General features: G+C 63.4%; 52 protein-coding genes (2 of these 52 cut by a window edge). 27 read left to right on the top strand and 25 right to left on the bottom strand.

The window, feature by feature from the left end:
- A protein-coding gene (locus FNL56_RS23710; protein ID WP_143575291.1) for a sigma-70 family RNA polymerase sigma factor crosses the window boundary here: on the bottom strand, nt 1-214 show its 5' end (the start). The gene continues 275 nt to the left of window position 1, outside the view; only the first 214 of its 489 coding nucleotides appear in the window; the start codon lies at nt 212-214; the stop codon falls past the left edge of the window.
- Between the two features lie 201 nt (nt 215-415).
- On the opposite strand from FNL56_RS23710, the gene fabI reads away from it, so the two are divergent.
- From fabI to FNL56_RS23690, 4 genes are all read left to right on the top strand, one after another.
- Complete coding sequence (gene fabI / locus FNL56_RS23705) at nt 416-1,234, top strand: enoyl-ACP reductase FabI (RefSeq protein WP_143575290.1); 819 nt, start codon at nt 416-418, stop codon at nt 1,232-1,234.
- A gap of 11 nt (nt 1,235-1,245) precedes the next feature.
- Complete coding sequence (locus FNL56_RS23700) at nt 1,246-1,845, top strand: histidine phosphatase family protein (RefSeq protein WP_143578327.1); 600 nt, start codon at nt 1,246-1,248, stop codon at nt 1,843-1,845.
- Between the two features lie 229 nt (nt 1,846-2,074).
- Nucleotides 2,075-3,160, top strand: coding sequence for a chorismate synthase (gene aroC, locus FNL56_RS23695; protein ID WP_143575288.1), 1,086 nt, complete (start codon nt 2,075-2,077; stop codon nt 3,158-3,160).
- 33 nt (nt 3,161-3,193) lie between these two features.
- Nucleotides 3,194-4,366: an adenylate/guanylate cyclase domain-containing protein gene (locus FNL56_RS23690; RefSeq protein WP_246660770.1), complete on the top strand. Its 1,173-nt coding sequence runs from the start codon at nt 3,194-3,196 to the stop codon at nt 4,364-4,366.
- 2 nt (nt 4,367-4,368) lie between these two features.
- Here FNL56_RS23690 and FNL56_RS23685 read toward each other — a convergent pair whose 3' ends face one another.
- Entirely contained in the window at nt 4,369-6,336 is a 1,968-nt protein-coding gene (locus tag FNL56_RS23685; RefSeq protein ID WP_143575287.1) for a methyl-accepting chemotaxis protein, read from the bottom strand.
- 232 nt (nt 6,337-6,568) lie between these two features.
- The gene (clpS, locus tag FNL56_RS23680) at nt 6,569-6,874 is read right to left on the bottom strand and encodes an ATP-dependent Clp protease adapter ClpS (RefSeq protein ID WP_143575286.1); all 306 of its coding nucleotides are present in this window, start codon (nt 6,872-6,874) and stop codon (nt 6,569-6,571) included.
- Between the two features lie 178 nt (nt 6,875-7,052).
- On the opposite strand from clpS, the gene FNL56_RS23675 reads away from it, so the two are divergent.
- Nucleotides 7,053-7,883: a DUF1194 domain-containing protein gene (locus FNL56_RS23675; protein WP_143575285.1), complete on the top strand. Its 831-nt coding sequence runs from the start codon at nt 7,053-7,055 to the stop codon at nt 7,881-7,883.
- Nucleotides 7,884-8,001: 118 nt separating this feature from the next.
- Here FNL56_RS23675 and FNL56_RS23670 read toward each other — a convergent pair whose 3' ends face one another.
- Nucleotides 8,002-9,546, bottom strand: coding sequence for an acyl-CoA synthetase (locus FNL56_RS23670; protein WP_143575284.1), 1,545 nt, complete (start codon nt 9,544-9,546; stop codon nt 8,002-8,004).
- A gap of 168 nt (nt 9,547-9,714) precedes the next feature.
- Here FNL56_RS23670 and FNL56_RS23665 point away from each other — a divergent pair, with 168 nt between their 5' ends.
- The 7 genes from FNL56_RS23665 (at nt 9,715) to FNL56_RS23635 (ending at nt 18,269) form a co-directional block, all read left to right on the top strand.
- Nucleotides 9,715-10,386, top strand: a complete 672-nt coding sequence (locus tag FNL56_RS23665; protein WP_143582408.1) for a TetR family transcriptional regulator — start codon at nt 9,715-9,717, stop codon at nt 10,384-10,386.
- A gap of 232 nt (nt 10,387-10,618) precedes the next feature.
- Nucleotides 10,619-11,377: an SDR family NAD(P)-dependent oxidoreductase gene (locus FNL56_RS23660; RefSeq protein ID WP_143575282.1), complete on the top strand. Its 759-nt coding sequence runs from the start codon at nt 10,619-10,621 to the stop codon at nt 11,375-11,377.
- 242 nt (nt 11,378-11,619) lie between these two features.
- Nucleotides 11,620-13,494 carry an AMP-binding protein gene (locus FNL56_RS23655; RefSeq protein WP_143575281.1) on the top strand — a complete coding sequence of 625 codons (1,875 nt, stop codon included), beginning with the start codon at nt 11,620-11,622 and terminating at the stop codon, nt 13,492-13,494.
- Between the two features lie 21 nt (nt 13,495-13,515).
- Complete coding sequence (locus FNL56_RS23650) at nt 13,516-14,643, top strand: acyl-CoA dehydrogenase family protein (protein ID WP_143575280.1); 1,128 nt, start codon at nt 13,516-13,518, stop codon at nt 14,641-14,643.
- A gap of 111 nt (nt 14,644-14,754) precedes the next feature.
- A complete protein-coding gene (locus FNL56_RS23645; protein ID WP_143575279.1) occupies nt 14,755-15,999 on the top strand; it encodes an acyl-CoA dehydrogenase in 1,245 nt (414 codons plus the stop codon).
- Between the two features lie 171 nt (nt 16,000-16,170).
- The gene (locus FNL56_RS23640) at nt 16,171-17,412 is read left to right on the top strand and encodes an acyl-CoA dehydrogenase (protein ID WP_143575278.1); all 1,242 of its coding nucleotides are present in this window, start codon (nt 16,171-16,173) and stop codon (nt 17,410-17,412) included.
- Nucleotides 17,413-17,588: 176 nt separating this feature from the next.
- Nucleotides 17,589-18,269, top strand: a complete 681-nt coding sequence (locus FNL56_RS23635; protein ID WP_143575277.1) for a nitroreductase — start codon at nt 17,589-17,591, stop codon at nt 18,267-18,269.
- 238 nt (nt 18,270-18,507) lie between these two features.
- Here the strand turns inward: FNL56_RS23635 and FNL56_RS23630 are convergent, their stop codons facing one another.
- A complete protein-coding gene (locus tag FNL56_RS23630; RefSeq protein ID WP_143575276.1) occupies nt 18,508-19,290 on the bottom strand; it encodes an enoyl-CoA hydratase/isomerase family protein in 783 nt (260 codons plus the stop codon).
- A 140-nt stretch (nt 19,291-19,430) separates the two neighbouring features.
- Here FNL56_RS23630 and FNL56_RS23625 point away from each other — a divergent pair, with 140 nt between their 5' ends.
- The 4 genes from FNL56_RS23625 (at nt 19,431) to FNL56_RS23610 (ending at nt 21,970) form a co-directional block, all read left to right on the top strand.
- Nucleotides 19,431-20,090 carry a Crp/Fnr family transcriptional regulator gene (locus FNL56_RS23625; protein WP_143578325.1) on the top strand — a complete coding sequence of 220 codons (660 nt, stop codon included), beginning with the start codon at nt 19,431-19,433 and terminating at the stop codon, nt 20,088-20,090.
- A gap of 12 nt (nt 20,091-20,102) precedes the next feature.
- On the top strand, nt 20,103-20,960 hold the full coding sequence (locus FNL56_RS23620) for a DUF6537 domain-containing protein (protein ID WP_143575274.1): 858 nt from the start codon (nt 20,103-20,105) through the stop codon (nt 20,958-20,960).
- 46 nt (nt 20,961-21,006) lie between these two features.
- Nucleotides 21,007-21,411 (top strand): DUF3307 domain-containing protein, encoded by a 405-nt coding sequence (locus tag FNL56_RS23615; RefSeq protein WP_143575273.1) that lies wholly within the window; start codon nt 21,007-21,009, stop codon nt 21,409-21,411.
- 139 nt (nt 21,412-21,550) lie between these two features.
- Complete coding sequence (locus FNL56_RS23610) at nt 21,551-21,970, top strand: hypothetical protein (protein WP_143575272.1); 420 nt, start codon at nt 21,551-21,553, stop codon at nt 21,968-21,970.
- Between the two features lie 16 nt (nt 21,971-21,986).
- On the opposite strand, the gene FNL56_RS23605 is transcribed toward FNL56_RS23610, so the two are convergent.
- The 4 genes from FNL56_RS23605 to FNL56_RS23590 all read right to left on the bottom strand — a co-directional run bounded on the left by FNL56_RS23605 (nt 21,987) and on the right by FNL56_RS23590 (nt 26,108).
- Entirely contained in the window at nt 21,987-24,203 is a 2,217-nt protein-coding gene (locus FNL56_RS23605) for a sensor domain-containing diguanylate cyclase (protein ID WP_143582407.1), read from the bottom strand.
- 163 nt (nt 24,204-24,366) lie between these two features.
- Nucleotides 24,367-24,687, bottom strand: coding sequence for a YkgJ family cysteine cluster protein (locus tag FNL56_RS23600; protein WP_143575271.1), 321 nt, complete (start codon nt 24,685-24,687; stop codon nt 24,367-24,369).
- A gap of 176 nt (nt 24,688-24,863) precedes the next feature.
- Nucleotides 24,864-25,475, bottom strand: coding sequence for a pyridoxamine 5'-phosphate oxidase family protein (locus FNL56_RS23595; RefSeq protein ID WP_143575270.1), 612 nt, complete (start codon nt 25,473-25,475; stop codon nt 24,864-24,866).
- 81 nt (nt 25,476-25,556) lie between these two features.
- The gene (locus FNL56_RS23590; protein ID WP_143575269.1) at nt 25,557-26,108 is read right to left on the bottom strand and encodes a carboxymuconolactone decarboxylase family protein; all 552 of its coding nucleotides are present in this window, start codon (nt 26,106-26,108) and stop codon (nt 25,557-25,559) included.
- Between the two features lie 118 nt (nt 26,109-26,226).
- Here FNL56_RS23590 and FNL56_RS23585 point away from each other — a divergent pair, with 118 nt between their 5' ends.
- Nucleotides 26,227-27,132, top strand: a complete 906-nt coding sequence (locus FNL56_RS23585) for a LysR family transcriptional regulator (RefSeq protein ID WP_143575268.1) — start codon at nt 26,227-26,229, stop codon at nt 27,130-27,132.
- Here the strand turns inward: FNL56_RS23585 and FNL56_RS23580 are convergent.
- Together FNL56_RS23580 and pobA are read right to left on the bottom strand one after the other, a co-directional pair.
- Complete coding sequence (locus tag FNL56_RS23580) at nt 27,129-27,548, bottom strand: PaaI family thioesterase (RefSeq protein WP_143575267.1); 420 nt, start codon at nt 27,546-27,548, stop codon at nt 27,129-27,131. The genes FNL56_RS23585 and FNL56_RS23580 overlap by 4 nt on opposite strands.
- Nucleotides 27,549-27,754: 206 nt before the next feature.
- A complete protein-coding gene (gene pobA / locus FNL56_RS23575; protein ID WP_143575266.1) occupies nt 27,755-28,927 on the bottom strand; it encodes a 4-hydroxybenzoate 3-monooxygenase in 1,173 nt (390 codons plus the stop codon).
- 181 nt (nt 28,928-29,108) lie between these two features.
- Between pobA and FNL56_RS23570 the strand changes: the two genes are divergently transcribed.
- The 8 genes from FNL56_RS23570 (at nt 29,109) to FNL56_RS23535 (ending at nt 38,275) form a co-directional block, all read left to right on the top strand.
- Nucleotides 29,109-30,143, top strand: coding sequence for a TRAP transporter substrate-binding protein (locus FNL56_RS23570; RefSeq protein ID WP_143575265.1), 1,035 nt, complete (start codon nt 29,109-29,111; stop codon nt 30,141-30,143).
- A gap of 235 nt (nt 30,144-30,378) precedes the next feature.
- Nucleotides 30,379-30,873, top strand: coding sequence for a TRAP transporter small permease (locus FNL56_RS23565; RefSeq protein ID WP_441351311.1), 495 nt, complete (start codon nt 30,379-30,381; stop codon nt 30,871-30,873).
- A 10-nt stretch (nt 30,874-30,883) separates the two neighbouring features.
- The gene (locus FNL56_RS23560; RefSeq protein ID WP_143576340.1) at nt 30,884-32,188 is read left to right on the top strand and encodes a TRAP transporter large permease; all 1,305 of its coding nucleotides are present in this window, start codon (nt 30,884-30,886) and stop codon (nt 32,186-32,188) included.
- Nucleotides 32,185-32,646 carry a DUF3237 domain-containing protein gene (locus FNL56_RS23555; protein WP_143575263.1) on the top strand — a complete coding sequence of 154 codons (462 nt, stop codon included), beginning with the start codon at nt 32,185-32,187 and terminating at the stop codon, nt 32,644-32,646. The genes FNL56_RS23560 and FNL56_RS23555 overlap by 4 nt, the downstream gene beginning before the upstream one ends.
- Nucleotides 32,647-32,877: 231 nt before the next feature.
- Nucleotides 32,878-33,669, top strand: a complete 792-nt coding sequence (locus tag FNL56_RS23550; protein WP_143575262.1) for a crotonase/enoyl-CoA hydratase family protein — start codon at nt 32,878-32,880, stop codon at nt 33,667-33,669.
- Nucleotides 33,670-33,707: 38 nt separating this feature from the next.
- Entirely contained in the window at nt 33,708-35,591 is a 1,884-nt protein-coding gene (locus FNL56_RS23545; RefSeq protein ID WP_168203013.1) for a feruloyl-CoA synthase, read from the top strand.
- Between the two features lie 109 nt (nt 35,592-35,700).
- Nucleotides 35,701-36,849: an ABC transporter substrate-binding protein gene (locus tag FNL56_RS23540; protein ID WP_143575261.1), complete on the top strand. Its 1,149-nt coding sequence runs from the start codon at nt 35,701-35,703 to the stop codon at nt 36,847-36,849.
- Nucleotides 36,850-37,129: 280 nt separating this feature from the next.
- Nucleotides 37,130-38,275, top strand: coding sequence for an ABC transporter substrate-binding protein (locus FNL56_RS23535; protein WP_143582406.1), 1,146 nt, complete (start codon nt 37,130-37,132; stop codon nt 38,273-38,275).
- Nucleotides 38,276-38,434: 159 nt separating this feature from the next.
- Here FNL56_RS23535 and FNL56_RS23530 read toward each other — a convergent pair whose 3' ends face one another.
- From FNL56_RS23530 to FNL56_RS23520, 3 genes are read right to left on the bottom strand one after another with little or no spacing between them, the layout of a single operon-like run.
- Nucleotides 38,435-39,166, bottom strand: a complete 732-nt coding sequence (locus FNL56_RS23530; protein WP_143575259.1) for an ABC transporter ATP-binding protein — start codon at nt 39,164-39,166, stop codon at nt 38,435-38,437.
- Nucleotides 39,163-40,935, bottom strand: coding sequence for a branched-chain amino acid ABC transporter ATP-binding protein/permease (locus tag FNL56_RS23525; RefSeq protein ID WP_143575258.1), 1,773 nt, complete (start codon nt 40,933-40,935; stop codon nt 39,163-39,165). Before FNL56_RS23525 ends, FNL56_RS23530 begins: the two co-directional genes overlap by 4 nt.
- A gap of 5 nt (nt 40,936-40,940) precedes the next feature.
- The gene (locus FNL56_RS23520) at nt 40,941-41,981 is read right to left on the bottom strand and encodes a branched-chain amino acid ABC transporter permease (RefSeq protein ID WP_168204696.1); all 1,041 of its coding nucleotides are present in this window, start codon (nt 41,979-41,981) and stop codon (nt 40,941-40,943) included.
- Nucleotides 41,982-42,159: 178 nt separating this feature from the next.
- On the opposite strand from FNL56_RS23520, the gene FNL56_RS23515 reads away from it, so the two are divergent.
- Nucleotides 42,160-42,663 (top strand): MarR family winged helix-turn-helix transcriptional regulator, encoded by a 504-nt coding sequence (locus tag FNL56_RS23515; protein WP_143575257.1) that lies wholly within the window; start codon nt 42,160-42,162, stop codon nt 42,661-42,663.
- Between the two features lie 222 nt (nt 42,664-42,885).
- Here the strand turns inward: FNL56_RS23515 and FNL56_RS23510 are convergent, their stop codons facing one another.
- From FNL56_RS23510 to FNL56_RS23460, 11 genes are all read right to left on the bottom strand, one after another.
- Nucleotides 42,886-44,124, bottom strand: coding sequence for an ABC transporter substrate-binding protein (locus FNL56_RS23510; RefSeq protein ID WP_143575256.1), 1,239 nt, complete (start codon nt 44,122-44,124; stop codon nt 42,886-42,888).
- Nucleotides 44,125-44,305: 181 nt separating this feature from the next.
- Nucleotides 44,306-45,535, bottom strand: coding sequence for an ABC transporter substrate-binding protein (locus FNL56_RS23505; RefSeq protein WP_143575255.1), 1,230 nt, complete (start codon nt 45,533-45,535; stop codon nt 44,306-44,308).
- Nucleotides 45,536-45,694: 159 nt separating this feature from the next.
- On the bottom strand, nt 45,695-46,912 hold the full coding sequence (locus tag FNL56_RS23500; protein ID WP_246661602.1) for an ABC transporter substrate-binding protein: 1,218 nt from the start codon (nt 46,910-46,912) through the stop codon (nt 45,695-45,697).
- A 155-nt stretch (nt 46,913-47,067) separates the two neighbouring features.
- Nucleotides 47,068-48,291 (bottom strand): ABC transporter substrate-binding protein, encoded by a 1,224-nt coding sequence (locus tag FNL56_RS23495; RefSeq protein WP_143575253.1) that lies wholly within the window; start codon nt 48,289-48,291, stop codon nt 47,068-47,070.
- Nucleotides 48,292-48,554: 263 nt separating this feature from the next.
- Entirely contained in the window at nt 48,555-49,781 is a 1,227-nt protein-coding gene (locus FNL56_RS23490; RefSeq protein WP_143575252.1) for an ABC transporter substrate-binding protein, read from the bottom strand.
- Nucleotides 49,782-50,095: 314 nt separating this feature from the next.
- The gene (locus tag FNL56_RS23485; RefSeq protein WP_143575251.1) at nt 50,096-51,322 is read right to left on the bottom strand and encodes an ABC transporter substrate-binding protein; all 1,227 of its coding nucleotides are present in this window, start codon (nt 51,320-51,322) and stop codon (nt 50,096-50,098) included.
- Nucleotides 51,323-51,332: 10 nt separating this feature from the next.
- Entirely contained in the window at nt 51,333-52,361 is a 1,029-nt protein-coding gene (locus FNL56_RS23480) for a branched-chain amino acid ABC transporter permease (protein WP_143575250.1), read from the bottom strand.
- Between the two features lie 2 nt (nt 52,362-52,363).
- Nucleotides 52,364-53,242, bottom strand: a complete 879-nt coding sequence (locus FNL56_RS23475) for a branched-chain amino acid ABC transporter permease (RefSeq protein WP_143575249.1) — start codon at nt 53,240-53,242, stop codon at nt 52,364-52,366.
- A gap of 27 nt (nt 53,243-53,269) precedes the next feature.
- Entirely contained in the window at nt 53,270-53,983 is a 714-nt protein-coding gene (locus tag FNL56_RS23470; RefSeq protein WP_143575248.1) for an ABC transporter ATP-binding protein, read from the bottom strand.
- Nucleotides 53,983-54,789, bottom strand: coding sequence for an ABC transporter ATP-binding protein (locus FNL56_RS23465; RefSeq protein WP_143575247.1), 807 nt, complete (start codon nt 54,787-54,789; stop codon nt 53,983-53,985). The genes FNL56_RS23470 and FNL56_RS23465 overlap by 1 nt, the downstream gene beginning before the upstream one ends.
- A 75-nt stretch (nt 54,790-54,864) precedes the next feature.
- Nucleotides 54,865-55,734 carry an IclR family transcriptional regulator gene (locus FNL56_RS23460; protein WP_143576337.1) on the bottom strand — a complete coding sequence of 290 codons (870 nt, stop codon included), beginning with the start codon at nt 55,732-55,734 and terminating at the stop codon, nt 54,865-54,867.
- A 137-nt stretch (nt 55,735-55,871) separates the two neighbouring features.
- Here FNL56_RS23460 and FNL56_RS23455 point away from each other — a divergent pair, with 137 nt between their 5' ends.
- A protein-coding gene (locus tag FNL56_RS23455; protein WP_143575246.1) for a 3-hydroxyacyl-CoA dehydrogenase NAD-binding domain-containing protein crosses the window boundary here: on the top strand, nt 55,872-56,853 show its 5' end (the start). The gene runs 1,103 nt beyond the window's last position; the window shows 982 of its 2,085 coding nt (coding positions 1-982); it begins with the start codon at nt 55,872-55,874; its stop codon lies beyond the right edge, outside the window.

Here is a 56,853-nt window from a genome sequence, read left to right as displayed (position 1 = left end):
CCAGAGAGCGGCGGCGGTTGCGATTGAGGTTGGTCAGGATGGTGTAGAGCCAACTGCGCAGGTCGCCGCCGATGAACAGTTTTTCCGAGCGCAGCGCGCGCACCAGCGTGTCCTGCACCAGGTCGTCGGCGATGTCGGCGTCGCGCGTCAGCGCCCGCGCATAACGCCGCAGGGCCGGGATCAGGGTCTCGACGTCGTCGCGAAACGCGCTCATGGGCTCTGGGTCACGGTTCAATTCCTGCCGGGTTCCACGGTGCGGGGGGAAGCGCCGTTGTCATCATAACACCTTGGCCGCTCGTCTATTCCGGGACCGTTGCCCACGGTAAACGCAGGTTTGCGGGGTGGATTGGGGCTGTACCGAGAGGGAGCGCTGGTGTACCTCGAAAGGCTGATTTTCAAGCGGACAGGACACGACATGGTTGAACCTACAGGCCTGATGCAGGGCAAGCGCGGCGTTATTCTCGGCCTCGCCAACAACCGTTCGATCGCCTGGGGCATCGCCAAATCCTGCCACGCGCAGGGTGCCGAACTCGCTTTTACCTATCAGGGCGACGCGCTGAAGAAGCGGGTTGAGCCGCTGGCGGCCGAACTCGGCGGCCTCGTGCTCGGCCATTGCGACGTCACCGACCCCGCCAGCATCGATGCGGCGTTCGCGGTGCTGCAGGAGAAGTGGGGCAAGATCGACTTCGTGGTCCACGCCATCGCCTTCTCCGAGAAGGAGGGGCTCGAGGGCCGCTATGTCGATACCACCGCGGAGAATTTCTCCAAGACCATGCTGATCTCGTGCTTCTCGCTGACGGCGATCGCACAGCGCGCCGAAAAGCTGATGACGCAGGGCGGTTCGATCATAACGCTGACCTATTACGGCGCCGAGAAGTGGATGCCGCATTACAACGTGATGGGCGTGGCGAAAGCGGCGCTGGAGGCCAGCGTGCGCTATCTCGCCGCCGACCTCGGCGTGCAGAACATCCGCGTCAACGCGATCTCGGCGGGTCCGATCAAGACGCTGGCGGCGTCGGGCATCGGCGATTTCCGCTACATCCTGAAATGGAACGAGCACAACGCGCCGCTGCGCCGGACCACGACCATCGATGAAGTCGGCGACAGCGCGCTGTATCTATTGTCCGACCTGTCGCGCGGCGTCACCGGCGAAGTGCACCACGTCGATTCCGGCTACCACGTCCTCGGCATGAAGCGCCCGGACGCGCCGGACATCTCGCTGAACAAGGACTGATCGCGCCCGTTATGCCGCAACCCACGATCTATTACATCCGCCACGGCCAGACGGAATGGAACGCACTCGGCCGTTTCCAGGGCTCCAAGGATATTCCGCTCAACGACCTCGGTCGCGAGCAGGCGGCGCATGCCGGGGGAATCCTGAAAGAGTTGCTGGCGCAGCACGCGCGCGACGCGGACAGCCTCGGCTTCGTGTCGAGCCCGCTTGGCCGGGCGCGCTCGACGATGGAGTTCGTCCGCAGCCAGCTCGAATTGCCGCCGCAGCACTACGCGCTGGACGACCGGTTGCGCGAGATCGGCTACGGTCACTGGGAGGGCTCGACGCTCGCCGAGCAGGAGGCCTCGCATCCCGAGATCTTCGCCGCCCGCGAGCTCGACAAATGGAGCAGCCCGCCGCCCGAAGGCGAAAGCTACGCCTCGGTGCAGTTGCGCATGCGCGACTGGTATGAAGGCCTGACCGGCGATACCGTCGCCGTGGCGCATGGTGGCACCGCCCGGGCCCTGATGGTGGCGCTGGACGTACAGACCATCGCTGCCGCGGCCGAACTGCCGATCGAGCAGGGCGCCGTCTACGTGTTCAGCAACGGCGGGCTCGCGAAGTATACTTAAAGTCAGGCGCGCTTTCTTCCTTCTCCCCTTGTGGGAGAAGGTGGCTGCGCGCAGCGCGGCCGGATCAGGGGTAGCCACAAACTCCGAGCCCAGAACCCCCTCATCCGTCGCGGACTTCGTCCGCGCCACCTTCTCCCACAAGGGGAGGAGGAAGAACGCCAGCTGTGCCGCCATTTGACCCCCCGAACCGCCCGCGTTACGACAGCAGCCAGTTTCGAGAGACCGCCCCATGTCCTTCAATACTTTCGGCCATCTGTTCCGGGTCACCACCTTTGGCGAGAGCCATGGGCCGGCGATCGGCTGCGTGGTCGATGGTTGCCCGCCGTTGCTGCCGCTCGACGTGGCCGACATCCAGGCCGACCTCGACCGCCGCAAGCCCGGGCAGTCGCGCTTCACCACGCAGCGCCAGGAGGCCGATCTCGTCAAAATCCTGTCCGGGGTGATGGCGCATCCGGAAACCGGGGTGCAGGTGACGACGGGGACGCCGATCGCGCTGATGATCGAAAACACCGATCAGCGCTCCAAGGACTATTCCGACATCAAGGACAAGTTTCGCCCGGGCCACGCCGATTTCACCTATGAGGCGAAATACGGCATTCGCGATTACCGCGGCGGCGGGCGTTCCTCGGCGCGCGAGACCGCGACCCGCGTCGCCGCCGGCGCCATTGCACGCAAGATCGTGCCGGGCATGATAGTGCGCGCCGCGCTGGTGCAGATGGGACCGCACAAGATCGACCGCGCCAACTGGGACTGGGACGAGGTTCACAACAACCCGTTCTTCTGCCCCGACAAGGACAAGGCCGCGTTTTTTGAGGGCTATCTCGACGGCATTCGCAAATCCGGTTCGTCGATCGGTGCGGTGATCGAGGTCGTCGCCGAGGGCATTCCGGCCGGTCTGGGGGCGCCGATCTATGCCAAGCTCGACGCAGACATCGCCGCGGCGCTGATGAGCATCAACGCGGTCAAGGGCGTCGAGATCGGCGACGGCTTTGCCGCGGCGGAATTGTCCGGCGAGAACAATGCCGACGAAATGCGGATGACCAACCACGGCGCCTCGTTCCTGTCCAACCATGCCGGCGGCGTGCTCGGCGGCATTTCGACCGGACAGCCGGTGGTGGCGCGCTTCGCGGTGAAGCCGACGTCGTCGATCCTGTCGCCGCGGCAGACCATCGACCGCTCCGGCGCCGACACCGATATTCTGACCAAGGGGCGCCACGACCCCTGCGTCGGCATTCGCGCCGTGCCGGTCGGCGAGGCAATGGTCGCCTGTGTGATGGCCGACCAGTTTTTGCGGCATCGCGGCCAGGTGGGCTAGGCTCTCCGCGATCAAGCCAATCGCAGGTGTCCATTGACCGATCCTATCAGCGACATCACCGCCTGGCTCACCGACGGCGCACGCTCGACGCCGGAGCCGAGCGACATGATGGCGGAATGCTGCGAGCGGCTGATCGCCGCCGGGCTGCCATTGTGGCGCGTCGGCGTGTTCGTCCGCACGCTGCATCCGGAAATTTTCGGCCGCAATTTCATCTGGCGTCCGACCACCGGCGTGGAGCTTGGCTCGGTGGATTTCGACATCCAGCACACCCCGGAATTTCTCCGTAGCCCGCTGGCGATCGTGTTCCAGGAAGGCGCCGAAGTGCGCTGCCGGCTGGATGCTCCCGGCAACAACCGGTTTCCGTTCTTCGATGACATGCGCGCCGAGGGCGTCACCGACTACGTCGCCGTCCCGCTGTCGTTTGTCGATGGCATGATCCACGCTTCAAGCTGGACGACCCGGCAGCAAGGTGGCTTCACCGACGCGCAGTTGACCGACCTCAAGCGGGTGGTGCCACCCCTGACCCGGTTGATCGAGGTGATTGGCCTGCGCCGGACTGCGGAGACGCTGCTCGACACCTATGTCGGCCCGCGCGCCGGCGAGCGCATTCTGGCCGGGCAGATCCGCCGCGGGCACACCGAGACCATGCATGCCGCGATCTGGCTTTCCGACCTGCGCGGCTTCACCGCTTTGTCCGACCGGCTGCCGCCGGAGCAGGTGGTCGAGATTCTCAACCTGTACTTCGATTGCCAGGTCGCGGCGATCCACAAGCACGGCGGCGAAGTGCTGAAATTCATGGGCGACGGGCTGCTCGCGGTGTTTCCCATCGAGGCCGACGAGCAGGCTCTTTGCAGCCGTGTCCTGGAAGCCGCGCGAGAGGCGCGCGCCGCGGTGGCGGCCATGCAGTTTGTCAGCGGCGAAACGCCGGAGCGTTTCCGGTTCGGCGTCGCCTTGCATGTCGGCAGACTTCTCTATGGCAATATCGGCGGCGGCAACCGGCTCGATTTCACCTGCATCGGCCCGGCGGTGAATCTGGCCGCACGGCTGGAGAAGATTGCAGGCCGTCTCGGGCGCACGATCGTGGCGTCCGGCGCCTTCGTCGGCACCTGCGCCGCCGACTGGGACAATCTCGGCGAATTCCCCATCGCCGGATTTTCGAGGGCCGAGCAGGTCTACGGCCTGTCGGACGAAACGCCGCGCGAGTGACGTCAGGCGGCGCGCACCGTTTCGAGGAAGCGGTGGACTTCGGACTTCAGCCGGTTGCTGTCGCCGGACAATGACTTCGCCGCCGACAGAACCTGGCCGGAGGCCGCGCCCGTTTCGTTGGCGCCGTGCTGCACGTCGGCGATGTTGGCGGAGACCTGCTGGCTCCCCAGAGCCGCCTGCTGCACATTGCGCGAGATTTCCTGTGTCGCCGCGCCTTGCTCCTCGACCGCCGAGGCGATGGTCGATGCGATCTCCGACATCTGGCCGATGGTCAGGCCGATCGCCTGGATGGCGTTGACGGAATGCCGGGTCGCGGCCTGGATGCCCTCGATCTGCTGGCCGATCTCGCCGGTGGCCTTGGCGGTCTGCTCGGCAAGCGCCTTTACTTCGGAGGCCACCACGGCAAAACCGCGGCCGGCATCGCCGGCGCGGGCCGCCTCGATGGTCGCGTTGAGCGCGAGCAGGTTGGTCTGGGCTGCAATGGTATTGATGAGTTCGACCACAGCTCCGATCCGGCCGGCCGCTTTGGCGAGTTCGGCCACCCGGTCATTGGTCTCGCGGGCCTGATCGACGGCATCACCCGCAATCCGCGCCGAGGCCTGGACCTGGCGGCTGATCTCATTGACCGAGCTGGACAGCTCCTCGGTGGCTGACGCCACGGCCTGGACGTTGGTGGAAGCCTCTTCCGAGGCGGCGGCCACCAGGGTGGCAAGCTGCTGCGAGCGGTCGGCGGTGGCCGTCAGCGTGTCGGCGGAGGCTTCGAGCTCGGTCGAGGCCGCGGACACCGTCTCGACGATCTCGCCCACTGCGCCCTCGAAGCTGTCGGCCAGGCGGTGCATCTCCTGCCGGCGCAGGTCGGCCGCGCGCAGTTCCTGCTGGCGTTGCGCGTCGGCTTCCTGCTGGGCTTTCTCCTGCGCCTTGATCTTGAACTGTCCGACGGCGGCAGCCATCTCGCCGATTTCATCGCGCCGCCCGAGACCGGGCAGCACCACGGCAAAATTGCCCTCCGCCAGCTGCAGCACGGCCCGGACCAGGCCGGACAGGGCGTTCGACACCGACAGGCCGATGATCGCCGAGGTCAGGCCGACGATCGAAGTGGCGGCGGCAAACGCCACCAGCAGCCAGGTCCGGGCGGATTCCCGACTGGAGATCTCGGCGCTCACCGCCTCGCTGTGGACCAGCGCGATGCCCTTCTGCATTTCCACGATCAGCGGCTCGATGGTCTGGAAGGTCTTCGACATCGCGGCGCCGCGCCGTTTCACCTCGTCTGCGCCCGCGGCCCAGGCCATGAACGCATTCTGGTAAGCGGTAACCTGACCGGCCATCTCGGCCTTGATGCCAGGCAAGATGTCGGAGGCGGCGACCGAGTTTGAAAATTCGGTCACCGTCTTCGTCAGTTCGGCGACATATTTGGGGTCGCGCCGCAGCATGAAATCCTTTTCATGGCGACGCATCATCAGCATGCTGCTGGTGAGTTGCGGATCCCCGATCGTTTTCAGCTTCGACTCGACGTCGTGGACGGCGGCTCGCAACGTGCCTGACAGGCCGGCATTCTCATTGAGTCCGAGGCTGGTCTCGGCGCCAGCCAGGGCGGCGAAGTCGCCGGCATAGGCTTTGTAGCCCGAGGCCGCCGTGGTGACGCGCTCCAGCAACGCCGGGTTGGCCTGCAGCAGCAGTTTGAGTTCGTCGAAGTGCTGCCCGATTGCGGCGGACAGCGCCGCATGATTTTTGGCATAGGCCTCGTCGCGGCGAAGCTGGAAATCCTTCTCGGCGCGTCGCGCCTCCAGCATCTCGATCGATAGACGTTGATTGAGCTCGGTCGTGAGCCGGGCGTCCTCCGCTATCGTGCGCGAGGCATCCTGGCGGGCACTGCTGAACTGGTAGATCGCGCCGAATGACACAAGGCTGACGATGCTGATCGCGGCGATGGACATGATCTTGTGGGACAGACGGAGGTGGAAATGGGCCATGTCGTTGCCGTGATTTAGAGCAAAGGGAGATGATGTCGAGGGCATCCTGCGATACCGGCAGTCTGGTCACGTAGCCCGTACAACTACGGATTCTGTCCGCAATCGAATATAGCTGCAACTCGTGAAGTTGTGATTAACTTCGAGGGGCGGCGGGAGACTGGCGCGTAAAATCTGCGGCGATGACATGTCGCTGAAGTGTAGTTCAGCGTCGTCGTCGCGGAGGGGTGTTCAGCTACTCTTCCGGCTCGGTGGTGAACAGCAGCGGATAGCCCTTGGCGCGGCCGGCGTCGGTGGCGCGGGTCGCCTTGGTCTCGGCGACGTCGCGAGTGAACACCGCGACCACGCAGGCGCCGAGCTTGTGCGCGGTGATCATCACCTTGTGCGCCTGGTCCTCGGTCATCCTGAACTCGCCCTGCAGCACCCTCGTCACGAATTCACGCGGCGTGAAATCGTCGTTGACGAGGATCACCTTGTACAGCTTCGGGCGCTCGACCTTCGGCTTGGTCTTGGTGCGGGGCGTGGTGGTGGTCGCGGGCATTCTGCGGCAGCTCCGGGCGCCATCGGGGTGAGTAACATCATAGTGTCACCGCAGAAAACTGTCGATCCGCTGTCGTGCCGGGAAGACCAGTTGAACGGAATGTGACCTCGACCGCGGGTTCCTGCTTTGCGCGCCGTCATTTGCATGTCACGATCCCGACTTCGACGGGAGGGCCGCTATGCGCTGGTATGTCTCGATTGGAGTGGTGCTGGTCGCCGGAGCGATCGCCGGTGGCGATGTCGCCAGCGTGGCTGCGCCGAATGCGCGGCTGGTCGAAGCCCGCGACCCCGTCGTCGATGTCGAACTGGTGCTGGCGGTCGACGTCTCCTATTCGATGGACATGGACGAGTTGGCGATCCAGCGCGAGGGCTACGCCCAGGCCATCGTCTCCCGGGAATTCCTCTCCGCGCTGAAGACCGGCCCGACCGGCAAGATCGCGGTGACCTATTTCGAATGGGCTGCCTCGACCGACCAGAAGCTGATCATCCCCTGGCGCATCATCGATGGCCCGGAATCGGCCGACGCGGTGGCCGCCGAGATCATGCGGACACCGATCAGGCGGGCATCGCGCACCTCGATTTCCGGCGCGATCTATTTCGCGATGCCTTTGTTCGAGGCCAACAGCTACGCCGGGCTGCGCCGCGTCATCGACATCTCCGGCGACGGGCCGAACAACAACGGGTCGCCGGTCACCGTCGCGCGCGACGAGGCCCTGGCGAAAGGCATCGTCATCAACGGCCTGCCGATCATGGCCAAGGAACTGTCCTATTCGACGATGGATATCGAGAATCTCGATTTGTACTACGAGGATTGCGTGATCGGCGGGCCCGGCTCCTTCGTGGTGCCGATCAAGGAGCGCGACAAGTTCAAGGAAGCCATCCGCACCAAGCTGGTGATGGAAGTCGCCGGCCTGCAGCCGCAGCCGCGCGTGGTGCCGATCGCCGGGCGCGAGCCGCGGGTGAACTGCCTGGTGGGGGAAAAGATCTGGCAGGATCGCTGGGGGAGGTAGGCTGTAGCCCGGATGAGCGAAGCGACATCCGGGGAAAGCCTCACGGCGGGCTCTGAATCCCGGATGTCGCTGGCGGGCGCGCAATACGCGACCAACGGCTCATCCGGGCTACAGCTGACTACACCGCCGCCGTTTCCTTCTTCGGCCAGTACCTGTCCCGCAGATGCCGTTTCACCAGCTTGCCGGTCGGCGTGCGCGGCAGTTCGGCTTCGAAGTCGATGCTCTTCGGGCATTTGATGGGCGACAGGTTCTTGCGGCAGAACGCGATCAGTTCGGCCTCGAAGGCCGGACCTGCGCGGGACATGTCGTGTGGCTGGACGACCGCCTTGACCTCCTCGCCCATCTCCTCGTTCGGCACCCCGAACACCGCGACATCGGCGATCTCCGGATGGGTGATCAGCACGTCCTCGGTCTCCTGCGGGTAGATGTTCACGCCGCCGGAAATGATCATGTAGGACTTGCGGTCGGTGAGATAGAGAAAGCCCTCGTCGTCGAGATAGCCGACGTCGCCCAGCGTCGACCAGCCCTTGTCATTATAGGCGCGCTTCGTCTTCTCGGGATCGTTGTGATAGGCGAAGGTCGGCGCGTCCGCGAAATACACCGTGCCGATCTGCCCGACCGGGGCCTCCTGCTCGTTCTCGTCGACGATCTTGACGATGCCGGTGACCGCCTTGCCGACCGTGCCGCGGTGCGACAGCCATTGCTGGGAATTCGACACGGTGACGCCGTTGCCCTCCGAGCCGGCGTAGTATTCGATCAGGATCGGGCCCCACCAGTCGATCATTCGCGCCTTGACGTCGACCGGGCAGGGCGCTGCGGCGTGGATCGCGCCGTGCAGTGAGGAGACGTCGTAGCGCAGCCGCACCTCTTCCGGCAGTTTCAGCATCCGCACGAACATCGTCGGCACCAGTTGCGACTGGGTGATCCGGTGCTGCTCCACCAGCTTCAGGAACTGTTCGGCGTCGAAGCTCTCCATGATGACGGAGGTGCCGCCCAGCGTGATCGCCATCATGTTGAAGCGCAGCGGGGCCGCATGATACAGCGGCGCCGGCGACAGGTAGATGCTATCGCCGGTCATGCCGCACATGTCGGCGCAGAGTTTTTTCAGGAACGGGTTCGGCACCGTGATCGGGTTGCTCTCCGAGGCGCGCTTGATGCCCTTCGGCCGCCCGGTGGTGCCCGACGAATACAGCATGTCGTAGCCGGCCACTTCGTCCGCGATCGGCGTCGCCGGCTGGGCATCCAGCGCGGCCTTCCAGTCGTGGAAATGGTCGCGGGGCCCATCGAGAATGAAGAACTGCGTGTCGGGCGCGCCCGGGATCAGCGGGGCGATCACCTCGGCCCCCTTCGGCGAGGTGATGACGATTCGGGCGCCGCAGTCCTTCACGATGTAGGCGATCTCGTCGGCGGTGAGATAGCGGCTGATCGCGGTGTAATACAGCCCGCTGCGCTGCGCCGCCCAGCAGATCTCCATGAACTCGAGCCGGTTCTCCATCAGCAGCGCGATGTGATCGCCGGCCTTCAACCCGAGCGAGCGAAACAATTGCGCGCCCTGGTTGGATCGGGCGTCGAGCTCGTGGTAGCTGATCGACTGACCGGAGCCAGCCATCCGATAAGCGATCTTGTCCGGCTGGGTGCGGGCGTGGACGGAGGGATGGCTCATGGGGCGTTTCCTCGACAAATGGCGGATTTTTCCGCTCGTGTTGGTTGGCGCGACCGTCACCGTGGGTTGTCCGCGCGAGGGTGGATTAAAAGAGTGCAAATGAGCTTAGTCAATCGCTCAATTAACTCTTGAGTTGGGTGCGCTGATCGTATTATCTGCGCCTCGCACATGACACCGAATTCGCATCTCAGCAGCCCGGGAAAACCGATCGTCGGTCGCAATCCGACCGCCGACAAGCTGTTGCTTGCGGCCAGCGAACTGATGATCGAGAGCAACTCGATCGACGTGTCGCTGAGCGAGATCGCGCATCGCTCGGGCGTTAATGCGGCGTTGGTGAAATATCATTTCGGCAACAAGGACGGTCTGCTGCTGGCGCTGCTGGCACGCGACGCGGCCACCGAGATGACTAACCTCGATTACCTGATGGCGCAGCCGATTTCGGCCGCCGCCAAGCTGAAGCTGCACATCGCCGGCATCATCAAGGCCTATCAGCAGTTTCCCTACATGAACCGGCTGATCCATCATCTGCTGCACGGTTCCAACACCGAGGCCGCCGACGAAGTCTCGAAGTTCTTCGTTGGGCCCCTGCTCGAATTCCATCGCCGCCTGCTGGCCGAGGGATTCCAGTCCGGCGAATTCCGCAAGATCGATCCGGTGCTGTTCTACACCAGCCTGATCGGTGCCTGCGACCATCTGTTCTTCTACCGTCACGCGATGTCGCGCGCCATTGGCGTCGGCCCGGTGACGGATGAAGTCAGCCGTGACTACATCGCCCACTTAGAAGCGATGATGCTCGGCGGAATGCTAACCAATAACAAGAAAGCGGGATCAACCGCCTGACGACAACGAGCTAAGAAGAAACGACCCCAAGGAAACTGTACGACCCATAAAAAAAGCTATCGGGAAACGCCCAAGGTACCTTTCTACAAAAACAAGAAAATTCGAGGAAACGCCTCCAAGGAACGGTCAACGTATCGTTCGAACAACAAAACAAGAAACGTCCAAGGACCTTCTTTTAAAAAAATATAACAAGACAAAAAAATCAGGAAACGCCCAGGGAAAGGCAAACTCGATGCAGCTGAAAGACGTAGCCGTATTCATTACCGGCGGCGGATCGGGTCTCGGTGCCGCCACCGCGCGTGCGATGGCCGCGAAGGGAGCTAAAGTCTCTGTCTTCGACCGCAGCCGGGAAAACGCCGAGAAGGTAGCCGCCGAGATCAAGGGTCTCGCCGTGGTCGGTGACGTCACCAGCGAAAGCGACGTGCAGGCCGGGCTTGCCAGGGCAGAGGCCGCGCACGGCATCGCCCGCGTTCTGGTGAACTGCGCCGGCATCGGCGGCTCGCAGCGCATCGTCGGCAAGCAGGGCGTCTATCCGCTCGACAAGTTCACCAACGTCATCATGGTCAACCTGGTCGGCACCTTCAACTGCCTGCGCCTGTTCGCCGAGCAACTGGTGAAGCTGGACGCCGTCGGCGAAGAGCGCGGCGTCATCATCAACACCGCCTCGGTTGCCGCCTATGAAGGCCAGATCGGCCAGATCGCCTATGCGGCATCGAAGGGCGGCATCGTCGGCCTGACCTTGCCGGCCGCACGCGATCTCGCCTCGCAAAAGATCCGCGTCAACACCATCGCGCCGGGCCTATTCCTGACGCCGCTCTTGATGGGGCTCAGCGAGGAGGCCCGCGCCAGCCTCGGCGCGCAGGTGCCGCATCCGGCCCGCCTCGGCGACGCTTCGGAATACGGCAATCTGGCGGTGCACATGGTCGAGAACCCGATGCTGAACGGCGAAACCATCCGCCTCGACGGCGCGATCCGCATGGCGCCGCGGTAGTCTGACTCTTTTCTTCCTTCCCTCTCCCCTTGTGGGAGAGGGTGGATCGAACCGCGAAGCGGTTCGAGACGGGTGAGGGGTAGTCGTGCGCCCGCCCCCTCACCCAATGGAGTTTGCCAATTCTGCCGGGGCTGCCCTCTCCCACGAGGGGAGAGGGCGCGACTATGGGCGCCTGCGATAGTACCAAACCACAAGAGGTCCATCGACGAGACCCCGGTTACCAATCCGTTTGGGAGAACGAGATGAACGCGCAGGCTGCCGCGGTGCTGACACAGCCCGCCTTCCGAAAGATTGACTGGCTCGAACGCGACATCGACGTTGAGCGGCGGCCGGATGGCGTCATCATCCTGAAATCGCGCGTGCCGCTGATGGACTATCCGACCCATCTGCCGGCCTCGCTGGCGAAGTGGGCTGAGCTCCGGCCGGACCTGGCCTGGCTGGCGCAGCGCGTCGGCGACGACCGGCAATGGCGCCATGTAACCTACGCCGAGGCGAAGCGCACGGTCGATGCGCTGACCCAGGCGCTGCTCGACATGCGGCTCGAAGCGGATCGCCCGGTCGCGATCCTGTCCGGCAATTCCATCGAACATGCGCTGATGACCCAGGCTTTGATGCAGGCGCGGCATCCGGCGGCGCCGGTGTCGCCGGCCTATTCGCTGATGAGCCAGGACCACGCCAAGCTGAAATACCTGTTCGACCTGATCCGGCCGGTGGCGGTGATGGTGCAGGACGGGCCTCAGTTCCAGAAGGCGCTGGACGCGCTCGACCTCACCGGCATCCGGCTGATCCATGTCGCGCGTCCGCCCGAAGGGCTTGCCAGCATGTCGTTCGCCGACATGGCCGTAACGCAGCCGACCGCGGCGGTCGAGGAGTCCATTGCGAAAATCACGCCGGATACGATCGGCAAGCTGCTGTTCACCTCCGGCTCCACCGGCGTGCCAAAAGCGGTGATTAACACCCAGCGCATGATGTGCGCCAACGCCACCATGATGATGCAGGTGCGGCCGCGCGACCCCAACGGTCCGCCGCCGGTCTATCTCGACTGGATGCCGTGGAATCACACGATGGGCGGCAACGCGCTGTGTCATCCGCTGCTGATCGAGGGCGGCACGCTGTATATCGACGACGGCCGGCCGGTGCCCGGCCTGTTCGACGAGACGCTGCGCAATCTGCGCGAGGTGTCGCCGACCTATTATGCCAACGTGCCCGCCGGCTATGCCGCGCTGGCGGCAGCGATGGAGAAGGACGATGCGTTGTGCCGCGGCTTCTTCAAGAACCTCGGCGTGATGGCCTATGGCGGCGCGCGGCTGCCCGACGATCTCTACGACCGCATGCAGGCGCTGGCGATCCGCACCACCGGCGAGCGCATCGTGTTCTACACCGGCTGGGGCTCGACGGAGACCTCGCCTACCTCGACCGGCACCTATTGGGACACCGAGCGCGTCGGCCTGATCGGCCTGCCGTTCCCGGGCGTCGAGGTGAAGATGGTGCCGACGGACGGCAAGTACGAATTGCGGCTGCGCGGCGTCAACGTGATGCCGGGATACTATCGCCAGCCCGATCTCACCAAAGCTGCGTTCGACGAGGAAGGCTTCTACAAGATCGGCGACGCCGCGGTATTCGTCGATGAGCAAGATCCGGTGCAGGGCCTGATCTTCTCCGGCCGCGTCATGGAGGATTTCAAGCTGACCACCGGCACCTTCGTGCATGTCGGCAGCCTGCGAACCGACGCCATCTCTGCGGCGACGCCGGTGGTGCAGGACGCGCTGGTCGCCGGGCAGGACCGCGCCTGGATCGGCCTGCTGGCCTGGCCCAATCTCGCCGCCTGCCGCGCGCTGATCGGCGAGCCGGACGCGGGCTTCGCCGAAGTAGTGAAGCATCCTAAAGTGCTGGCCTGCCTGAAGCAGGGCCTCGAGGCGCACAACGCCCATGCCGATGGCGGCAGCAGCCGGCGCATCGCGCGTGCGATGTGGATGGTGGAGCCGGCCTCGATCGACGGCAACGAACTCACCGACAAGGGCTACGTCAACCAGCGCGCGGGGCTCGCCCGCCGTGCCGATCTGGTGGAGCGGCTCTACGCCGATTCACCGGGCGAGGACGTCATTATTCTCAACTGATCTTGCAACAGAGTAACCGCCATGAATTTCGATTTCTCCGACGACCAGAAGCAGCTTCGCGACGAGGCCCGGCGTTTCCTTTCGGAAAAATGCCCGCCGAAGGCGGTGCGCGCCGTGATCGACGGCAAGGCGACCTATGACCGCGAGCTCTGGAAGGGTCTCGCCGACATGGGCTTCCTCGGGGTCGCCATTCCCGAAGCCTTCGGCGGCTCCGGCGCGGGCCATCTGGAGCTCTGCGTGATCGCCGAGGAAATGGGCCGCGCGCTGGCGCCGGTGCCGTTCTCGTCCACGGTGTATCTCGCCGCGGAAGCGTTGATGCTGGCTGGCACCGAGGCGCAGAAGCAGAAGTGGTTGCCGGCGATCGCCGCGGGCACTGCGGTCGGCACGCTGGCGCTGTTCGAGGGCACCGGCAATCCGTCGCCGGCGTCGATCAAGCTGACCGCGACGAACGGCGTGCTCAACGGCGTCAAGAAGCCGGTGCCGGATGGCGCGGTCGCCGACTTCGCCATTGTCGCGGCGCGCAATGGCTCGACCGGACGCGAGACCGACATCTCGCTGTTCCTGGTCGATCTCACCTGCGACGGCGTCGAGACCCGTGCGCTGGCCAATATCGATCCGTCGCGCGGCCAGGCGGAAATCACGTTCACCAACGTCAAGGCTGAGTCGCTCGGTCCGGCCAGCGAAGGCTGGAGCATCCTGACGCGCGTGCTGGATCGCGCCGCGGTGCTGATCGGCTTCGAGCAGGTCGGCGGCGCCGACCGTGCGCTGGAGATGGGGCGTGACTACGCGCTTGACCGCATCGCCTTCGGCCGCCAGATCGGCTCGTTCCAGGCGGTCAAGCACATGCTCGCCGACATGTATGTATCGGCAACTTTGGCGCGCTCGAATTGCTACTACGGCGCCTGGGCGCTCTCCACCAACGCCTCCGAATTGCCGGAAGCCGCCGCCTCGGCGCGGATCAGCGCCACGCAGGCGTTCCAGCATTGCGCCAAGAACAATATCCAGGTCCATGGCGGCATGGGCTTCACCTGGGAATTCGACTGCCATTTGTACTACCGCCGCGCCAACGCGCTGGCGGTCGGCCTCGGCAGCCTGTCGTATTGGGAAGACGCGTTGATCGACCGCATGCGGCAGCGGAACGCGGCGTAGTTTGTGTAGCCCGGATGGAGCGAAGCGAAATCCGGGGATGTCGATATCGCCGAAATGCCGGTCCCCGGATTGCGCTTCGCTCCATCCGGGCTACGAAGAAAGGGCAGCCTCATGAATTTCGATGACACCCCGCAGGAAGCCGCTTTTCGCTGCGAGGCCCGCGCCTGGATCGCGGCCAACGCGCCAAAGGAATATGAGGACGAGCTGAAGCGCGCCTCGCTTGGCCGCATCCAGCTCAAGGGCGGCAATATTCTGGAGGTGGCAAAGGCCTGGCAGAAGAAGAAGGCCGAGGCCGGCTGGGCGGTGCCGCACTGGCCGAAGGACTATGGCGGCCGCGGCGCGTCGCCGATCGAGCGGGTGATCTGGCAGCAGGAAGAGGGCGTGTTCGGCAAGCTCGGCGCGCTGTTCATTATCGGCCACGGGATGTGCGGCCCGACCATGATGGCCTATGCTGCCGAGGACCAGAAGCGGCACTACCTGCCGCCGCTGGCCTCCGGCGAGAACATCTGGTGCCAGTTGTTTTCCGAACCCGCCGGCGGCTCGGACGTCGCCGGCCTGCGCACGCGGGCAGAAAAGGACGGCGACGACTGGATCATCAATGGTCAAAAAATATGGACATCGGGCGCGCACTATTCCGATTTTGGAATCTTGATCACCCGCACCGATCCCAATGTGCCCAAGCACAAGGGCCTCACCATGTTCTTCCTCGACATGAAGAGCGCGGGCGTCGAGGTGAAGCCTATCAAGCAGGCCAACGGGCAGTCCGAGTTCAACGAGGTGTATTTCACCGACGTGCGAATTCCGGACGCGCAGCGTCTGGGCGCCGTCGGCGATGGCTGGAACGTGTCGCTGACCACCCTGATGAACGAGCGTATGGCGATCGGTGCCAATATGGCCACCGGCGTGCCGGAACTGTTCGAGTTCGCCAGCAGCCTGATGCTGGAGGATGGTCCGGCGATCGACGATCGCGCGGTGCGCTCGAAGCTCGCCAGCTGGGCGGTGCGCGCCAGCGGGCTGAAGTACACCAGCTTCCGTGCGATCTCGGCGCTGTCGAAGGGTGAGCGGCCGGGGCCGGAAAACTCGATCGGCAAGCTGGTCGCGGGTACCATGCTGCAGGATGTCGCGACCTACGCGCTCGACCTGCAGGGCGCCGCTGGCGTGCTCAGCGGTCCGGACGACGCCGAGGCGGCCGGCAAATTCCAGGCGATGCTGCTGCGCTCGCCCGCCACCCGCGTCGAGGGCGGCACCGACGAGATCCTGCGCAACATCATCGCCGAGCGCGTGCTGGGCCTGCCCGGCGACATCCGCGTCGACAAGGACGTGCCGTTCAACCAGATCCCCACAAGAGGACGCTGATGCTTTCTTCCCTCTCCCCTTGTGGGAGAGGGTGGCCGCGCGATAGCGCGGCCGGGTGAGGGGTAGCCACAAGCTCCGAGCCCGGAAACCCCTCATCCGTCGCGGACTTCGTCCGCGCCACCTTCTCCCACAAGGGGAGAAGGAAGTAAGAAGAGCCGACTGGAGCTACCGATGAATTTCGACGACACAACCGAAGAAGCAGCCTTCCGCGCCACGGCGCGCGCCTGGATCGCGGCGCATGCGCCGAAGGAGCTCGAGGCCGAGCTGACAAAACCCTCGGCCGAGCGTGCCTCCGAGAAGCGCGACGGCATGATCGAGGTGTCGAAGGCCTGGCAGAAGAAGAAAGCCGACGCCGGCTGGGCCTGCCTGCACTGGCCGAAGGAATATGGTGGACGTGGCGCAACCCCGATCGAGCGGGTGATCTGGCAGCAGGAAGAGGGCGTCTACGACAAGCTCTCGAAGCCGTTCGCCATCGGGCAGGGCATGTGCGGGCCGACCGTGATGGCCTATGCCGATGAAGACCAGAAGCGCAAATATCTGCCGCCGCTGGCATCCGGCGAAACCATCTGGTGCCAGCTGTTCTCCGAACCTGCCGGCGGATCTGACGTCGCCGGCCTCCGCACGCGGGCGGAAAAGGACGGCTCCGACTGGATCGTCAACGGCCAGAAAATCTGGACCTCGGGCGCGCATTACTCCGACTACGGCATCCTCATTACCCGTACCGATCCCAACGTGCCCAAGCACAAGGGCCTGACGATGTTCTTCCTGGACATGAAGAGCGCGGGTATCGAGGTCAAGCCGATCAAGCAGGCCAACGGCATGCAGGAATTCAACGAGGTGTTCTTCACCAACGTGCGGATTCCCGACAGCCAGCGGCTCGGCGCGGTGGGCGACGGCTGGAACGTATCGCTGACGACGCTGATGAACGAGCGGATGTCGATCGGCGCGCGGCTTGCCACGGGCTTCCCCGAACTGTTCGAGTTCTGCAGCAATTTGATGCTGGAGGACGGGCTTGCGATCGACGACCGTGCCGTGCGCTCAAAGCTCGCAAACTGGGCGGTGAAAAATTCCGGCCTGAAATATACCAGCTACCGCGCAATCTCCGCGCTGTCGAAAGGCGAGCGGCCGGGGCCGGAGAATTCGATCGGCAAGCTGGTGTCCGGCGCCATGCTGCAGGACATCGCGATGTTCGCCGCCGACCTGCAGGGCGCCTCGGGCGCGCTGACTGAAGGAGACGGCGAGGCGGCCGGGGCGTTCCAGGCGATGATCCTGCAGTCGCCGTCGATCCGCATTGCGGGCGGCACCGATGAGATCCTGCGCAACATCATCGCCGAGCGCGTGCTGGGCCTGCCCGGCGACATCCGCGTCGACAAGGACGTGCCGTTCAACCAGATCCCTACTAAGGGACGCTAACGGTGTCTTCCTTCCCTCTCCCCTTGTGGGAGAGGGTGGCCGCGCGATAGCGCGGACGGGTGAGGGGTAGCCACAAGCGCCGTGCTTCGCCGTTACCCCTCATCCGTCACGGCCTTCGGCCGTGCCACCTTCTCCCACAAGGGGAGAAGGAAGATGCCACGACTACCGAGGACTTCATGACCGACACCGCCATCGACACGCTCGAAACCCTGCTCGCCGCGCGCTATTCCTGCCGCGCCTACAAGCCGGAACAGGTGCCGCGCGCGACCATCGAGCGCATTCTCACCGCCGCGCAGAAAACCGCGTCGTGGTGCAACAGCCAGCCGTGGCAGGTGACGATTACCTCCGGCGCGGCGACCGAAGCGTTCCGCGACGTGCTGTACCCCGTTGCCGCCGCCGGCACGCCGAACTCCGGTGACTTCCCGTTCCCGCGCGAATATCGCGGCGTCTATCTCGACCGCCGCCGCGAGAGCGGCTTCCAGCTCTATAATACGCTGGGCATCCAGCGCGGCGACAAGGCGGCTTACGCCAGGCAGGCGATGGAGAACTTCAACTTCTTCGGCGCGCCGCATGTCGCCATCATCACCACCGACGAGGCGCTCGGCGTCTACGGCGCGGTGGATTGCGGCGGCTATGTCACCAGCTTCATGCTGGCGGCGCAGGCGATGGGGCTTGCCACGGTGCCGCAGGCGGCCTTGGCGTTTCACTCTGCCGTCGTGCGGAAGCACTTCGGCATGGCGGATGATCGCCGCGTGGTGTGTGGGATTTCGTTCGGATTTCCGGATGCAGATGCCAAGGTGAACAGCTATCGGACCACGCGAGCGGCGTTGCCGGACGTAGCGACCTTCGTGGAGTAGTAGTAAAGCGAAGCTCTTCCTTCCCCTCTCCCACGGCCGTCGCGCAGCGGCGGCTGGCGGGAGAGGGTGTCTCGAAGCCGCGAAGCGGATTCGAGACGGGAGAGGGGGCTCTTCTTCCGGCGTTCTTGGCTCCCCCTCTCCCGTCCGCGCTGCGCGCGGTCACCCTCCCCCACGAGGGGGGAGGGGACTACAGCGCTTGGCGCGAAGCTCCGGGCTCTCTTACAAGCTTCGAGACCCCTCAGAACCTCGGCGGCCGTTTTTCCCCGAACGCCTTGATGCCTTCCTTGATCTCGTCGCCACGCATGCTGTTGCGGGCGCGGGCGTCTGCGGCTTCCTCATCCAGTTCGCCGCGGGCGAATTCGTTGATCGCACGCTTCATGCCGGCCATCGCCCTGGGCGCATTGCCGGCCAGAATCCCCGCGAGCCTGTCCACTTCCTCGTCCAGCGCCGCCATTGGCACCGATGCGGTGAGATAGCCGATCGCCAGCATCTCGGCGGCGTCGATCTTCTGCGCGGTGAGGAACAATCGCTTGGCATTGTTGACGCCAAGCCTTGTCACGTAGCGCTTGATGCCGCCCTTGTAGTAATGCAGCCCGAGCCGGGCCGCCGGCATGAACATCTCGCAGCTGTCCACGCCGATGCGGAAATCGCAGGCCAGCGCCAGATCGGTGGAGCCGCCATAGACGCCGCCATTGAGCCGGCAGATCGTAGGCAGGGCGAGGTCCTCGAGCCGGTTGGCGACGATCTCGAACGACGAGCCGGCGCTCGGTTGCGCGGCCGCGCTGCCGGCGCGGTCGGCGATCGAGCCGAGGTCGAAGCCGGCGCTGAAGGCGCGGCCGGTGCCGGTCAGCACCAGCACGCGAATCGCCGGATCGGCCTCGATCCGGTCGAACAGCAACAGAAGATGGTCGAGGTCGCTCTGCTGCAACCGGTTCAGATGCTTCGCGCGATTTAGCCGGATGGTGGCGCGGGGGCCGTCTTGGGTCAGGATCGGCAGGGAGGCGTCGGTGGTGTCCGGCATGTCGTTCTCCGTCAGGGAAGGTCGGACGGTGCCCGCGCGGCCCCCCTGCGTCAACGCCGCGCGGTGCATTGCGGCATTCGTCATCGACATCGGCTATAATCGACCGCAAGGATATTGCTCCCTGAAAACGGTTGGCTCCGATGGACCTCTTCGACCTGCAACACGCCGGCAGTGTGTTTGCCACGATCTTCGTGCTGGCGACCTGCACGATGCGGACGATGATCCCGCTGCGGGTGTTCGGCGTCGTGAGCAACGTGCTGCTGATCCTGCTGTCGATCCCGACCCATAATTATTCCGTGATGGCGTTGCATGGCGTGCTGATGCTGCTGAACGGCTATCGCCTGCACCAGATGCTGCAACTGGTCCGCGACGTAAAAAAATCGGTATCTTCCGACCTTTCGATGGAATGGCTGAAGCCGTTCATGACCAAGCGACGCACGCAGACCGGCGAGGTACTGTTCTACAAGGATGAGAAGGCGGAGGAGATGTTCTACATCGTCAGTGGCCGCTACCGTCTGGTGGAGTCCGAGATCGAGCTGCCGGTCGGCGCCATCGTCGGTGAACTCGGCATGCTGTCGCCGACCAATGCGCGTACCCAGACGCTGGAATGTCTCGAGGGCGGCGCCGTGCTGGGCATCAGCTACAGCCAGGTCGAGGAGCTGTACGTGCAGAACCCGGAATTCGGGTTCTACTTTCTGAAGCTGGCCTCGGCGCGGCTGTTCGAGAACATCGGCAGGCTGGAAACGCAACTGGCGCAGCACGAGGCGCCGTCGATCGCGGGCGCGGCGCAGCCCGCCTGAGCAGGAATTGTCGTGACCGGCTTCATCAACGTCATCCGCAATACGCTTACCGAACTGGTCGGGCCGGATCACAGCACGCCGGCCGTGCTGCCGGCCGGCCTGCCGGATCAGGTGCTGCCCGCGGCGCGTGCTGGGGTGGCGCTGCTCACGGACTATCAAAGCCAGGCCTATGCGCAGCTGTATTGCGACCGGCTGCGCCGCTTTATTGGCCGGCGCGGCGTCGATGACGCGCTGTTTGCCGAGATCGCAAGGCTGCTGGCGGAGCGGATGGCCTATCTCGACGCGATCCGCATCGCGCAGCTCAAATTGCAGGAAGCGCCGGGTCAGGGCCGCCATGCGATCGACGTCCGGCGGTTTCGCTGCGACGAGCTGCTTGGCGCGCTGCCGGTGATTGCCGGCGGGCCGCTGCTGCGAATGGTCGAGATCGTCCGCTGCGCGCATCGGACCGTGCCGATTCGCTTCAGCAATGCGAGCTGGTGGGGGATCCAGCGTCTCAAGCTAGAGTCCTCGTTGCGCCATTCGCGGCGGCTGTCGGCGCGCTATGCGGTCGAGCGCGTCTGGGTCGAGCGCTGGCTGCACATGATCGATCGCGCGCTGACCCGGCAGCCGGCGGCGGTCGGCGCGGTGGTGCAGATGGCGACCATGATCGAAGGCTACGGCACCGGCTACCGGACGGGCATGGCGGCCTGGCACCAGATTATCGACGGGTTGGCCAAGCCGGTGTTCGACGGCCCGCTGGTGCTGCCGGACCTGGCTGCCGCCATCGCCAGGGCCCGCCATGTGCCGCGCGATCCGAAGGGGGAAGAATTGCGCAAAGTCATTGCGGAGATCAGGGCAGGGGCGTGCAATCCCGGTTCCACGATGGCATAAATGGCCGACTGGATATAGCGCCGCTGCCGGTGAGAAGGACGCCTGCTTGTTGTTTCCCGCATTTTCGTCGTCGATCGCCCTGGGACCGCTGCTCGCCTGGATGCTGGCGCTTACGGTCAAGCATGTCATTGCGGACTTCTTCCTGCAGAACGCCTGGATGGCGATGGGCAAGGACGCCCGGACCGGATGGGCTTTGCCACTGCTGGCGCATGTCTCGATCCATGGCGTGCTGACGACGGCGCTGGTCGCCGCCGTGCAGCCGAAACTGTGGTTCATCGGGCTGATCGATTTCGCGATCCATCTTGCGATCGACCGCAGCAAGGGCTTTCTGGTCGCCCGCTACCGCATCGCACCCGGCAATCCCTGGTTCTGGTGGCTGATCGGGATCGACCAGGCCCTGCACCATTTGACCGGTCTGGGCCTCGCCATTCTGCTTGTGGCCAACCGCTGAGCGGTTCCAACGCGGCCAAATTGCGGCGGCGCCTGCCTGATTCGGAACACGAGTTCAAGTTCCAATATCGCCATTAAGGCTCTTGGTTAACTCTGCGTTAGGAAATTGCGCGGCATCCTCCCGATTGAGGAGAACAGCCATGTGGTCCAGCCGACAAGCTTTTGAAAACGATTTCTGTCCAGTCCAGGAAGACCTGCTCGGTGCGATGTACCGGGCCAGCGAGAATGGCCTGCCGCAGCTCGTCGAGAGCGTTTCGTCCGACGTGCGTGCCATGCTGGCGCTGTTCTGCTACCGCCGCAGCCATCTGCATTCGCTGGCGATCGCGATTGCCGCGAGCTGCGACGAACGCGAGTTGATCCAGCTTGGCGGCAGGGTCGGTTCGACGTTGTATGCGCTGTCGCATGAGACGGCAGTGTCGCGTCCCGCGTCGCCATCGTCCTACGGCAACCGCAAGGCGATCACGCTGTCGACTAAACCGCTATCGACCTTCACGCCGGTCGATGACGAACTCGACGACGAAGCCGAAGTGGCCGTGCAGGACAATCGCGTTACCGCCTGAACCTGTGACGATGTCGCTAGGCAACGGATGTCGCCCGGCCGGCGTTCGGCAGCGTCGCTATTTCAACCCGGTTGCGCCCATTGATCTTGGCGAGATACAGCGCCCCATCGGCGCGCGCCATCAGGCTTTCCGCGGTGTCGCCCTCGACATGCTCCGCGACGCCGAAGCTGCAGGTGACCCTGCCGACATCGGCAAACGTCGCCTGTGCGATGCTCTGCGACAGCTTGAGCGCAGCCTGATAAGTCTTCGGCCCGCTTGAGCCGGGCGTCAGAATGACAAATTCTTCGCCGCCCCAGCGCGCCAGCAGATCCGATTTCCGGATGCCGTCCGACACGACCTGTGAAAGCTGGACCAGGACGTCGTCTCCCGCCTGATGCCCATGAATGTCGTTGACCTGCTTGAAGTGATCGACGTCGTACAGCACCAGAGATAGCGGCGTGCCATAGCGCGCCGAGCGCGCCATTTCGCCAACCAGCGAATCGTCGAATTTCCAGCGGTTGAAGAGGCCGGTGAGAGGGTCGGTGACGGCCTGGAAGCGCAGGTCCTGCGCCAGCTTCTGTAAGGCCCGCCGGCTTTCCGTCTGGACGCTTTCCCGTATGCTGTGCTCGCGTCCGATGAAATAGATCAGCGCCATGACCGTTCCCAGCAGCGTGACGATGATCCCGATCAGCCGGCTGGCAACGATCGTTTCCGCCGGCATGGCGACAAGCAGCGACCATTGGCTGTTCTCGGCGAAGCGGCGGCGGACAATTTCCCGCCTGCCGTCAAACGTTATCCATTCCGATCCGATCAGCTCGGTTGCCATCATCGGGCGATCGCCGAGCCATCGGCGTTGCAGCGCCAGTTCGTTTTTCTGGCCATCAGCGAGCGGCCACAACTGCTTGAACAACAAGTCGCGGCGATTGCTGAGGACCACGAGGCCGTCTGGATTGACGAAAAAATAAGGCCGGCCAAAACGGGTCAGGTCGTCTTCGAGCCCGTCGAGCGATTTGCTGAGGATGGCGACACCCGCGACCGTTCCCTTGTCGCTCGGGATCGGCATGCTGGAGACGTAACTGCGGCCTGAGCCATCGCTGTCGAACGCGAAATCACGCCCGGGCTTGCCGGTCATAGCGGCATCAAATGATGGTTGTAGCCGCTTTGGCAGCGCTTCCGTCATGACCCGCGCGTTCTCTGTCGAGGCAGCAATGATGTTCTTCGATGCATCCATTATATAGCCGGACGTGGCGCCGGCGGCTTTGACGTGGAGGTCCAGCGCACCCTGCCCGTATCCATCGCCCTGATGGGGACCGTCGCCGACGGGGGAGAGCAGGCCGGGCGTCCGCGCCAGTGTTAGCACCATGCCATCGACGATGGCCGTTTCGCCGGCCAAGCGGCTGGCCAGCAGATCGATGTCCCCCCGCGCGGTCTGTTCGACATTGCGCCGGTAGATTTCGCCCAGAAATTCGGTGAGCGTCCAGCCGACCAGCAGAATCGTGGTGATCGCGCCGATGGCAGCTATGAATTGTTTGCGGATGTAGGAGGCATAGCGCTCCGAGCCGAGTTCTCTGGCGATCAGAATTCCCCAGATTGCCCAGATGGAGAAAGCTAGCGCGCATGCCAGCAGCGCCCGTACGAGCTGAATAGGAATGCCGGTTGATGCCATGAACCAAGCGTAATGAAGGACCGAGGCCGGCCAAAATGGCACCTCGCGAACGATAATGCCGGCCGCGATGCCATACAGGAAAAAGTAGATGGCCGAGAAGCCAGCGAAAGTTCGCGCACCACCGGTCGATCGTCGTGCCTCTGCGATGAAAATCATTCCGGCCCCGACTGACCCCAGAAAGCCGAAGATGTAGCGTGCCAGCGCTGCTGCCGCGCCCAGGTTAACCGTCGATGCGGCGTAGACCACGATGCCGACCAGAGGCAGATAGATCCATCGGCCGGGCGCCGGAAGATCGAACTGACCGGCATTCATACGCGCGAATTCCATCAGCAGGATAAAAGAAATCGTCATGCCCCCGACACGCAGGGCCGCAAACATCGGCGTATCGCCGATCATCAGCGCAGTCAGGTCGAGCCACTCGCCGATCCCATGCAACAGGGCAAAAGTGCCAAGGATGCTCCATTTGATCCGACCGCTCTGAGCTTTTGAAATGGCAAAGCAGACGGCGCCCAGCAGAATGAACGCCAGACCATAAAAGAAAAAAATGAAATCGAGCTGGGCTTGGAAAAAAAACCGCCATGTTCTCATACGCGTTCAACGGGCATTCCCCGAACGAGGGACCAGTTGAGTCCTACTGTCAGAGCTTTAATCTGACCTTACTCGCGGCGTTCATTTAACTAACGAGCTTAACGGAATTTTTTAGAAGTATCCGGGTGTGCAAAATGGCATCGGGATACGCGAGCGAGCCGCGTCAACCCGGCGGCAATGCGGGCATTCCATGCCGGCGCCTTGCCATGTTGCATTCGGGATCGCCGGGCAGGCAGGTCCGGCACACTTCCGGCCGGATCGCATAGATCCCGCAGGCGGTATGCGTGCCCACTTTTCCGGTCAGCGCCGAGCAGCGGTCGCCCTCGCAGCGCATGCCCGACAGCCGGTCGTTGACGAACTTCGCCGGGATGAGATCGAGCTCTGCGTCGTCCTCGGTGGTAAAGCGCGGCCAGTTGCTGGAATAGGAACAGCAGGCGCCGCAGGGCTGGCACGGATTGGTGTCGTCGGGCGTGGGAGCTTCCATCGCGGCTGTTTAGCGCGGACGCATTCCTGCCGATAGAGCTGTCATTCCGGGGCGCGGGCGGCGCGAGCCGACCGCGAACCGGGAATCCCGAAATGTTCAAAGCATATCGAGGTTCCGGGTTCGCTCGCGCTGATGCGCTCGCGCCCCGGAACGACAATCTCACCTCTTCAGCAATCTCACCTCTTCAACTTGGCCAGTTCCGCTTCCAACTCGGCAATCCGGGCATCCCGCCCCGCCAATGCCGCGGCCACATCACCCGCGTCGAATTTCTGCGGGATGTGCTGCGGGCAGTTGGTGTCCCAGGCACTGATGCTGAACAGGATCACCTGTTCGGGCCGCGCCTTGTAGCCGGCCGGCATCAGCGAAGCGAGCAGCGCCGGATCGTCCTCGACCACCCTTGCGGTGCCCCACAGCTTGACGCGGCGGCGATGCGCGTAGTCCATGATGAAGATGTGGGCCTTCGTATTCTCCGCGAGATTACCTTGCGTGATGTATTGCCGATTGCCGCTGTAGTCCGCAAAACCCAGCGTGTGCTTGTCGAGAATTTTGACGAAGCCCTTCGGCCCGCCGCGATGCTGCATGTACGGCTGGCCGTCGGCGCTGGCGGTGGCCAGGAACAGGCTGTCGGCCTCGGCGAGGAAGACCGTGAGGTGATCGTCGACTTCGCTGCGCCAGCCACCGTTTTGCTCGACGCGGGCATAGGCTGCACGTGAGCCCTTGCGCGACTGGATCGTCTTGACGGTGGGCGTAAAGGCGACGTCGCTGTTGAACGCCTGTGGCTCTGACATGGGAACACTCCTTCGTCGCTGTCACGTCATGTCTGCTGCGACGCATTGCCATCGCTGGCGATGCGTCGCGCGGTCGTCGTTTCAGGCTGCGGCAGCGACGGTCACCACCGGAAAGTCGATCTCGGTCTTCGCAACTTCGTTGACGTAGTTTGTCAGCGTGTTCAGTGCGACGTGCAGAACGATCTCGAGCAGTTGCGCGTCGTCATAGCCGGCCTGTCGGACCGAGGCGAGATCGTCATCCGAGACATGGCCACGCTCGGTCACGATCCGAACCGCGAAGCGCACCGCTGCATTGGCCTTGGGATCTTCCGAACCGCCGGCACGGTTGGCGGAGATTTCGCTGTCCGACAGTTTCGCCAGGTTCTTGCCGAGATACGAATGAGCCGACAGGCAATAGCTGCAACCGTTGATTTCAGCGACGGCCAAAGCGATGCGCTCGCGGGTCCGGGCATCGAGCTTGCCCTTTCCCAGCGCGCCATTGAGGCCGAGATAGCCTTCCAGTGCGGCCGGGCTGGTGCCCACCAGACGGAACAGGTTGGGCACCAGGCCGAGTTGCTTGTTGACCGCCTGCAGCAAAGGCTGCGAAGCGGCCGGCGATGTTTCGATGGAGACGGGAGTGGCGATACGGGACATTTGCTTTCCTTTAGGCTGGGGGAGCGTCGCTCTCCGGTGCGCCTAAGATGCAATCTCCCAATAAGAGAAACAATTATTCAAATTGACACTACATTATTTCATATTATGAAATAGTCACATGGACCGTATCGATGCCATGACCGCCTTTGTCGCGGTTGCCGATCTCCGGGGCTTTGCGCCTGCCGCACGAAAAATGGGGCTGTCGGCCTCCAATGTCACGCGGCTGATTGCCGCTCTCGAAGAGCGGGTCGGCGCCCGGCTGTTGCAGCGGACCACCCGCTCGGTGACGCTCACCGACGTCGGCGCGCGCTACCTCGAGCGTGCGCGCCGGATTCTGGCGGATGTCGAGGAGGCCGAAGGTTCCGCGCAGGCCGAGCGCACGCAGCCAAGCGGACGACTGGTGGTGTCGGCGCCGGTCGGCTTCGGCCGGCTCCATGTGACGCCGCTGATGTCCAGCTTTCTGCAACGCTACCCCGAAGTATCGGGCGAGTTGCGACTGTCGGATCGTGTCATCAACCTAGTGGAGGACGGCGTCGATGCCGCGATCCGCATCGGACATCTCGCCGACTCCAGTCTTGTTGCGCGCAGCATCGGCAGCATGCGGCGTATCGTGGTGGCGTCGCCGGCTTATCTCGCACGTCGCGGTGAACCGAAAACGCCGCACGACATCGCCGCGCACGACACGATTCACTTCGGCGGGATGGGCGGCGTGACGGAGTGGCGATTCATCGATGGTGGAGAGGAAATTCGCATCAGCCATGCGCCGCATTTCATTACCAATATCGCGGACCCCGCGATCTGGCACGCCGAGCACGTTGGCGGCCTGACCTGGGTGCTGGCCTATCAGGCGGCCGACGCCGTCGCGGCGGGACGGCTCAGGATCGTGCTGGCAGACCATGAGTTGCCGGCGATGCCGATCCACATCGTCTATCCCACCTCGCGGCTGCTGTCGGCCAAGGTGCGTGCCTTCATCGACCTGGCGGCGGAGATTGCTGACTGGAATTTTGCAGGTGCGGCCCGTTAGTCGCTTGTCTGCACCACGCTGAAGGTTGCGCTGGCGCGGGCGCAGACTGTGCTATCGGCTGTGACAAGACACTGTGCGAAGCACAGTCTGCGGCCGGTCTTGATCACCTCGGGCGCGATCTGCAGCCATTGCCCGATTTTCGCAGAGCCGACGAAGTCGACGGTAAGGCTGGCGGTGAGCAGCCGCGTGCCGCCGCCCAGCATGTGACCGCAGCTCAAGCCCATGGCGTTGTCGGCAAGTGAGGAAATCAACCCGCCATGGGCCAGCCCCCGGGAGTTGGTGTGCGGCGTGGCGAGCCGCAACCCGATGATCACCGCCCGGTCGGTGCGTTTCGACCAGATCGGCTCCCATGGTTCAGTGAGCGGGCTCGACCGGTCGTGGCGTGCAAAGCCGTCGGGGATGTCGGGGAAAGTCATGTAATGATACTCGCGATGGAGAGGGGTGCCTCCATAAGAGCGTAACGTTGTCAGCGATGACAGAACAACAAAGTTTAAAACGGGATTTCAAACAGGTTGCGCGCGTTTATAATTGCGAGGAGCACTCGCGACGAAGCAATCCAGTCTTTGCTTGCCGAGCTAGCGGCATGGCTGGATTGCTTCGCACCGCTCGCAATGACGGATCCTTAGTAAGGCAGGCCGACGTAATTTTCCGCCAGAGACGCGGTCGCGGCCTGCGAATGCACGACGTAGTCGAGCTCCGCCTGCTGGATCTTGCCACCGAAGCCGTCCGCGTCGGGGAAACGGTGCATCATCGAGGTCATCCACCACGAGAACCGCACCGCCTTCCACACCCGCATCAGGGCCCGGGCCGAGTAGCCGTCGATCCCCGCGGAAGATTTCTCGTCGTAGAACTCGCGCAGCGCCTGCGACAGATAGTGCACGTCGGAGGCGGCAAGGTTCAGGCCCTTGGCGCCGGTCGGCGGCACGATGTGCGCGGCGTCACCGGCGAGGAACAGTTTTCCGAACCGCATCGGCTCGGCCACGAAGCTGCGCAGCGGCGCGATGCTCTTCTCGATCGAAGGCCCGGTGACCAGCGCCTCCGCGGCCTCCGGATCGAGCCGGGCTCGCAATTCGTCCCAGAACCGGTCGTCGGACCAGTCCTCGACCTTTTCGTCCAGCGCGCATTGGACGTAATGACGGCTGCGCGTCGGCGAGCGCATCGAACACAGCGCGAAGCCGCGTTCGTGGTTGGTGTAGATCAGTTCCGGCGACACCGGCGGCGTGTCCGACAAGAGACCGAGCCAGCCGAACGGATAGACCCGCTCGAACGTCTTCACCGCGCCTGCCGGCACGCTCTGGCGCGACGCGCCGTGGAAGCCGTCGCAGCCGGCGATGAAGTCACACGAAATCTCATGGCTGACGCCGTCCTTGACGTAGCGCACCCGTGGGCTGTCGCCATCAAAATCGTGCAGGCTGACATTGTCCGCGTCGTAGATGGTGGAGAGGCCTGCTTTCACGCGGGCGTCCATCAGGTCGCGCGTCACCTCGGTCTGGCCGTAAACCGTGACGATCTGACCGCCCGAGGCCTGTTTGAGGTCGATGCGGTGGCGGACGCCGCCGAACAACAGTTCGATCCCGTCATGGATCAGGCCCTCACGGTGCAGCCGCTCGGTGATTCCGAGCTTCTCCAGCAGGCCGACCGTGCCCTGCTCGAGTACCCCGGCGCGAATCCGGGCCAGCACATAGTCGCGATCCTTGCGCTCCAGGATGATATTGTCGATGCCGTAGGAATGCAGAAGCTGTCCGAGCAGCATGCCGGCCGGGCCGGCGCCGATGATGGCTACTTTGGTTCGCAAGGGTGACTCCCGTATTGTCTCGATCTGAACCGGGAGCGGCTGGTCGTTAAATCAGACGCGCGCCCTGCAAACCCGGCTTGCAATAATGGTTATATTAAATAACAATATACGCAAAGAGCCGATCAAGGCTTGGTGATCACGTCCAAGAGGACGGGTTCGCAGGACACAGGGAGCGACCTCGATGAGGAAAGCAATTTTCGCAGGGCTGGCGGCTGCGTGCGTGGTTTCGGCGATGCCGCCGGCGATAAATCCTGCGGCGGCGCAGGACAAGACCGTCACCATGAAGGTCTCGCTATGGGTGCCGCCGGCGCATCCGCTGGTGCCGGCGACGCAGGCCTGGGCGGCCGACATCGAGAAGGCCTCCGGCGGCAGCATCAAGATGTCGGTGTTTCCCTCCGAGCAGCTCGGCAAGGCGTTCGACCACTACGACATGGCGCGCGACGGCATTGCCGACATCACCTATGTCAATCCCGGCTACCAGCCCGGCCGCTTCCCGATCATCAGTGCGGGGCAGATCCCGTTCGTCTTCGCCGACGGCAAGAAGGGCACGCTGGCACTCAACGAGTGGTACCGGAAATACGCACAAACCGAGATGAAGGACACCAAGCTGTGCTTCGCCTTTATCCATGATCCAGGCTCGCTGCACGGCAAGAAGAAGATCGTGGTGCCCGGCGATCTGAACGGCGTGAAGGTGCGCCCGGCGCAGAGCACGATCGGCGAAATGGTGAAACTGTTCGGCGGCACCAATGTGCAGGCCTCGGCGCCGGAATCCCGCGACGCGATCGAGCGCGGCGTTGCCGATGAGATCGCGTTCCCGTGGGGGTCGATCTTCCTGTTCGGCATCGACAAGGTCGTCAAATATCACATCGACACGCCACTCTACACGACGGTGTTCACCTACAACATCAATCTCGCCAAATACAACGCGATGTCGGCCGGACAGAAGAAGATTATCGACGACCATTGCACGCCGGAATGGGCCTCCAAGGTCACCGATCCCTGGGTCGATTTCGAGGCCAATGGCCGCGAGAAGATGAAGGCGCTGGAAGGCCATGAGGTCTACAAGCTGACGCCGGAACAGCTCGCCGAATGGAAAAAGGGCGTCGAGCCGCTGCGCACCAGCTGGGCCGCTGCTGTGAAGAAAGCCGGCGGCGACGCCGAGGCGATCGATGCCGAGCTGAAGGCCGCGCTGAAGAAGTTTGATGCGGGGTTGTAGCAACAAACTGTCGTTCCGGGGCGCACATGGCGTGAGCCGAGTGCGAACCCGGAACCTCGATCTGTTCTGAACAATTCGAGATTCCCCGCCATTCCAATTGGAATGGCTGAGGTTCGGTCGCGGTTGACGCTGCTTCCGCCCTGGAATGACACTCTCTGGAAACCTCATGACTTCTCCCGAAATCACTTCCGACGGCGTCATCACCGGGCCGCCCGATCCGCCGCGCAAGAACGTGATGGACCGCTTCATCGACTCGATCGAGTGGATCGCGGCATTGTTCGTCGGCATCGTTGCGCTCAACACCTTCATCGCGGTGGTGATGCGCAAGTTCTTTGCTGTGACGATTCCCGATTACTACAATGTCGGCCAGTTCATGCTCGGCATCCTGATTTTTTGGGGCATCGCTGCGACCTCCTACCGCGGCTCGCACATCACCGTCGATCTGATATGGGCCAACGCGACGCCGAAATATCAGCGCTGGATCGACGTGTTTGCAACGCTGGTGCTGCTGTTCGTCGTCGCCGTGCAGACCTATACGCTGTTCGACAAGGTCGTCGACACCTACAACAGCAACCTCGTGACGATGGACCTGCAACTGCCGGTATGGCCGTTCTTCCTGGTGTCATGGATCGGCGACGGCGCCGCCGTGTTGCTGATCGGGTTTCGCACCTACCGGCTGATCTTCCATCCGGAAGAGATCCACGATTCAAAAATCAAGACCGCAGAGTGATCGCATGGATTTGAGCAATGAAGCGGTCGCGCTGATCGGGTTCGTCACCTTGTTCGTCCTGATGCTGCTGCGCGTGCCGGTCGGTATGGCGATGGGGCTCGTGGGAATCACCGGCTTCGGCTATCTCACGGGTTTCGCGCCGGCGCTGAAGCTGATCGGCCAGACCACGATGCGCACGGTGACGGATTATTCCTTCGGCGTGATTCCGATGTTCCTCTTGATGGGCGCTTTCGTGTCGGTGTCCGGCATCAGTCGCGAACTGTTCCGTGCCGCCAACACCTTCGTCGGCCACTGGAAGGGCGGGCTCGGCATTGCCACCATCGCGGCCTGCGGCGGCTTTGCCGCGATCTCCGGCTCCTCGGTCGCGACCGCGGCGACGTTTTCCGCGGTGGCCTATCCGGAAATGCGGCGCTTCAACTATCCGCAGAGTTTCGCCACCGGCGTGATCGCGGTCGGCGGCACGCTCGGCGCGATGCTGCCGCCGTCCACGGTGCTGGCGGTCTACGGCATCATCACCCAGCAGGACATCGGCAAGCTGTTCATCGCCGGCATTATCCCCGGCCTGCTGGCGATCGTGATGCACATGATCACCATCGCCGTCATCGGCGTGGTGAAGCCGGACTTTTTGCCGGCCGGGCCCAAGTCCTCGTGGCATGAGCGCGCGCTGGCGATTCGCGACGTGTGGTCGCCGCTGCTGCTGTTCGTCTTCGTGATCGGGGGGCTTTATGGCGGCTTCTTCATTCCCACCGAAGCCGGCGCGGTCGGCGCCGTCGGTGCGTTCCTGATCGGTGTGCTGCGCGGCAAGCTGAATCGCGAAGGTATCCTGCAATCGCTGCTGCAGGCGACGCGGACGGCGGCAGCGGTGTTCACCGTGCTGATCGGCGCGCTGTGCTTCGGCTATTTCCTAACCATCACCCAGACGCCTCAGCACGTCACCGAATTCCTCACCAGCCTCGGCATCGGCCGCTACGGCGTGCTGGCACTGATCCTGCTCATGTATCTGGTGCTGGGCTGCCTGATGGACGCGATGGCGATGGTGATCCTCACCGTGCCGATCGTGTTTCCGGTGGTGATGGCGCTCGGCTTCGATCCGATCTGGTTCGGCATCGTCATCGTCATGACGGTCGAGCTTGGTTTGATCCATCCGCCGGTCGGCATGAACGTGTTCGTCATCAAGAGCGTGATCAAGGACGTCAGCATGTCGACCATCTTCAAGGGGGTGCTGCCCTTCGTGGTCACCGATCTGATCCGGCTGGTGCTGCTGATCCTGTTCCCGCTGATCGCCACCTGGCTGCCGACACGGATGATCGGATGACCCCGCAGCTGCAGACGAAATACGTCTTCACCCTCGCGATCCACGTGGGTGCGCCGATCGTCGCCGGCGATTTCGGCCACGGCCTGCGGCGCATCATTCCGATCCTTGGCGGCGAGGTGATCGGGGAGGGCATGCACGGGACGATTTATCCGGCCGGCGCGGATTTCCAGATCATCCGCCCGGACGGTTTTACCGAGCTGGAAGCCAAATACGCCTTCGAGCTGGACGACGGTGCGGTGATCTACATCGAGAACATCGGCATCCGCTTTGGCCCGAAGGAGGCGCTCGACCGCATTGCGAAGGGCGAGGCAGTGGACCCGGCGCTGATCTATTTTCGCTCGGTGCCGAAATTCGAGACCGGAGCTGCGAAGTACCGCTGGCTGATGCACAACCTGTTCATCGGCGTCGGCGCGCGGCATCCGGACCGCGTCGAACTCGACGTGCATCAGGTGCTGTAAGGCACCGTGGCGCGGGGTCCTTCCCTCACCTCTTGTGGGAGAGGGTGGCCGCGCGTTAGCGCGCACGGGTGAGGGGTAGCCACGGGCGCCGAGCTTGGTAACCCCTCATCCGACGCGGACTTCGTCCGCGCCACCTTCTCCCACAAGGGGAGAAGGAAGACGCCGCATCACAAGATTGACTCCCCTCAATTTAGTTATATCCTATAATTATTATCACCAGGATCGCTTTTCATGGCCGACGCTGCTTCCATCACCCCGTCCTTGCTCGCGCTGAACACCAGCGGACGGGTGCTGACCATCGGCCTCAACCGGCCGGCGAAGCGCAATGCGCTGAACGATGGCATCATTCTCGAACTCGAGCGCACCTTCGCGACGCTGCCGGAGGCGATCGGCGCGGTGGTGATCCACGGCGTCGGCGCGCATTTCTCGGCCGGCCTCGACCTCTCCGAATTGTCGGAACGCGACGCGACCGCCGGGCTGATGCATTCGCGGATGTGGCACCGCGTGTTCGACGGCATCGAGCGCGCCCGCGTGCCGGTGATTGCTGCCCTGCAGGGCGCGGTGATCGGTGGCGGGCTGGAGCTCGCCTGCGCCTGCCATATCCGGGTCGCCGATCCCTCCGCCTATTACGCGCTGCCGGAAGGCAGCCGTGGCATCTTTGTCGGCGGCGGCGGGTCGGTGCGGCTGCCGCGGCTGGTCGGTGTCGCGCGGATGGCGGACATGATGCTGACCGGTCGGGTGTACAATGCCACCGAGGGCGTGCCGCTCGGTTTCTCGCAGTATCTTACCGACGCCGGCGGCGCACTGGCCAAGGCGATCGAACTCGCCGAGCGCGTCGCGCAGAATGCGCCGATGACCAATTTCGCGGTGCTGCAGGCGCTGCCGCTGATCGCCGAGGCCAGCCCGCAGACCGGGCTGATGCTGGAAGCGCTGATGGCCAGCGTGGCGCAGAGCGACCAGGAGGCCAAGAACCGGATCCGCGACTTCCTCGATCGCAAGACAGGAAAAGTGCAGCCCGGCTGATCGTTCTTCGAAACAATAATAAACAGGGTCGAAACAACATGTCTGCAACAGCCGCAAAAGGCGATCAGACCAAACGGGCGGAAACCGCGCATCCGCTGCGCCCGATCTCGTTCGGCGATCCCACCGTCACCATCGAGCGTCACCACGACGGCACCATCTACCTGCGCCCGGTGACGCCGATCGGCGAATACCCCGACCGCATCACGGACTATCTGACCCACTGGGCCGCCGAGGCGCCGGAGCGCGTGTTCATGGCGGAGCGCGCCGAGAATGGCAGCTGGCGTGAAGTCAGCTACGCCCAGATGCTCGACGCCGCCCGTCGCATCGCCTCGGCGCTGCTGGCGCGCGGACTGTCGCCGGACAGGCCGATCCTGGTGCTGTCCGGCAATTCGGTCGATCACGCGCTGATCGCCTTCGGCGCGCTGTATGCCGGAATTCCCTATGCGCCGGTGTCGCCGGCCTATTCGCTGGTCTCGAAGGATTTCGGCAAGCTCAAATATGTCATCGGGCTGCTGACGCCCGGCCTGGTCTATGTCGATGATGCCGATGCCTTTGCTGATGCGATCCGCCTCAACGTGCCTGCCGATACCGAAATCGTCGTCTCGCGCGGCGCGTTGCCGGACCGCCCCGTCACCATGCTCAGCGATCTCCTCGCGACGCCGGAGGCCGCCGGTCTGGACGCCGCGCATGACGCCATCGGTCCCGATACGATCGCCAAATTCCTGCTCACCTCGGGCTCGACCGGCAATCCCAAGGCGGTCATCAACACCCAGCGCATGCTGTGCGCCAATCAGATCATGCTGCGCGATACGCTGGCCTTCCTGAAAGACGAGCCGCCGGTGATCATCGACTGGCTGCCGTGGAATCACACCTTCGGCGGCAATCACAACATCGGCCTGACGCTGGTCAACGGCGGCTCGATGTATCTCGACGAGGGCAAGCCGACGCCGTCCGGCATCGACGCGACTGTCCGCAACCTTCGCGAGATTTCGCCGACGGTATATTTCAACGTCCCCAAGGGCTACGAGACGCTGCTGCCCTATCTGCGCGACGACGACGCATTGCGCGAAAAATTCTTTGGCCGCCTGCATGCGATGTTCTTCAGCGGTGCGGGCCTGTCGCCGCACGTCTGGGACAGCCTGGACGATCTCTCGGTGCGGACCACCGGCACGCGGGTGCCGATGCTGACCGGGCTCGGCGCCACCGAGACCGCGCCGTTCTTTATGTCGGTGACCCCCGCGACCAGCCGGTCCGGCCATGTTGGCCTGCCGGTGCCCGGCAACGACGCCAAGCTGGTGCCGAACAACGGCAAGCTGGAAGTCCGCGCCCGCGGCCCGAACATCACGCCGGGCTACTGGCGCCAGCCGGATCTGACGGCGAAGGCGTTCGACGAGGAGGGCTACTACATCTTCGGCGACGCGCTGAAGCCGGTCGATATCGACGATTTCAGCAAGGGCTTTGATTTCGACGGCCGGCTGTCGGAGGATTTCAAGCTGGGTTCCGGAACCTGGGTCAGCGTCGGCCCGCTGCGCGCGCGTTTCATCGGCACCTGCGCGCCTCTGGTCCGCGATGTCGTCATCGCCGGCATCAACCGCGACGAATTGTCCGCGCTGGTGATCCTCGATCTCGACGGCTGCCGGCTGATCAACCCGACGCTGCCGCTCAACGACCTGGCCGCTGCTTCTGCTGATCCGCTGATCCGCGATGCCTTCCGTGACCGGCTGATCATGTTTCTAGCCGGCGCCACGGGCTCTTCGACCCGGATTTCCCGTGCCGTGCTGCTCGACACGCCGCTGTCGATCGACCGCGGTGAAGTCACCGACAAGGGCTCGGTGAACCAGCGCGCCGTGCTGGAGCATCGCGCCGCGCTGATCGAGGCGATCTATGCGGGGACTGAGGAAGCGAAGGCGATTACTATTTGACGGGGGTAGCTGACTTTACCGTCATGCTGACCTAAAGAAGGGGCTGCTCGGACGTTCGAACTACCTTAAAACACCGCCACAAAAACAAGACCATCAGGGAGAGAGTTCAATGACCAGACATCGTTTGGCGATTGCGGCTGTGGCCGCCTCGCTGGCCTTCGCGGGATCTGCACTGGCGCAGACCGCCGAGGTCACCATCGGCTTCACCACCTCCACCACCGGCCCCGCGGCCGCCCTCGGCATTCCCGAGCGCAACGCGCTGGAATTCGTGCCGAAGGAAATCGGCGGCACGGCGCTGAAGGTGATCGTGCTCGATGACGGCGGCGATCCGACCGCGGCGACCACCAATGCGCGGCGCTTCGTCACGGAGTCCAAGGTCGACATCATCATGGGCTCGGCCGTGACGCCGACCAGCATCGCGGTGTCGAATGTCGCCAACGAGGCCGGCATTCCGCACTTCGCGCTGTCGCCGCTGCCGATCACGCCGGAGCGCGCCAAATGGTCGGTCGCAATGCCGCAGCCGGTGCCGATCGTCGGCAAGGTGATGTACGACCATATGAAATCCAAGGGCGTGAAGACCCTCGGCTATATCGGCTATTCCGACAGCTACGGCGATTTGTGGTTCGGCGACCTGAAGAACCAGGCCGTGCCGATGGGCATCAACATCGTTGCCGAAGAACGCTTCGCGCGACCGGATACGTCGGTGACCGGCCAGGTGCTGAAGCTGCTCGCCGCCAATCCCGATGCCATCCTGGTCGGCGCCTCCGGCACCGCCGCGGCGCTGCCGCAGACCGAGCTGCGCGACAAGGGCTACAAGGGCCTGATCTACCAGACCCACGGCGCGGCCTCGATGGACTTCATCCGCATCGCCGGCAAGGCCGCCGAGGGCGTGCTGATGGCGTCCGGTCCGGTGATGAACCCGGAAGGCCAGCCGGATTCGGCGCTGACCAAGAAGCCCGGCCTCGCGTTGAACACGGCCTATGAGGCCAAGTATGGCCCGAACAGCCGCAGCCAGTTCGCCGGGCACTCCTACGACGCCTTCGAGATCCTGAAGCGCGTCATCCCCGTGGCCATGAAGACCGCCAAGCCCGGCACGCCGGAATTCCGCGAGGCCGTCCGCCAGGCGCTGCTGTCCGAGAAGGAAATAGCCGCGACGCAGGGCGTCTACAACTTCACGGAAAAGGATCGCTACGGCCTCGACGACCGTGCCCGAATCCTGCTGACGGTGAAGGATGGCAAGTACGTCCCGGCGAACTAACGCCGTCTGTAGCCCGGATGAAGTCATCGCCGCGCGATGACGTAATCCGGGGCTCACAGTCATGGGGAGGGGCCGGTCCCGGATTGTCATCCGGGCTACGCCAACACCATGTGCCCGCCACCCCGGCAGGATGAAAAGGTGGGCACGGCGCAACAGCGCCTTTGCCCACCCTGCATAACCGAGTAAAAGAGCCGGCCTTCGCCAAGAGGGCCGGCTTTTCGACTCTGCGCGCGTCGTCCCGCAGTTGCAACCTGCGCGACAGCGCTTACGGAGAGAACCCATGTCCAAGCTTCACCTCGCTGCCGTCCTCGCGGCGTCGCTGGCCGTTGCCGCGCCCGCCTGGGCGCAGACCCCCGAGATCACCATCGGCCTCAGCCTGTCCACCACCGGCCCCGCCGCGGCCCTCGGCGTGCCGGAGCGCAACGTGCTGGAATTCGTGCCCAAGGAAATCGGCGGCGTGCCCTTGAAGCTGATCGTGCTGGACGATGGTGGCGACCCGGCCGCCGCCACCACCAATGCACGCCGCTTTGTCACCGAATCCAAGGCCGACGTGATGATCGGCTCCTCGATCGTGCCGTCGTCGATCGCGATGTCCACCGTCGCCAACGAAGCCGGCATTCCGCATTTCAGTCTGTCGCCGATGCCGTTCACGCCGGCGCGCGAAAAGTGGTCGGTCGACATGCCGCAGCCGGTCGCGATCGTCGGCAAGGTCACGTACGACCACATGAAGGCCAAGGGCGTGAAGACGCTCGGCTATATCGGCTACTCGGATTCCTATGGCGACCTGTGGTTCAACGACTTCAAGGAGCAGACCGGCGCGATGGGCATGAAGATCGTCGATGACGAGCGCTTCGCGCGCCCCGACACCTCGATCACCGGCCAGGCCTTGAAGCTGATCTCCGCCAATCCCGACGCGATTCTGGTCGGTGCGGCCGGCGCCGGCGCCGGGATGCCGCAATCCGAACTGCGCGACCGCGGCTACAAGGGGCTGATCTACCAGACCCATGGCGCCGCCGTGATCGACTTCATCCGCATCGCCGGCAAGTCCGCCGAGGGCGTGCTGATGGCGTCCGGCCCGGTGATGTATCCGGAATGCCAGCCGGATTCGGCGCTGACCAAGAAGCCGGGCCTCGTGCTCAACGCCGCCTATGAAGCCAAGTACGGCGCCAACAGCCGCAACCAGTTCGCCGGTCACGCTTACGATGCCTTCGAGCTGCTGAAGCGCGTGATTCCGTTGGCGCTGAAGACCGCCAAGCCCGGCACGCCGGAATTCCGCGAGGCCATTCGCGAGGCACTGCTGTCCGAGAATGAAATGGCCGCGACGCAGGGCGTCTACAACTTCACGGAGAAAGATCGCAACGGCGTCGATGACCGCTCGCGCATGCTGTTGACCGTCAAGAACGGCAAGTACGTTCCGGCGGAGTAGTTTTCACTGTCATTCCGGGGCGCGGGCGGCGATAGCTGAACGCGAACCCGGAATCCCGAGATGTTTTGCGCTGAACATGTCGAGGTTCCCCGCCGATCCAATTGGATCGGCTGAGGTTCGCTCGCGCTGATGCGCTCGCGCCCCGGAACGACAACCACATCAAATCACGCCGGCACCTTCGTGCTGAAATCCCAGATAGCTCGCGACCACGCGCTGGTTGCTGGCGATATCGCTCGCAGCACCATTCAGGATGAACTCGCCGAGCTCCATCACATAGGCGCGGTCCGCGATCTTCAGCGCGGCCTGGGCGTTCTGCTCGACCAGCAGCACGGCGACGCCGGCGGCTTTCAACTCGGCGACGATGCGGAAAATATCAGCCACGATAATCGGCGCGAGGCCGAGGCTCGGCTCGTCCAGCATCAGGAGTTTTGGCGCGCCCATCAGCGCGCGGCCCATCGCCAGCATCTGCTGTTCGCCGCCGGATAGCGTGCCGGCGAGCTGTTTGCGGCGTTCCTTCAATCGCGGAAACAGGCTGTAGACGCGCTCGAACGACCGCGCCGCCGTCACCTTGTCGATGCGGAAGGCGCCGAGCTGCAGATTGTCTTCGACATTCATGGTGGCGAACAGCTCGCGATGTTCCGGCACCAAGCAAAGCCCCGCGGCGACGCGATCCTCGATATCGAGCGTCGATACGTCTGCGCCCTCGAACATCACGCCGCCCTTGAGCGGCAGGATGCCCATCACGGCGTTGAGCAGCGTGGTCTTGCCGGCGCCGTTGGCCCCGATGATGGTGACGATCTCGCCGCTGCGGACTTCGAGATCGACGGCGCGCACGGCCTCGACCTTGCCGTAGGCGACATGAGCCCCGGTGACGGAGAGCAAGACACTCATGCGACCGCTCCGAGATAGGCCTTGATGACGGCAGGATTGGACTTGATCGCGGCCGGGGTGCCTTCGGCGATCTTGGTGCCGAAATCCAGCACGACGATGCGGTCGGCGAGGTCCATGACGAAGCCCATGTCGTGTTCGACCAGCAGCACCGACATGCCGCCGTCACGCAGGGTGCGGAGCAGGGCGGCGAGCTGCTGCTTCTCCATGTGGCGCAGGCCGGCGGCGGGCTCGTCGAGCAGCAGCAGTTGCGGATCGACGCAAAGCGCGCGGGCGATCTCGACGATGCGCTGCTGGCCCAGCGACAGCGAGCCTGCGAGCTGGTCGATCTGGTCGGCGAGCCCGACGCGCGCGATCTGTCGCGCGGCCTCGGCCAGCAGTTTTGCTTCGTCGGCGCGGTCGAGCCGCAGCATGCTGGCGATCGCCCCGCTGCGGCCGCGCAGATGCGCGCCGAGCGCGACATTTTCCAGCACGGTCATGTCCGGCACCAGCTTGACGTGCTGGAAGGTGCGGGCGATGCCGCGCCGGACGATGTCCTGCGGCGGCGCGCCATCGACGCTGCGGCCGCGCACGGAAATGGCGCCGGAAGTCGATGTCAGCACGCCGGTGATGAGGTTGAAGGTCGTGCTCTTGCCGGCGCCGTTGGGGCCGATCAGCGCCACGATCTCGCGTGCCGTCACGTCGAACGAGACGTCGTTGACGGCGATCACGCCGCCGAACTCCTTGCGGGCTTTGTCCACCTGCAGCAGCACGCCGGCTTCGGCCTCAAGTGCCAGCTTCGGCGGCGGCTCCGTCGCGATGTCCGGCTGCTTGCGCGCAGCCTTGAACGGCAACAGCGACGTCAGCCATGGCCACATCCCGGTCGGTGCGAATTGCAGCAGCGCGACCAGCAGGATGCCGAACACGATGGTCTCGAGCTGGCCGCTGCCGCCGAACAAAAGCGGCAGGTAGCTCTGCAGCGCTTCCTTGAGGATCACGACGATGGCGGCGCCCAGCACGCCGCCCCAGACATAGCCGGCGCCGCCGACCACGGCGATGAACAGATATTCGATGCCGGCCTGCGGTCCGAACGGCGTCGGATTGGCCGCGCGCTGGAAATGCGCGTAGAGCCAGCCGGACAGGCCGGCAAGGACGGCGGCATAGATGAAGACCAATAGCTTGGCACGCGCCGTCTGCACGCCAAAAGCTTCGGCGGCGACATGGCCGCGGCGCAGCGCGCGGATGGCGCGGCCGGTGCGGGAGTCCAGCAGGTTCATCGACAGCAGCGCGCAGACGATCACCGCGATCCAGATCGGGAAATAGATCGTGCCGGGGTCGAGCATCTTCAGCGTGCCGATCGACAGCGGCGGGATGCCGGAGATGCCGTCGTTGCGGCCGAGAAATTCCAGCTTGCTGAACAAATAGAACAGGCTGATGCCCCAGGCGATAGTACCGAGGGGCAGGTAGTGGCCGGAGAGCCGCACGGTGATCAGGCCGAGGAACACCGCGACGCCGCCGCTGACCAGCAGCGACAGCGGCAGCGTCAGCCAAGGCGACAGGCCATAGGTGGTGGTCAGCACGGCCGTGGTGTAGGCGCCGAAGCCGCAGAACGCGGCCTGGCCGAACGAGGTGAGACCGCCGACGCCGGTCAGGATCACCAGCCCCATCGCCACCAGCGCGGCCAGGCCGATATTGTCCAGGAGCACGATCCAGAACGGCGGCATGCCGGGAATGAACGGGATCACTGCCATCACGGCCGCGAACAGCAGGATCGGAAGGAGACGCTGGTTCATTGCGCTCAATCCTTTTCTTCTTCGACCGCGGGTGCTGCCAGCGAGCGCAGCACCAGCACCGGCAGGATCAGCGTGAAGACGATGACCTCCTTGAAGTTGCTGGCATAGAACGACGAGAACGCCTCGACGACACCGACCACGATCGCCGCCACTGCGGTGAGAGGATAGCTGACCAGACCGCCGATGATCGCCGCGATGAAGCCTTTCAGGCCGATCAGGAATCCGGTGTCGTAATACAGCGTGGTGATCGGGATGATCAGGATGCCGGAGATCGCGCCGATCACCGAGGCCAGCAGGAAGGCGATCTGGCCGGAGAGCGAGGTGCGGATGCCGACCAGACGGGCACCGAGCCGGTTGACCGCGGTGGCGCGCAGCGCCTTGCCATACAGCGTGAAGCCGAAGAACAGCCAGAGGCCGACGATTAAAGCGATGGTGATGGCATAGACCGCGATGCTCTGCCCGGTGAAACGCAGCGGGCCGAGCGTCAGCACGGCGCTGGAAAGCGCCGGCGCGCGCTGGCCCTCGGCGCCGAAGAAGACGAGGCCAAAGCCCTGCAGCGCGAGATGGCAGCCGACTGAGGCGATCAGCAGCACCAGCACGGAGGCGTGCGCGATCGGCTGAAAGGCGATGCGGTAGAGATACAGGCCGATCGCGGCGACGATGGCGAGCGACAGCGCGATGTTGACGGCGACGCCGGCCTGGTGGCCCGCCAGCGCCAGCGTCGCGCCCCAGATGGCCAGCGGCAGCGCGACATTGATGGCGAAGCTGCGCAGCACGCGGGCTGCATGCAGCGATTTGCGGGCGGTGAAGAGGTCGAAGCCGAACGCCACCACGCCCATCGCGACCGCCAGCCGGATCGTGCCCGGCACCTGGCCGGCCGACAGGCTGGCATAGGTCAGCGCGCCAAAGGTGATGAACTCTCCCTGCGGGATCAGGATCACCCGAGTCACTGCGAACACCAGCACCAGCGCCAGGCCGAGCAGCGCGTAAATCGCGCCGTTGGTTATGCCGTCCTGCAACAGGAACAGCAAAATGGTCGTGTTCAAGGCCGGTCGCTCCCCACCCGTGTCGTGTGTGCCGCGGTTTACACAGCCACACGACGATCAGCAACGGCAGTTGAAACCCGCCGTATATTTAGTATGGTTTATAACGATTATCGATCATAACCTCAAGGCTTGCGAGCTTTGCCGGGGGCTGCTCCCGGATACAATTGCGGAATCGACCATGGCTGCGACCAAAATCCACACGCGCGAGCAGGCGAAGCCGCTGCCGGTCGAGCCGGTGTCGGAGCCCGCCCCGCTGCAGATGGGTGAACTGTCCGAACTGCTCGGCTATGCGCTGAAGCGCGCGCAGCTCAAGGTGTTCGAGGACTTCCTGCGCTGCATGGCGCCGCTGCAACTGACCCCGGCGCAGTTTTCGGTGCTGCTGCTGCTCGACAACAACCCCGGCCGCAACCAGACCGAAATTGCCAATACGCTGGGGATCCTGCGGCCTAACTTCGTCGCGATGCTCGATGCCTTGGAAAGCCGTGACCTCTTGACGCGGATGCGCTCGCCGAGCGATCGCCGCTCCCATGTCCTGATGCTGACCGACAAGGGCCGGACGACGCTGACGCGGGCCCGCAAGCTGGTGGCGACGCGCCATGAATCGCGGCTGATCGAACTGCTCGGCCCGGGCGACCAGGCAGCATTGCTGGCGATGCTGGCGAAGATCGCGGCGGAGTTTTAAATCCCACTGTCGTTCCGGGATGCGGCCGCCGGCGAAGCCGGTTGGCGCAGACCCGGAACCTTGCAATGTTCATCGTCCCATTTCGAGATTCCCCGCCCCTCCAATTGGAGTGGCTGGGGTTCGCTCGCAGTTCGCGCTGCTCGCGCCCCGAAATGACCGCGTTCTCTTATTGCCCTCCTACCACGCGCGGCTTCGCTACACGCGGGGGAGAGGGAAGCCAGACTATCCGCCGGTGGCGCCGCCGCCGACTTCGCCGTCGAGCACGTCGCCGAACAGCACCCAGCGCTCGCCCTCGAATTTCATCAGTTGCAACTGCTCGATCGGCGAGAAATCCTTGTCGCTCGTCTTGATCAGAACGCCCGGCAGCAGGCCGGTCTGCTGGATGCCCTTCAGGCTGGCGGCCTGCTTCATCACATTGGCGCGGGTAAGGTCATCGCCACACTGCTTGAGCAGGATCACCATGGTTTCGGCGATGTTGTAGCCGGTCATCGCCGAGCTATCGGCGCGGTTGATGTCTGGCGCGTATTTGTCGAGGAAGGCGTGATAGGCCTTCATGCCCGAATCGTCCTTCCACTGCGGATCGGTGGCGTCCTTGGCGTAGGCGGCGGAGATCACGCCTTGCGCGTTCTCGTAGCCGGCGGGCTTCATCACCGCGCCGATCGAGGCGGAGACATTGGGCACGATCTGGAAAGGCTTCCAGCCGAGCTCGGCGATCTTCTTGATGCTCTGCGCGGCGAATTTCGGCGTCGCGAAGGAAACCACCACGTCGGGGTTCAGCGACTTGATCTTGACGATGTGGGAATCCACCGTCGGTTCCGTCAGCTCGTAGCTTTCCTCGATCACGATCGAGGACGCCTTATCGCCGAGCCCATCCTTCAGGCCCTTCAGATAATCCTTGCCGAAATCATCGTTCTGGTAGAGCACGGCGATTTTCGCGCCGGGCTTTTCCTTCATCAGATATTTGGCGTAGATGCGGCCCTCGCTCTGGTAGCTCGGCAGCCAGCCCATCGTCCACGGAAAGTTCTTCGGGTCGTTCCACTTGGTGGCGCCGGTGGCGAGAAACAGCTGCGGCACTTTCTTGCCGTTGAGGTATTTATGGATGGCGGTGTTGGATGCGGTGCCCAGCGCGCTGAACATCAGAAGCACTTCGTCGCTCTCGACCAGCTTGCGGGTCTGCTCAACCGATTTAGGCGGGCTGTAGGCGTCGTCATAGGAGATGTAGTTGATCTTGCGGCCGTTGATGCCGCCCTGTTCGTTGATCATCTTGAAGTAGGCGGACTGCGCCTTGCCGACGACGCCATAGGCGGAAGCCGGGCCGCTATAGGGCACGATGTTGCCGAGCTTGATTTCGGTGTCAGAGGCGCCGGTGTCGTATTTCTTCTGCGCAAGCGCGGGGCCAGCGATGGCCAACATGAGGGCAGCGGCCGACATCGGCATAAGCCGGGCGTAACGGGCAGACATTCGGTTTCCTTCCCGTGAGTCCGCAGCGGCGAGGCGGCGGCTCATCTTCTTGGTTGAACTTCGATGCTTTTGCATCTGCGAACTGTTCTATCGCGTTCGCAGCATGGCCTCAAATCAAAAAGCCCTCCGCTGGATGGCGGAGGGCCGTTTGCTGTCAAGTTCCGTCAAACGGAATGAAGCATCAGCCGCCGACGTCGGAACTGATGATCTCGCCGAACAGATCCCATTTCTCGCCCTTGAAGCGCATCAGCTGCAACTGGCTGACCGGCGCAAAGTCGGTGGCCGAGGTATTGATCTTGATGCCGGGCAGCAGCATTTCGGTGCGGAAGTCCTTCAGGCTGGCCGCCTGCTTCATCACATTCTCCCGGGTGAGGTTATCGCCGCATTGCCGCAGCACCTGCACCAGGGTCTGGGCCGCGCCGTAGCCGACCACCACGCTGCCATCGAGCTTGTTGCCTTCCGGAAAGTCCTTCTCCAGGAAAGCCAGGAAGGTCTTCATGCCGGGGTCGTTGTCCCATTGCGGGTCCGACACGTCTTTCAGATAGGCGGCAGAGATGATGCCCTGACCGTTCTCGAAGCCGGCGGGCTTCATCACGCTGCCGACCGACGCCGAGACGTTGTTGAGATAGTGCAGCGGCTTCCAGCCGATCTCGGCGGCCTTCTTGATCGCCTGCGCCGCGAATTTCGGCGTGGTGATGTTAACGAAGACATCGGCGTTCAGCGATTTCAGCTTGACGATATGGCTGTCGATGGTCGGCTCCGAGGTCTCATAGCTTTCCTCGATGATGATCATCGACGACGCCTTGGCGCCAAGGCCGTCCTTCAGCCCTTTCAGATAGTCCTTGCCGTAATCGTCATTCTGATAGAGCACGGCGATCTTGGCGGCCGGCTTTTCCTTCAGAAGATACTTTGCGAAGATCTGCGTTTCGGACTGGTAGCTCGGCTGCCAGCCCATCGTCCACGGGAAGTTCTTCGGATCGTTCCACTTGGTAGCGCCGGTGGCGACGAACAGTTGCGGCACCTTCTTGCCGTTCATGTATTTGTGGATCGCCGAGTTCGATGGCGTTCCCAGTGGATTGAACACGACAAGCACTTCGTCCAGTTCCACCAGCTTGCGCGCCTGCTCGACGGTCTTCGGCGGGCTGTAGGCGTCATCGTAGGAGATAAAGGTGATCTTGCGGCCGTTGATGCCGCCTTCGGCATTGATCTTCTTGAAGTAGGCCTCTTCGGTCTTGCCGATCACGCCATAGGCCGAGGCCGGCCCGCTATACGGCATGATGTTGCCGATCTTGATTTCGGTATCGCTGGCGCCGGTATCGTATTTCTTTTGCGCCAGCGCCCCCGTCGTCGCGGCGGCGAGCAAAGCGAAGGCAGCCGGCAGAGTAGCCAGATGCAGATGCAACTTGGGCATTCCATGTCTCCCTGATGATAGCGTTGTGTCGTGTCGTTTGACCGGAGTTCTGCGACCCCTGCTTCCATTGAACACCGGTCGCGCGCCTTCAGCAAGAAAAAGCCCCCGCGACGCCGTCACGGGGGCTTTGTGCGACGAGCGCGGTGCGCTGCCCGGTTGCTATTGCGTGACGTCGCCACTGATGGTTTCGCCGAACCGTTCCCATCGCTCGCCCTTGAAGCGCTGCATTTGCAGTTGCGAGATAGGCGCGAAGTCGGTCGCCGAGGTATTGATCCGGATACCGGGCAGCAGGGTATCGACTTCGAAGTCCTTCAGGCTGGCCGCCTGCTTCATCACATTGGCGCGGGTCAGGTCGTCGCCGCACATTTCCAGGACCTTGACCAGCGTCTGGGCCGCGCCGTAGCCGTAGATGTGGTTGCTGTCGGAGCGGTTGGCGTCCGGCATGTATTTGTTGAGGAAGGCCGACCACCGCTTCATGCCGGCGTCGTCGTTCCACTGCGCGTCGGTGCCGTCCTTGGCGTAGGCTGCCGACAGCACGCCCTGGCCGTTCTCGAAGCCTGCGGGCTGCATCACGCTACCGACATTCACCGAAACGTTGGCGACCATGTGCAGCGGCTTCCAGCCGAGTTCGGCGATCTTCCTGATGGTCTGGGCGGCAAATTTCGGTGTGACGAAACTGATCAGGACGTCCGGGTTCTGTGCCTTGATCTTGACGATGTGGGTGTCGACGGTCGGCTCGGCGATCTCGTAGCTCTCTTCGACGATGATCATCGCGCCCTTGCTGCCGAGCCCGTCCTTGAGGCCCTTGAGGTAGTCCTTGCCGAAATCGTCGTTCTGGTAAAGCACCGCAATACGGGCGTCCGGCTTCTCCTTGATCAGCCATTTCGCGTAGATCTGCGCCTCGGACTGGTAGCTCGGCTGCCAGCCCATCGTCCACGGGAAGTTCTTCGGGTCGTTCCATTTGGTCGCGCCGGTGGCAACGAACAGTTGCGGCACTTTCTTGCCGTTGAGATATTTATGGATCGCGGTGTTGGACGGCGTACCGAGCGGTCCGAACACTAGCAGCACTTCGTCGCTCTCCACCAGCTTGCGTACCTGCTCGACCGCCTTCGGCGGGCTATAGCCATCGTCGTACGAAATGAAGCTGATCTTGCGGCCGTTGACGCCGCCTTTCTCGTTGATCATCCTGAAATAGGCGGCCTCGGTCTTGCCGATCATGCCGTAGGCGGATGCCGGTCCGCTGTAAGGGATGATGTTACCAATCTTGATCTCGGTATCGGTGGCGCCGATGTCGTATTTTTTCTGGGCGAGTGCGCTGCCGCAAAGCACGACGCTGAGGGCAACGGCAGACACGGCCGCAATTGCACGCAATGGCATGGGCATTCGTCAGCTCCCTGATATTTTCGACGGCCGTTGTGGCCTTGCCGCGATTAAATACCTTTCGCAGGAGATCATCAAGAAGAAGCGCTGGGTCACACAAGCACGCGGAGGTGGTCGGGGGGACGGAGAAGGAGGCAGTCTCGCCTACAGCATTACTCCGCCAGACGTCCGTCGAGCACCGGGCCGAACATCTGCCAGCTCTCGCCGGTGAAGCGCATCATCTGCAACTGCTCGATCGGATAGAAATCGGTTGCCGAGGTGTTGAGCCTGACGCCGGGCAGTACCGTGTCGGGGACGAAGTCGACCAGGCTGGCCGCCTGCTTCATGATGTTGTCGCGCGTCAGCGTATCGCCGGCCTGCGTGAGCACCTGCACCATCGTCTGTGCTGCGCCATAGCCATAGATCACGGAGATGTCGCTGCGGCTGACGTCCGGCGCATATTTGGCGAGGAAGCTGGCGTAGCGCTGCATGCCCTCGTCCGTGTTCCACTGCGGATCGGCGCCGTCCTTGGCGTAATAGGCCGAGATGACGCCCTGTGCATTGTCGAAGCCGGCGGGCTTCATCACCGTGGCCACCGATGCACTTGCATAGCTCTGGATGTAGAGTGGCTTCCAGCCGAGTTCGGCGACCTTGCGCAGGCTCTGCACGGCGGATTTCGGCGTGGTCACGCTGATGAAAGTATCGGCGCCGCTGGCCTTCAGATTGATGATGCGGGAATCGACGGTCGGTTCGGTGACCTCGTAGCCCTCGGCGGCGACGATCATCGCGGCCTTGTCGCCGAGTCCGTCTTTGAGGCCCTTCAACAGTTCCTTGCCGAGGTCGTCGTTCTGGTACAGCACAGCGATCTTCGCATCGGGCTTTTCGGCCAGCAGGTATTTGGCGTAGATGCGACCCTCGCTCTGGTACGGCGGCTGGAAAGCCATCGTCCACGGGTAATCGCGCTGGTTGCCGAAGCCGCTGGCGCCGGCGGCGACGAACAATTGCGGCACGCGCTTGCCGTTGAGATAGCGCTGGATCGCAGCATTGGACGGCGTGCCGAGCGGGCCGAATACCGCCAGCACCTCGTCGCTCTCCACCAGTCTGCGGGCCTGCTCGACCGCCTTGGCGGGGTTGTAGGCGTCGTCATAGGAGATGAACTCGATCTTGCGGCCATGGATGCCGCCCTGGTCGTTAATCATGCGGAAATAGGCCGCCTCGATGCGGCCGGCGACGCTATAGGCGGAGGCCGGGCCGCTATAGGGCATGATGTTGCCGATCCTGATCGTGGTGTCGGAGGCGCCGGGGTCGTAGCGCGGCTCGGCACGGGCGGCGACGCAGGCGATGAGGAAGGCGGCAGCGACCGGCAGGGCAGCGGCGCGGGAAAGCAGGGCGGGCATGGCAGTCCTTGAAGCGGGCGGGGGGTCGAAGATCGAGCCGACCCAACACGTTTCACACCGCCGCATCAACAATAAGGCCCCGCAGCAGGAGCAGCGGGGCCTTGGGTTCAGCTGTCATTCCGGGGCGCGAGCGCCTCAGCGCGAGCGAACCTCAGACACTCCAATTGGAGTGGCGGGGATCCCGACATGGGACGATGAACATTCCGAGGTTCCGGGTTCGCGTTCGGCTCACGCCGCCCGCGCCCCGGAACGACAGTTTGTTGTCACCCGCCGATCTTGCCCTGGTATACCGGGCCGAACAGTTCCCAGGTCTCGCCCTTGAAGCGCTGCATCTGCAATTGCTCGATCGGGTAGAAGTCGGTCGCCGTGGTGGTGATGGTGACGCCCGGCAGCAGCGTGTCGGGAGTGAACGCCTTCAGGTTGGCTGCTTCCTTCATGATGTTCTCGCGGGTCAGGTTGTCGCCGGCCTGCTTGAGCACCTGGACGATGGTTTGCGCCTGGCCGTAGCCGTACACCACCGAGCCGTCATTGCGGTCCATGGTCGGGGCATATTTGGCGAGGAAGGCGTAGAATTTCTTCATGCCCTCGTCATTGTCCCACTTCGGATCGGAGCCGTCCTTGGCGTAGTGCGCGGACAGTATGTCCTGCGAGTTGGCGTAGCCGGCCGGCTTCATCACGCTGCCGACCGAGGAGCCGACGTTGCTCTGGATGAACATCGGCTTCCAGCCGAGCTCGGCGACCTTCTTGATCGCTTGCGCGGCAAATTTCGGGGTGGTGAAGCTGACGAACGTGTCGGCTCCCGCCGCCTTGAGCTTGATGACGTGCGAGTCGATGGTCGGCTCCGACACTTCGTAGCTTTCCTCGGCGACGATCATCGACGCCTTGGCGCCAAGGCCGTCCTTGAGGCCTTTCAGCATGTCCTTGCCGAAGTCGTCGTTCTGGTACATCACGCCGATCTTGGCATCGGGCTTCTCCCGCAGCAAATAGGCCGCGTGAATTCGCGACTCGCTCTGGTACGCCGGCTGCCAGCCCATCGTCCACGGAAAGTCCTTGAACTCGCCGAACTTGGTGGCTCCGGTGGCAACGAATAGCTGCGGCACCTTCTTGGCGTTCATGTATTTCTGGATCGCGGTGTTCGACGGCGTGCCGAGCGCGCTGGCGATGAACAGAACCTCATCTGACTCTACCAGCTTGCGCGCCTGCTCGACGGCCTTCGGCGGCGAGTAGCCGTCGTCATAGGTGATGTAGGTGATCTTGCGGCCATTGATGCCGCCCTGTTCGTTGATCATCTTGAAGTAGGCTTCTTCGGTCTTGCCGATCACGCCATAGGCGGAAGCAGGCCCGCTATACGGCATGATGTTGCCGATCTTGATCTCGGTATCGGAGGCGCCGGTGTCGTACTTCTTCTGGGCAAAGGCGACGCTGCCGGTGGCGGCAAACGCGAAGGTCGCGGCGACGGTCAGGGCCACGCGCGAACGATTGGCAGGCATTTCGAAACTCCCATGAGTGCTACCTGAAAAGCGTCGTGATTTTCAGTGCCGGATTTTTTATCCGCCCTTACCTAATACGTTTTCGACTCCGGCAGCAAGAAAAAGCCCCCTGCGACGTTAGTCGCAAGGGGCTGAGATGTTAGGCACTTTTGTTGTTGTGACTCTGTTATTCCGGGGCGCGGGCGCGTCAGCGCGAGCGAACCTCAGACACTCCAATTGGAGTGGCGGGGAATCCCGATATCGGACGATGAACATGTCGAGGTTCCGGGATCGCGTTCGGCTCACGCCGCCCGCGCCCCGGAACGACAGTTTTATTAGTTGCCCAGATGGCTTTCGATCGGCGGACCGAACACGTCCCACTTCTCGCCGGTGAAGCGCATCATGCGAAGCTGCTCGATCGGATAGTAATCGGTCGCCGAGGTGTTGAGCTTGACGCCGGGCAGCATGGTGTCCGTCGCATAGTCCTTCAGCGAAGCGGCCTGCTTCATGATGTTGGCGCGGGTCAGGTCGTCGCCGGCCTGCTTCAACACCTGCACCACGGTCTGTGCCTGGCCGTAGCCATAAACGGCGGACGAGTCGGCCAGGTTGGCGAAGGGCGCGTATTTGGCGACGAAGTCGCGATACTTCTTCATGCCTTCGTCGTTGTCCCACTGCGGATCGGAACCGTCCTTTGCATAGGCCAGCGACATCACGCCCTGCGAGTTGTCGATACCGGCGGGACGCATCACCGAGGCGACCGAGGAGCCGACATTGCTCTGGAAGAACATCGGCTTCCAGTTGAGCTCGCCGACCTTCTTGATCGCCTGCGCGGCGAACTTGGGCGTCGAGATGCTGACCAGCACGTCCGCTCCGCTCGCCTTCAGCTTGACGAGATGGTTCTCGATGGTCGGCTCGGAGACTTCGTAGCTTTCCTCCATCACGATCATCGACGCCTTGTCGCCGAGGCCGTCCTTCAGGCCCTTCAGCAGATCCTTGCCGAGGTCGTCGTTCTGGTACAGCACGCCGATCTTGCCGGCCGGCTTTTCCGTCAGGATGTATTTGCCGAAGATCTGGCCTTCGCTCTGGTAGGCGGGCTGCCAGCCCATCGTCCAGGGGAACGTCTTGTGCTCACCGAACTTGGTGGCGCCGGTGGCCACGAACAGCTGCGGCACCTTCTTGGCGTTCATGTACTTCTGGATCGCGGTGTTCGACGGCGTGCCGAGCGGCCCGAAGATGAACAGCACCTCGTCCGATTCCACCAGCTTGCGGGCCTGTTCGACGGCCTTCGGCGGCGAGTAGGCGTCGTCATAAGTGATGAAGTTGATCTTGCGGCCGTTGATGCCGCCCTGATCGTTGATCATCTTGAAATAGGCTTCTTCCATCTTCCCGATGATGCCGTAGGCCGAGGCCGGGCCGCTATAGGGAATGATGTTGCCGATCTTGATCTCGGTGTCGGTGGCGCCGGTGTCGTACTTCTTCTGGGCAAAAGCGCTGCCGGAGAAAGTGAGAACGACGGCAGCGGTGGAAAGGGCAGCGAAGCGCAGGCTAGTTCTGGAAGTCACGGTAGATCCTTCAGTTTTTACGCAGTTTGCCGATCAGGCTCTGGGCCCCATAGGCGATTTGCCGGGCGCCGTGCGGCACCAGGAAGATGATCATGATCAGGATGACGCCGAACACGGCGCCGGACAGACCCTTCGAGATGTGCTCGGCGATATTCGGCACGAACACGATGAAGGCAGCACCGGCGAGCGAACCGGGCAACCAGCCGACGCCGCCGACCACCATGCCGAGGAACAGGGCGACCGCGAGCTGGATGGTGTAGCCGTCCGGTGCCACGAACTGCACGGCGATGCCGCCGAGGCCGCCGGCCACGCCGGTGATGCCGGCCGAGACGCCGAACGCCAACGTCTTGTACAGCGAGACATCGACGCCCATCGCGGAAGCCGCGATCTCGTTGTCGCGGATTGCCATCATCGCGCGGCCGGAGCGGGACTTCAGCAGGTTGACCGAGAACACGTAGATCATGATCGAGACGACCAGCGTGAAGTAGTACAGCCACATGTCCTGCGAGACTTTCAGCCCCAGCGTTGCGAAGATCTCGGGCGCTTCCGGTTTGGTCACGACCAGGCCCTGCACGCCGCCGGTCCAGTGTTCGAACACGCCGAGCTTGAGCAGCTGCGGCATCGCCACCGCCAGCGCGAAGGTCGCCAGCGCCAGATAGATGCCGCTCAATCGGAGCGCGGGCAGGCCGAACAGGAAGCCGGCGATGAAGCAGACAAGACCGGCTACCGGCAGCGTCAGGATGTAGTTGACGTTGCCGTGTTCGATCAGAATCGCCGACGTATAGGCACCGATCGCATAGAACGCGCTCTGGCCCAGCGAAAACTGCCCGCTGGCACCGGTGAGGATGTTGAGTGCCAGCACCGCGATCGCGTAGATCAGCCACATCGTCATCTGGAAGATGAAGAAGTTCTTCACGAACAGCGGCGTAGCGATCAGCAGCGCCAGGACCACTATCGACGCCATCGGGCCGAGCGACAGGGCTTTCTTTGGAACCGCGTCGATGACGGGAGCGGTGGATGCTTCTTGAACGGCGCTCATGATCAAACTCGCTTCACGATGGCACGGCCGAACAGGCCATTGGGTTTGACGACCAGCACGGTGATGATCAGCGCCAGCGCGATAGGCAGTTTCAATTCGTTGCCGACGCCGGGAATATAGGTGCCGACCAGGTTCTCGAAGACGCCGACCAGGAAGCCGCCGCATACCGCGCCGAGCGGGCTGGACAGACCGCCGACCACCGCTGCGGCAAAGCCGTAGATCAGCACGCCGCCCATCATGTTGGGCTCGAGGAACACCACGGGGGCGATCAGCATGCCGGCGATCGAACCGATCGCGGCCGCCATGCCCCAGCCGAGCGCGATCATCCAGCCGGTGTTGATGCCGACCAGCCGCGCCGATTCAGGCATTGATGCCGCCGCCCGCATGGCGAGACCGACGCGGGTGTAGCGGAAGAAGCCGAACAGCAGGATCAAGAGCACCAGAGTGACGCCGATCATGCCGGCCTGATGCGTCGAGATCAGCTGGCTGCCGAGGAACGGCGAGGAGCCGAACGGCGACGGGAACTGCTTGATGGTGAAATCCCACAGCAGGCCGGCAACGCTGTTGATGATCGCGAACAGCGCGATGAAGCCAGCGACATGGGTCAGCACCGGCGCCTTGGCCAGCGGCTTGAACAGCAGCCGCTCGATCAGGATGCCGCCGAGGAACGAGAACACCAGCGTCAGCACGAAGGCGCCCCAATACGGCACGCCCCACTGCATCATCTGCCAGGCCAAAAATGTCGAGAACATCGCCATTTCGCCTTGTGCGAAATTCAGATGATCGATCGCCTGATAGATCATCACCACGGCGAGCGCCATGCAGGCGTAGATCGCGCCGGTGGCGATGCCAGCCAGGACTTGATTGGTAAAGAGCTCCATAACAATTCCCTTAGTGAGGCTGTTTCCTCAGTATCCCAGATAGGATTTACGGACGTCTTCGTTGTTCGCGATCTCGTCGGCGGTGCCGGACATCACGATGCGTCCCGTTTCGATCACATAGGCCTTGTCGGCGAGTTCCAGCGCGAGCTGCGCGTTCTGCTCGACGACCAGGATGGTGACCTTGTCCTCGCGGTTGATCTTGCCGAGAATCTTGAACATGTCGCGCACGATCAGGGGAGCCAGGCCGAATGACGGCTCGTCCAGCAGCATCAGGCGCGGTCGCAGCATAAGCGCGCGCGCCACGGCCAGCATCTGCTGCTCGCCGCCGGACAGCGTGCCGGCCTGCTGGGCGTGGCGTTCCCTCAGCTTCGGAAAATGATCGTACATCCGCTCGATGTCGGACGAGATCGCCTTGGTGTCCTTGCGGGTGATGGCCCCGAGCTGCAGATTCTCTTCCACCGTCATGTTGGTGAAGGTGCCGCGGCCCTGCGGCACATGCGCTATGCCGAGTCGCACGATGTTTTCGGTCGAGCGGTTGTCGAGCTTGGCGCCTTCGAATTCGATCGTGCCGGTGGAGCGGATCATGTTGCAGATCGCCCGCAGCGTCGTGGTCTTGCCGGCGCCGTTGGCGCCGAGCAGCGTGGTCATGCTGCCTTCCTTGAGATCGAACTCGAGGCCGTGCAGCGCCTGGACCTGGCCGTAATAAGCGCGCAGGTCCTTCACATTGAGCATCGCGGTCATTAGTCCTTGCTCCCCAGATAGGCCTTGATGACGTCCGGGTCGTTCTGGACTTGATGCGGCGTGCCTTCCGCCAGCTTCTTGCCGAAGTTCAGCGCCACCACATGATCGGCGATCGACATCACCAAGCCCATGTGATGCTCGACCAGCAGAACGGTGACGCCGCGGTCGTTGCGGATCTGGCGGATCAGGTCGCCGAGAATGTGGACTTCCTCGTGATTGAGGCCGCCGGCGGGCTCGTCGAGCAGCAGGATCTTCGGCTCGGCGGCCAGCGCGCGCGCCAGTTCGACGCGCTTCTGGGTGCCGAACGGCAGGCCGGCCGTAACGGTGTCCGCGACGTCGTGCAGATCGAGATAGCCGAGAATCTCGTTCACCCGGCGGTTGATGTCGGCTTCGCCACGGCGCACCCATGGCAGCGTCAGCGAATCGCTGACGATGTCGCTGTTGGTGCGGGCATGCGTGCCGATGCGGACGTTGTCGCGCACGGAAAGATTTGGAAACAAAGCGACGTTCTGGAACGTGCGGCCGATCCCGATTTCGGAGATCTTGTGCGGCGGGCGTTTCAGAATGCTCTCGCCTTCGAGCAGGATGTCGCCCTTGCTCGGCTGATAAAGGCGGCTGAGACAATTGAACAGCGTGGTCTTGCCGGCGCCGTTCGGCCCGATCAGGCCGAGGATATGACCCTTCTGCATATCGAACGAGACGCCGTTCAACGCGATGATGCCGCCGAACACGACACTGACGTCGTGAACGGCAAGCAGCGGCGCAACCGAGGTGGTTGCGTTCTGCTGAGCGAGTGCCTGCATCATTTGCGGCAGCCTGCGGTCGCCTGGCGCAGCTGATTGCGCGCAAGGCCCAATCCGCAAACACCGACGCGACGAAGGTTATCTGATCCCATCGACCACACGAGCAACTTTGCCTCCCGGTTTGATTTTTTTGGATGCGATTTTGCTGGCAGGTGGCGCAGACGTGCCGCCCAGTGCCGCTTCGATGTTCCTTACCATCGCCAACAAGCGAGGTCCAATGTCGGTGCGCAATCGCTCTTCGGTAAAGCGAAACGCCGGCGCACCGCAATTGAAAGCGTAAGGTCCGGTGCCATCATTCAGTTTGAGCGCGACGCCGACGGCGTGGACGTCGTCCTGCCACTCTCCTGCGGAAATGACAAATCCGTAACGTGCGACCATTTCGCCGGAACGCTCGAGTCCGTCGCGCATCTTCGACCAGCGGCTGCCGTAATGTTCACGGAACTCACGCAGCAATTGCGCGCGTTCCTCGGGCGGCAACGCCCAGAAATAGGCGCGGCCCATCGCGGTCGTCGCGATCGGGATACGCGAGCCGACATCGAGCTGCACGCCGACGGTGAGGCTGGAGCGGCTCTGCCCGAAATAGATCATGCTCAATCGGTCGCGCGCGCCGACGGCCACCGCGCCGCCGGTCTGCCGCATCAGCTCGTCGCGAAAGCTTTCGGAAAGATGCTTAACGCCAAGGTTCGCAAGTGCAGCATACCCCAGGGCCATAGCTGCCGGCGCGAGTTGATACTTCTCGAACCGCGGCACCGGTGTAAGGTAGCCGAGTTTGGTCAGCGTATAGGTCAGCCGCGAAATGGTAGGCTTCGGCAGATTGGTGCGGGCGGCAATCTCCTGATTGCCGAGCAGCCCGTCATTGGGACGAAAGGCACGCAATACTTCGAGGCCGCGCGCAAGCGCGACGACGAAACTGCGATCTGTCGCCACATTCTTGGCTGGACGTTTCATGATTCCCTGGAACTGCCGGCGCTTGTCGCGCGTCCCTCGTTGACAAGCGACGCTCTTCAAAATAACCCTCTTTGTCAAGATGTGGAATTAAATTCCGCAGTGCGAAACCGCCAAGAACGCTGTCCAAGGAGAACGCCGTGAACGATGTCGTCAAGCTCGAACGTCATGATGTGGTTGCGATCGTCACGGTCGACTCGCCGCCGGTGAACGCCCTCAGTGCGGCGGTTCGCCGCGGAATTTTTGAATCGATCAAAGCGGCGGCGGCCGATCCGGAAGTGCAGGCGATCGTGCTGACTTGCGCCGGCCGCACCTTCATCGCGGGTGCCGATATCACCGAATTCGGCAAGCCGCCGCAGTCGCCGATGCTCAACGACGTGATTGCGGAAATCGAGAATTGTGGAAAACCCGTGATCGCCGCGATCCACGGCACGGCACTGGGCGGCGGTCTCGAGATCACGCTCGGTTGTCACTTCCGTGTCGCCACCAAGGAAGCCAAACTCGGCTTGCCGGAAGTCAAGCTGGGTCTGTTGCCCGGCGCCGGCGGCACGCAGCGCCTGCCGCGCGCGGTCGGTCCGGAACTCGGCGTCAAGATGATCGTGACCGGCGAGCCGATTGGTGCCGCTGAAGCATTGAAGAATGGCCTGATCGAAGAGATCGTCGAAGGCCCGGCCTCGGGTGCCGAAGCCTTCGCGCGAAAAGTGATTGCCGAGAAGCGTCCGCTGCGCGTGCTGCGTAACGACGATTCAAAGCTCGCCGCGGCTAAAGCCGATCGCTCGATCTTCACCAACGCGGCGGCGGCAGCCAACAAGAAGAACCGCGGCATGAACGCGCCTTTGGCCTGCGCCGAAGCGGTGAGCTGGACGCTGGATCTGCCGTTCGACGAGGCGCTGAAGAAGGAGCGCGAGATGTTCCTCAAGCTGGTCGCGGACGACCAGTCGAAGGCGCAGCGCTACGCATTTTTCTCCGAGCGCGAAGCCGCCAAGGTCCAGAACATTCCGGAAGGCGTCAAGCCGCGTCCGGTCGAGCGCGTCGCCATCATCGGCGCCGGCACGATGGGCGGCGGCATTGCGATGTCGTTTGCCAATGCCGGCATTCCGGTCACGCTGATCGAGACCGGCG

It is taken from the genome of Tardiphaga sp. vice304 (assembly GCF_007018905.1).
Lineage (GTDB): Bacteria > Pseudomonadota > Alphaproteobacteria > Rhizobiales > Xanthobacteraceae > Tardiphaga.
Note: the sequence above shows the minus strand (reverse complement) of the source record. Positions and strands in the feature narration are given on the sequence as shown.

What these genes read in the sequence shown, in the direction of transcription:
- fabI (WP_143575290.1), top strand. Translation starts at nt 416, where the DNA reads ATGGTTGAACCTACAGGCCTGATGCAGGGCAAGCGCGGCGTTATTCTC.
- FNL56_RS23700 (WP_143578327.1), top strand. Translation starts at nt 1,246, where the DNA reads ATGCCGCAACCCACGATCTATTACATCCGCCACGGCCAGACGGAATGG.
- aroC (WP_143575288.1), top strand. Translation starts at nt 2,075, where the DNA reads ATGTCCTTCAATACTTTCGGCCATCTGTTCCGGGTCACCACCTTTGGC.
- FNL56_RS23685 (WP_143575287.1), bottom strand. Translation starts at nt 6,336, where the DNA reads ATGGCCCATTTCCACCTCCGTCTGTCCCACAAGATCATGTCCATCGCC.
- clpS (WP_143575286.1), bottom strand. Translation starts at nt 6,874, where the DNA reads ATGCCCGCGACCACCACCACGCCCCGCACCAAGACCAAGCCGAAGGTC.
- FNL56_RS23675 (WP_143575285.1), top strand. Translation starts at nt 7,053, where the DNA reads ATGCGCTGGTATGTCTCGATTGGAGTGGTGCTGGTCGCCGGAGCGATC.
- FNL56_RS23670 (WP_143575284.1), bottom strand. Translation starts at nt 9,546, where the DNA reads ATGAGCCATCCCTCCGTCCACGCCCGCACCCAGCCGGACAAGATCGCT.
- FNL56_RS23665 (WP_143582408.1), top strand. Translation starts at nt 9,715, where the DNA reads ATGACACCGAATTCGCATCTCAGCAGCCCGGGAAAACCGATCGTCGGT.
- FNL56_RS23660 (WP_143575282.1), top strand. Translation starts at nt 10,619, where the DNA reads ATGCAGCTGAAAGACGTAGCCGTATTCATTACCGGCGGCGGATCGGGT.
- FNL56_RS23655 (WP_143575281.1), top strand. Translation starts at nt 11,620, where the DNA reads ATGAACGCGCAGGCTGCCGCGGTGCTGACACAGCCCGCCTTCCGAAAG.
- FNL56_RS23650 (WP_143575280.1), top strand. Translation starts at nt 13,516, where the DNA reads ATGAATTTCGATTTCTCCGACGACCAGAAGCAGCTTCGCGACGAGGCC.
- FNL56_RS23645 (WP_143575279.1), top strand. Translation starts at nt 14,755, where the DNA reads ATGAATTTCGATGACACCCCGCAGGAAGCCGCTTTTCGCTGCGAGGCC.
- FNL56_RS23640 (WP_143575278.1), top strand. Translation starts at nt 16,171, where the DNA reads ATGAATTTCGACGACACAACCGAAGAAGCAGCCTTCCGCGCCACGGCG.
- FNL56_RS23635 (WP_143575277.1), top strand. Translation starts at nt 17,589, where the DNA reads ATGACCGACACCGCCATCGACACGCTCGAAACCCTGCTCGCCGCGCGC.
- FNL56_RS23630 (WP_143575276.1), bottom strand. Translation starts at nt 19,290, where the DNA reads ATGCCGGACACCACCGACGCCTCCCTGCCGATCCTGACCCAAGACGGC.
- FNL56_RS23625 (WP_143578325.1), top strand. Translation starts at nt 19,431, where the DNA reads ATGGACCTCTTCGACCTGCAACACGCCGGCAGTGTGTTTGCCACGATC.
- FNL56_RS23610 (WP_143575272.1), top strand. Translation starts at nt 21,551, where the DNA reads ATGTGGTCCAGCCGACAAGCTTTTGAAAACGATTTCTGTCCAGTCCAG.
- FNL56_RS23605 (WP_143582407.1), bottom strand. Translation starts at nt 24,203, where the DNA reads ATGAGAACATGGCGGTTTTTTTTCCAAGCCCAGCTCGATTTCATTTTT.
- FNL56_RS23600 (WP_143575271.1), bottom strand. Translation starts at nt 24,687, where the DNA reads ATGGAAGCTCCCACGCCCGACGACACCAATCCGTGCCAGCCCTGCGGC.
- FNL56_RS23595 (WP_143575270.1), bottom strand. Translation starts at nt 25,475, where the DNA reads ATGTCAGAGCCACAGGCGTTCAACAGCGACGTCGCCTTTACGCCCACC.
- FNL56_RS23590 (WP_143575269.1), bottom strand. Translation starts at nt 26,108, where the DNA reads ATGTCCCGTATCGCCACTCCCGTCTCCATCGAAACATCGCCGGCCGCT.
- FNL56_RS23585 (WP_143575268.1), top strand. Translation starts at nt 26,227, where the DNA reads ATGGACCGTATCGATGCCATGACCGCCTTTGTCGCGGTTGCCGATCTC.
- FNL56_RS23580 (WP_143575267.1), bottom strand. Translation starts at nt 27,548, where the DNA reads ATGACTTTCCCCGACATCCCCGACGGCTTTGCACGCCACGACCGGTCG.
- FNL56_RS23570 (WP_143575265.1), top strand. Translation starts at nt 29,109, where the DNA reads ATGAGGAAAGCAATTTTCGCAGGGCTGGCGGCTGCGTGCGTGGTTTCG.
- FNL56_RS23565 (WP_441351311.1), top strand. Translation starts at nt 30,379, where the DNA reads ATGGACCGCTTCATCGACTCGATCGAGTGGATCGCGGCATTGTTCGTC.
- FNL56_RS23555 (WP_143575263.1), top strand. Translation starts at nt 32,185, where the DNA reads ATGACCCCGCAGCTGCAGACGAAATACGTCTTCACCCTCGCGATCCAC.
- FNL56_RS23550 (WP_143575262.1), top strand. Translation starts at nt 32,878, where the DNA reads ATGGCCGACGCTGCTTCCATCACCCCGTCCTTGCTCGCGCTGAACACC.
- FNL56_RS23545 (WP_168203013.1), top strand. Translation starts at nt 33,708, where the DNA reads ATGTCTGCAACAGCCGCAAAAGGCGATCAGACCAAACGGGCGGAAACC.
- FNL56_RS23540 (WP_143575261.1), top strand. Translation starts at nt 35,701, where the DNA reads ATGACCAGACATCGTTTGGCGATTGCGGCTGTGGCCGCCTCGCTGGCC.
- FNL56_RS23535 (WP_143582406.1), top strand. Translation starts at nt 37,130, where the DNA reads ATGTCCAAGCTTCACCTCGCTGCCGTCCTCGCGGCGTCGCTGGCCGTT.
- FNL56_RS23530 (WP_143575259.1), bottom strand. Translation starts at nt 39,166, where the DNA reads ATGAGTGTCTTGCTCTCCGTCACCGGGGCTCATGTCGCCTACGGCAAG.
- FNL56_RS23525 (WP_143575258.1), bottom strand. Translation starts at nt 40,935, where the DNA reads ATGAACCAGCGTCTCCTTCCGATCCTGCTGTTCGCGGCCGTGATGGCA.
- FNL56_RS23515 (WP_143575257.1), top strand. Translation starts at nt 42,160, where the DNA reads ATGGCTGCGACCAAAATCCACACGCGCGAGCAGGCGAAGCCGCTGCCG.
- FNL56_RS23510 (WP_143575256.1), bottom strand. Translation starts at nt 44,124, where the DNA reads ATGTCTGCCCGTTACGCCCGGCTTATGCCGATGTCGGCCGCTGCCCTC.
- FNL56_RS23505 (WP_143575255.1), bottom strand. Translation starts at nt 45,535, where the DNA reads ATGCCCAAGTTGCATCTGCATCTGGCTACTCTGCCGGCTGCCTTCGCT.
- FNL56_RS23500 (WP_246661602.1), bottom strand. Translation starts at nt 46,912, where the DNA reads ATGCCATTGCGTGCAATTGCGGCCGTGTCTGCCGTTGCCCTCAGCGTC.
- FNL56_RS23495 (WP_143575253.1), bottom strand. Translation starts at nt 48,291, where the DNA reads ATGCCCGCCCTGCTTTCCCGCGCCGCTGCCCTGCCGGTCGCTGCCGCC.
- FNL56_RS23490 (WP_143575252.1), bottom strand. Translation starts at nt 49,781, where the DNA reads ATGCCTGCCAATCGTTCGCGCGTGGCCCTGACCGTCGCCGCGACCTTC.
- FNL56_RS23480 (WP_143575250.1), bottom strand. Translation starts at nt 52,361, where the DNA reads ATGAGCGCCGTTCAAGAAGCATCCACCGCTCCCGTCATCGACGCGGTT.
- FNL56_RS23475 (WP_143575249.1), bottom strand. Translation starts at nt 53,242, where the DNA reads ATGGAGCTCTTTACCAATCAAGTCCTGGCTGGCATCGCCACCGGCGCG.
- FNL56_RS23470 (WP_143575248.1), bottom strand. Translation starts at nt 53,983, where the DNA reads ATGACCGCGATGCTCAATGTGAAGGACCTGCGCGCTTATTACGGCCAG.
- FNL56_RS23465 (WP_143575247.1), bottom strand. Translation starts at nt 54,789, where the DNA reads ATGATGCAGGCACTCGCTCAGCAGAACGCAACCACCTCGGTTGCGCCG.
- FNL56_RS23460 (WP_143576337.1), bottom strand. Translation starts at nt 55,734, where the DNA reads ATGAAACGTCCAGCCAAGAATGTGGCGACAGATCGCAGTTTCGTCGTC.